Source organism: Psychrobacillus sp. 05T411, assembly GCF_056396485.1.
The window spans coordinates 1-41,832 of the sequence record NZ_JBFTLO010000027.1; the positions used below are offsets into that span (position 1 = coordinate 1).

Consider the following 41,832-nt stretch of genomic DNA (forward strand, 5'->3'; position numbering starts at 1 on the left):
ATCGTTATTGTCAATTTCACCAACTCCAGACATGGTTTAGCAGCGATTTCCGTAAGAGAAAATGAAATTGCGTCTGATGCGATGGGGATCAATACGACTTATTATAAGGTAATTGCATTTGCAATCGGCTCATTCTTTGCGGGAGTAGCGGGTGCTTTATTTTCACATAACTTTTATATTATCCAACCGAGTCAGTTCGGCTTTTTAAAGTCATTTGATATTTTAATTTTTGTTGTTCTAGGTGGTCTTGGTAGTCTATCAGGTGCTGTTCTTTCAGCCGTCTTATTAACYATAGTTTCTACCTATCTTCAAGGATATCCAGAAACTCGCATGATTATTTATAGTCTTGTATTAATTATAGTAATGTTATATCGACCTAAAGGATTAATGGGTACGATGGAAATTACGGATTACTTCAAACTTTGGAGAACACCTAAAGGAGGCGGCCAACATGGAAAATAAGCCTTTACTAGAGGTAAAAAATACCGGTATTCAGTTTGGTGGTTTAAAAGCTGTTCAAAACTTAAATATGGTATTAAATCAAGGAGAATTAGTTGGGCTTATTGGTCCCAATGGCGCTGGGAAAACGACTAGTTTTAACCTGCTAACTGGAGTTTATGTTCCTACTGAAGGAGATATCCTTTTTAATGGAGAACGGATTAATGGCTTACCTCCTTTTAAAGTGACTAGAAAAGGGGTTAGCCGTACCTTCCAAAATATCCGCCTTTTTAATGAACTTTCTGTATTAGATAATGTAAAAGTTGCTTATCACTCAATTGCTAAGCATTCTATCATCAGTTCTATTTTAAGACTTCCTTCCCATTTTTCTGGTGAAAAAGAAATGGAAGAAAAATCAATTGAATTTCTGAAAATTTTTAGTTTAGACAAGTATAAGGATGAGTTAGCAAAAAATTTACCGTATGGACAGCAAAGAAGATTAGAGATTGCTCGCGCCTTAGCAGCCAATCCAAAACTTCTTTTATTAGATGAACCTGCAGCAGGGATGAACCCACAAGAAACAAAGGATTTAATGGACTTAATTGCCTTTATTCGAAATAAGTTCGATTTGACTATTTTACTCATTGAACACGATATGAATTTAGTTATGGGTGTTTGTGAAAGAATTTATGTACTCGACCATGGTCAGCTTCTTGCGGAAGGATCACCGGAAGTGATTCGTAACCATCCTAAGGTTATTGAGGCTTATTTAGGGGAGGAAGTTCACGATGTCAATGCTTAAAGTGGAAAATATAGATGTATTTTACGGGAATATTCAAGCTCTTAAAGATGTGTCGATTGATGTAAATGAAGGTGAAATTGTAACGTTAATCGGTGCGAATGGTGCTGGGAAAAGTACCTTGCTGAAAACCTTGTCTGGCTTATTAAAACCGAAAAAAGGAAAAATTGAATTTCTGGATAAATCTATTTCTGGTAAACAAGCACAAACTATTGTAAAGTCGGGAATTTCACATGTTCCGGAAGGACGTCGTGTGTTCGCAAACCTAACAGTAGAAGAAAACTTAGAATTAGGCGCTTTTTTACGGAAGGATAAGGCTGGGATTCATAGTGATATGCAAAAAGTATATGAGATTTTCCCTAGGCTTTTGGAACGTAAAAAACAACTTTCAGGTACACTTTCCGGTGGAGAACAACAAATGCTCGCAATGGGTCGTGCAATTATGGCAAAGCCGAAACTAGTTTTACTTGATGAACCATCGATGGGGTTAGCTCCTTTAATGGTTAAAACAATCTTTCAAGTGATTGAAGATATTAACCGGGATGGTACAACTGTTTTATTGGTCGAACAAAACGCTAACATGGCCCTTTCTGTAGCGACTCGTGGCTATGTAATCGAAACTGGTAGAGTGGTTCTTTCTGGCCCTGCCAAAGAACTTCAAGCAAGTGAAGAAGTACGACAAGCGTATTTAGGTGGGCACTAATAATAAAGACTTTCACTAAGACATACTAACTTGGTGAAAGTTTTTTTATTGTTTAGGAAACTATAAAAGTTTAGATGTTTTTTATCTTGTACGTGATATAGGGATAATGTGTCGTAACTATTCTCGTTTCACTCCAAGTAAAGAGCTTTTTGAAAAAATGGTTGCTTTCATCGGCAAAATGGTTGCTCTCGCGCTTATTTGATTGCTTTCGGTATAAAATTGGTTGCTCACAACGACTGATTATTTGCCCTTATCCATTTACTAGAAATAAAAGTATAATAAACACTGCTTCCTCACAAGTTGGACTGATAAATAAGCAATTTATTGTGTTTTGCAGCGGAAATACCTTAAGACGTATTATTCCTAATATGTGCGTCATTCCATTCATCGTTTCCACTTGCTAAAATGTAGCAGAAACGGGAACTCGCGTATTTAATCTTAGAAAATGATTAATAGATTGGGTATGAGGGTAGTTCAAATGGTATAATCATTTGGAATGCTTTTTAGAGGGGAAAGTTAAATGAATAAAACACTCAAATTTTGGATACTCACACTGATTACTTTTACGATGATAGCTATTTTAAGTAGTTCCTTTTTTTCTGGCTATTTAGTTACGAAGAATAGTTTAATTGACAAATCGTTAGAGCAAAACGAAATGTATGCTTTAAAACTAGCGCAAATGTCCGAAGAAGTTTTTGAGACAATGCAAGCTAATTTAGAGGCAAGAAAAATAGATGTAATGGAACATATAGATAACCAAGAAGAACTAACCAATATACTAAACCAGTTATTAATAAGTGGAAAAAATTTCAACTCACTTTCTGTCATTGGAAATGATGGTGTCGCTATTGCTACTTCACCAAATGTGGGTATTACAGGTAATAAAATTGAATCTCCAGGTGTAGAGGAAGGACTTCGCACAAAAAAAAGTTTTATTTCAAAACCATATAAAGCTATAACCGGTAGACTTTTAATACTTGTGTCCATTCCATTATTTGATGATTCTAATACATATCTTGGTATGCTAAACGGGACGATTTATTTACAAGAAGAAAACTTTATTCACAATATTTTAGCGAGGCACTTTAGTGAAGATGGTTCCTATGTTTTTGTGGTCGATGAAGAAGGTACATTAATTTATCATCCGGAAAAAAATAGGATTGGGGAAGATGTTAGTGATAATGAAGTGATTCAAAGCCTATTGAAAGGCAAAAGAGGGTCTAAAGAAATATATAATACGAAAGGCGCCCATTTTTTAGCTGGATATTCCTATATTCCCGAAAGTCATTGGGGGATTGTTTCGCAAACTCCTTTTGACATTAGTCTACAACCGCTAAGTAGTATTATGACCAAAATGTTTTTTTACACGCTTCCATTTGTTATTTTGTTTTTTGTTTTAGCCTATTTGTTATCGGCTAGATTAGCTTCGCCTTTGAGGAAGTTAGCCATTTCTACGATGAATTCACAGCAGGGAGATATATCTGTTGAAAATTTAAATATTTCAACTTGGTATTTCGAAGCGAGACAACTGACGGAAACAATTGAGAATTATCGAAAACTCCAAGAGGAAGAAGTTGCAAATTTTAAGCATCAGTCGTTAACAGATCCGCTTACAGGATTGAAAAATAGAAGATATTCAGAGTTGTTCTTCAGTGATTTATTGGAACAAAAATGTATTTTTTCTATTATTAGTATAGATATTGATTATTTTAAAAAAGTGAATGATGTATTTGGTCATCAAACAGGGGACGAAACATTACAATTTTTAGCGCACAAAATGATGTCAGTCGTTTCGGAAAATGGTGTTTGTGTTCGACTGGGTGGAGAAGAGTTTGTTATCATATTACCAAATTGCATGGTAGATGAGGCATATGCACTTGCAGAAGAATTAAGAAAAGAAGTTGAAATGAGTATCCTACCGTTGAACAGAAGAATGACAATTTMTGCAGGTGTTGGAGAGTATAAAGCGAATAAAGAAACTGTGAGTGAACTTTTGAATCGGGTCGATGAGGCTTTGTATGTTGCCAAATCAGAAGGAAGAAATAGAACAGTTATTTCTCCTTAAAAAAAGAAGTTTTTCTCGCTATGAATGCGAAAAAAACTTCTTTTTTATTTACTCTTTTTCATCACATATAAAATACCTTCTACAATCAATCCTATTACTAAACCGAAAGAAGTAAAGATGAATAAGGATAGAATACCGACAAGATCACCAAATTCTTCTGTACCAGCAAGAAATGAACGAAATAATTCAATAAATCCAATGGCAAGACCTATTGTGAATATGTAAAATCCTTTATATAATTTATACATTAACAAAGCTGCAGCTATTACGCCGACAGCAACCGAAAATGCAGCAAAAGCGACGAAGTTCATAATAACTAAATCTTGACCAAGTACGTATTTTACCCCTAAAATAAGTAAAAACATGGATAAAAAAATCATTATACCAGCAATTTTATTGTATTTTTTCAGCAAGTGCATTCCCTTCTTTCTCAACACTAATCATACTGGAATTCATTTGTTTTTCCAACTACTAGAATAATACTTTGAAAGGAATGATAGAGATAACAGAACATTATTTTCAACTTAAAGCGAGTTGGCCAGGCAATCGAAATGATGTAGGAGAAATTCAAGCGGAGCATTTATCTACAAAAGTATCCATTCCAAAAGAGATGGATGGCCCTGGAATTGGGACAAATCCTGATGAAATGCTACTTGGAGCTGCGGCGACATGTTATATTATTACGCTTGCAGCGATGCTTGAACGTAGTAAAATAGCAAAAAACTCTCTTAACATGGAATCAACCGCAGTAGTCGATGTGACGAATGGCGTGTTCACATACAAAAAGATCATCCATCGACCAGTGATTGTCATTGAAAATGAAAAAGATCGAGCAATGACGCTGAAACTAGCTCAAAAAGCCGAAACGTCCTGTATGATTAGCCGTGCAATACAAGGAAACGTAGAATTACAATTGGAGCCAACTATTTTGGTTAATTTGAAACAGTAAACGAAAATAGCTCTTTGACTTTATTTGGTCAAAGGGCTATTTCTATTAAATAACATATTCAAACACACAAATGAAATGACTTATTGTCCCTAATAAAATGAAAATATGAAAGATTTCATGGAATCCTAACTTTTTGATAAAAGGTATATTAGGCTTCACACCGTAAATAATCCCACCAATTGTATAAAATACGCCCCCTGCGATTAAAAAGAAAAGACCTTGCGCCCCAAGCGCTCCTGCAAGTGGAGAAGCTAAAAAGACAATTATCCATCCCATTCCAATATATAAAACAGTAGAAACCCATCGTGGACAATTGAACCAAATCATCTTAAACAATATCCCGCTAATCGCCATAATTGAAATGATACTAAACAATGTATAGCCTGTAGTACCTTTTAATGCGATCAAACAAAACGGGGCATATGTACCTGCTATCAATAAATAAATCATCGAATGATCCAATCGTCGTAATATGTGAATCACATGATCTTTTGCGATAACCATATGATAAGTTGCTGATGAGGCGTACAGTAGAATCATACTAACTCCAAATAGAACGAGTGCAGTAATCGTTAAACCTGATGCATCTAGTTCGTTTCCTTTCATAATCATTGCGATTAAAGCAAAAACGCCAAGAATTGCGCCAAAAAGATGTGATAATGCATTAAATGGTTCTCTTATAAACTTCTCCAATAAAATACCTCCATAACATCACGTAGTTTTTATAACTACTTAATATAATATACTCATCACAATAGATAGTCAATGTTTACTGAAAACTCTTTTTACGATACGATAAGAACAAGCTAGCAACGGAGGAATTTACATGAACAAATCAGAAGAACTCAACAATAAACTAGGACTTGATACGACCATACATGCCGAAGAAATACCCGATATCGATTTATATATGGATCAAGTAATTCAATTATTTGATTCGAAGTTTGGTCCAACCCTTCGAAATACGGATGAAAAAGTATTAACAAAAACAATGATCAATAACTATGCCAAAGGAAAATTATTCATTCCAATCAAAAACAAAAAATATTCCAAGCAGCACATTATGTTAATAAACTTAATCTATCAATTAAAAGGAGCACTTTCTATTAATGATATTAAGACGACGATGGATCCAATCAATGAAAAAATAGGCGATGATCAATTCAATTTAGAAGATTTTTATAGGCATTCTGTTGCATTACAACAAGCGAATGCGAAAAGTTTTTTTGATGAAATGCACGCGCATGAACAAGAAATTGACCAATTTGAATTGGAGGATGATTTGAAGCATTTATTATTAATAACGTCACTTGCCAATATGAGTAATGCCTATCGCAAAGCAGCTGAATTATTAGTGGACGAATTAATCGCCAATAAAAAGGAGCCTAAAAAATGAAAACACTTTGGACAGACGGAACTATTTTTACCATGCACGCAGAAGGAGAAAAAGTAGAGGCTGTATTAGTAGAAAACGGAAAGATTGTACGAACTGGAACGAAAGATCAATTAAGTCATTTAGCGGATCAGATTCATTCGCTACAAGGTGCTGTCATGTACCCAGGTTTTGTAGATAGTCATATCCACTTAATTGGCCATGGAGAAAAATTAAGTTATTTAGATTTATCTTCATTTACTTCCATTCAAACCATGGCGACTGAAGTAAACGAACGTGCCAAGGAAGGGGAATGGTATGTTGCAGAAGGTTGGAATGATAATATATTAGTAGAAAATAGACCGATTACATGTAAAGATTTACAGGTTGTAACAGAAACTCCGGTCGTTTTAAAGCGAATTTGTAGACATGTGCTTGTAGCAAACACGAAAGCAATGGAATTAGCTGGAATTACCAAAGACACTCCAAATCCGGTAGGTGGTATTATCGGCAAAGATGAGGATGGGAATTTAAACGGACTATTTTATGACGAAGCACAACAATTAATTACAAGCCATATTCCAGCAGTAACAACCGAATATTTGCAACAAGTCATTCAAGCAAGTGTCGCTGATTTACAAGCAAAAGGACTAACGGGCGTGCATACAGAGGACATGGCATATTATGGTCCATACACCGTTCCGCTAGAAGCATATCGCCATACAATAGGAACAAATTTTAGAATCCATTTACTTCGCCACCACGAAGTATTTGAACAAATGCAAGGGGAAGAACCGGCTGACTTTATCGAATTTGGAGCGATGAAAATATTTATCGATGGGTCACTTGGTGGACATACCGCTTTATTGTTAGAAGATTATTCCGATTTTCCTGGGAATAAAGGAGTCGCCGTCCACGACACGGAAAAATTAGAAAATCTAGTGAAGCTAGCAAGAAAATACAATGAAAATATTGCTGTTCACGTCATTGGAGATAAAGCGGTAGAGATCATTTTAGATGTAATCGAAAAATACCCTGCCCCGATTGGTAAAAAAGACAGACTGATTCATGTGAATGTTCTTACGGATGCCTTAATATACAGAATGGCAAAATTACCAGTAGTTTTAGATATTCAACCGATGTTCGTTCCTTCTGACTTTCCGTGGGTGAAGGATCGTTTAGGAGAAGAACGTTTAACATTGGCATATGCATGGAAAACGCTACTAGATAAAGGGTTTGATTGCTCAGGTGGCTCGGATTCCCCAATCGAGCTTGCAGATCCATTATTAGGGATGGATGCAGCGGCAAATAACAGATACTTACCAAATCAGGAACTAACCGCATTTGAAGCAATCTCCTTATTTACAACCGGTAGTGCAAAAGCAATTGGTAAAGAAGAGGTAAGGGGCAAAATTATAAATGGTTATGATGCTGATTTTACGATTGTTGACCAAGTGTTAACAAAAGAATCATTTACTACAACGAAAATAATGCATACAGTTGTCAATGGAGAAATTGTTTTTAGTAGAAAAAAATGAAACTTTTTGTCTCTTTCTATCGTAAATAAGAAAAAAGAGAAAGGAGTTCGATTTTACATGCAAAATACAGGCTTAAAAGTGTTACTTCATGCAAGTACTTGGTTCGCTCCATTTCTTGTCCCTTTTATCTTATATTTAGTTGTGGATGATGATGAGGTTAAGAAGCTTTCTATACAGGCGGTACTATTTCAACTAGTGATATCGGTATTAATCACTATCTCTATTTTTTTAATTTTTTTCTTAATAGGTATCCCTATGCTTATTATTTTTGGTATAATGGCATTTGTTGTTCCAATTATCGGAATAATTAAAGCGATTAATGGAGACAAGTTTAATTACCCAATCGTTGGTACTTGGATTAAATAAGTCTCCTCATATAAAAGGGGAATAAGTATGACTACTAGAATTGGAATTGATGCAGGTGGAACGTTAACGAAAATTGCTTATTGGGATGAAAAAAAGGAGATGTCATTTCATAAATTTCCTTCATCCGATCTAAATGCCGTAAAGGATTGGCTAGATACAAATCACTCGTTAGCATCTATCTGCCTCACTGGTGGTCGAGCAGAACAGTTAAAGAAATATCTTTCATCGAAAAATGAAATCCCTTACATAGTGGAATTTGATGCGACAATGAACGGAGTCATGTATCAACTAAAAGAAGAAGTCATTTCAAGTGATTCCGCAATAATTGCCAATATTGGCACCGGCACTTCTATACATATTATGCAAGGTGATACACATAGTCGTATTGGGGGAACTGGAGTTGGCGGGGGAACGCTGCTTGGCTTAGGTTCCGCTTTAACAGGGATTAATGATTACAAAGATACAATTGAGCTATCCAAAGAAGGAAAGCGCAGTTCAATTGATATTTTAGTAAGTGATATATACCAACACAATAAACTTCCTATTAAAGGTTCATTAACAGCAAGTAATTTTGGCGGGATTACGCTGAAATCAGAAGAAGCCAGAAATCATTCCGATTTGTTAGCTGGTGTACAAGGGATAATTGGCGAAGTAGTAGCTACGCTTTGCATTCAAGCAGCTGATGCTCATCAAGTAGAAGATATTATTTATATTGGTTCAACCTTAGAAGAAAATGAATTACTACAACAAATTATTGAATCCTATACGGTTTTAAAGGAGAAAAAACCAATCTTTTTAGAAAAACATGGTTACAGCGGAGCGATTGGTGCATTGTTAGAAAACAAATAAAAAGAATGGTGTATATCTGTTGCTTTATTGGAGAGTGCGTGTTATATTTAAAGAGGATTATTTTTGTTCGGTTAGTTAGTAGGTGGCAACACTTTTACTTAACAGTGTTGAGCAAGGATAGTAACAAAATGTGTGCGTCAAATTGCACACGAGGAGGAAACAAACATGGAACAAGGTAAAGTAAAATGGTTTAACTCAGAAAAAGGATTCGGATTCATCGAGCGCGAAGGCGGAGACGACGTATTCGTTCACTTCTCAGCTATCCAAAGCGAAGGTTTCAAATCTCTTGACGAAGGTCAAGAAGTAACTTTTGAAATCGAGCAAGGCCAACGTGGTCTTCAAGCTACTAACGTAGTAAAAGCTTAATTTTAAACCTAAACTTTAACAGACTCTCTTAGGGGAGTCTGTTTTTTTGTTTTGGAAACTAGAACAACTTTGACGTAAGGTTAACATTTTAAAGTAAGATGAGACTTTTTTTATTGAACGTGATTTAGGGATACTGCGTCATAAAGTGACCGTTAGCCTTCGTGCTTACCGCACCTTGCATGAGCCAACTCGTGTTGCACACGAGTGGGTCTCATGACTGCGGCTCATGCGGTCCGATGCGCTACGGCAAAAGTATCCGCTCTATTTATCTGGAGATGATTGTTCATTTATAAATACTGCGTCAAATTCCTGGTCGTCTCAATCCAAGTAAAGAGCTATTTTAAGAATTGGTTGCTTTCACTAGTAATTTGATTGCTCTCCGAGTAGAACTGGTTGCTTTCAATAACCGATTGATTGCCCTAATCCACTTATTGGATTTTGACATTCAAAATGTATAAAATTTCATTTTGAGCAAGTTGATACTAAATAAGCAAGCAATTTTCCATTGATTTTCGCTGCAGATGGCGACTCCTGTGGGATCAAGTGAGTAAGATGAGACTTCACAACGTACGCGCAGCGGCGGTGAAGGCTCATCACTCACCCCACGGAAAGCGTCCGTCCTGCAGCGAAAATCACAGCGTTCACCTAATAGAACTCTCTAAGAAGCATTATCCCTATAATGTGTACCATACTCATTTGCTTGGTGGTGCAAACATAGGCGCCTGCGCTTTTCTTATGGTATTATTATATAAAAAACAATATAATTCTAGTTCTAGGAGCAAAAAGAAATGAAAAAGTGGAAAAAAGAAATTAGTATAAACGTTCCAATTGAATTTGCTTGGTCCTATTTATATGGGGATGTAGAAAAAAAGAAAAAAATCTTTCCAAAAGTAGTGGAAGAGGATTATATAAAGCAAACGGAGCAAGTAGTTGGATCTCTTATCCGCCAAACGTATCAAAACGGTTCATTAACGGAACAATATGACATAACGATTCAAAAATATAAAGACGAGCAAAATTATAAAATGATTCAGGAGCACTTTCTATTGAATGATCGCTTTCGAATGACCATCGACTATGAACTGCAAAAGGAAGACGATGTAACGACAAAGTTCATCTATACTTCCGTAAATAAGCCTAAAAATCCGTTGTTCAGCATCTTTCAGTTATTTGGAAGTGATGAAGTAATCGTTCGCTTTATGAACCGCACAAAAGAGACGATGGAAGCTGCATACAAAACAACTGCCAATTAACCTTTGGGCAGTTGTTTTAAAACGGCTTGTCTAGCCAATGCATGGGCCGCTTTGTTTTGATCATCGGGAATCCATTTGATGAAAAATAAATCAAATGTATCAATAATTGCTAAAATTTTTTCTAAGATTGCTGCAAATTCCGCGTTTTTCGCATAACGCTTCTCCACAGCAGCAAGTACGATTTGGGAATCGGTTCGAACTGACACAATAGTAGGAGACAGCTTTTGTGCTTCTTCTACTCCTCTTAGTAAAGCGATAAATTCTGTTGTATGATTTGAGTATTGTCCGATGAACTCGCTAAACTGTAAATGATGTCCTTCTCCTTTAATGAAAATGCCGATTCCGCTTGGACCTGGATTTCCCGTAGTCGAGCCATCAATATAAACTTCTAACATGTCATTCTCCTTTAAAATATTGTTACTTTCTAGTCTGAACTACTTATAGTATACTTGCAAACAAAAGAAACATAATAGTACAATTATGCATGTAGCGAGGAGCGTAAACGAATGAAAAACATACAAATTATAAATGAAATTGATCATATATTGCAAACGTATTGTGATGGATGTTTTGTCCGAACACAGCTTCGAAAAGAAAAAGGCAAAACAATCGCACATCAGTTCTGTATTCATGGCTGTACAGTTGGAGAAGAAATTAAGCTAAAAGGAGAAAAACTCCAATAAAAAAATCCCACGACCATTTGTCGCGGGAAGAATCGTTTCTAACTATTTTTAATAACGTTTGCAGCTTGAGGTCCACGGTTTCCTTCAACGATTTCGAATGTTACTTCTTGTCCCTCGTCGAGAGCACGAAAGCCATCGCCTTGAATACCTGTAAAATGGACGAATACGTCTTCTCCATCATTATACTCGATAAATCCATAGCCTTTTTCATTATTAAACCATTTTACTTTCCCCTGTTGCATAAACGTTCCTCCCTCGGTCCACTAAAAATTCTGATAATGGATAAATATACTATACAGTAAATGACAACTATCGTCAATAATATGTCGAATTTATACTGTTATATTCACTTAACGCCACGTATAATTAAGAAAAAAAGGTTGGGATATATATGAATGTTAACATAGAGCCACTATCTGATTTAAGTATAGCCAAAAATGCCAAAATGCAACCAATACGGAAAATTTCGGATAAATTAGGAATTCCAATAGAAGCTTTAGAACAATATGGAAACTACAAAGCCAAAATTGATCCAACAAAAATAGTAGCTAAAACAAAGGTAGGTAAAGTTGTGCTCGTAACAGCAATAAGCCCTACCGCTGCGGGAGAAGGCAAGTCTACCGTAACCGTTGGACTAGCAGACGCGTTGAAAAAAATAGGACAATCTGTTGTAGTAGCGCTTCGTGAACCATCCCTAGGTCCAGTGATGGGTGTAAAGGGCGGAGCAACTGGCGGAGGTTTTGCACAAGTTCTACCTATGGAAGAGATAAATCTGCATTTCAATGGGGATTTACATGCAATAACGACTGCCAATAATGCATTAGCTGCAATGATTGATAATCATATTCATCAAGGAAATGAATTGCAAATTGATCCGAGAAGAATTATTTGGAAACGTGTGCTTGATATGAATGATCGAGCATTACGTCATATTACGATCGGTCTAGGTGGTCCTGCCCAAGGAGTTCCGCGAGAAGACGGATTTGATATTACGGTAGCTTCTGAAATTATGGCAATTCTTTGTTTGGCTAAGGATTTAGCGGATTTAAAGGAAAGACTAGCGCAAATCGTCATCGGTTATACATATGCAAAAGAACCTATAACTGTGCGTGCTTTAGGAGTGGAAGGTGCACTTACTTTATTGTTAAAAGAAGCACTTAAGCCTAACTTAGTGCAAACAATCGAAGGGACACCTGCTTTGATACACGGCGGACCTTTTGCCAATATCGCACATGGTTGTAATTCTATTATTGCGACGAAAACAGCGATGAATTTAGCGGATGTCGTCGTGACAGAAGCCGGATTTGGTGCAGATTTAGGTGCGGAGAAGTTTATGCATATTAAATCACGTCAAGGTAATTTATCACCTGACGCAGTTGTTATTGTGGCAACGATTCGAGCGCTTAAAATGCAAGGTGGAAAACAAAAAGAATTGTTAAAGGAAGAAGACGTAGACGCACTTCTGAATGGAACTAACAACCTAGAAAAGCATATTGAAACGATTCGAGCTTTCGGTATCGAGCCAGTTGTTGCCTTGAATAAATTCTTCACCGATACAGATGCAGAACTAAATGCCTTACTCGCATGGTGTAAAGAAAGAAATATAGCGATTGCTTTAACCGAAGTTTGGGAAAAAGGCGGAGCAGGTGGAGTGGAGCTTGCAAATTTAGTATTAAACGAATTAGAGAAGCCATCTAACTTTGCCCCTTTATACAGTGTTTCCGATACGATTGAACAGAAAGTTCGAACGATTGTTCAGCAAGTGTATGGTGGAAAAGATGTTGTATTTACAGATGCTGCCCAAAAACAAATTGATCAAATAACCGCATACGGATGGGATGCACTTCCGATTTGTATGGCGAAAACACAATATTCTTTATCCGATCAACCCAAATTATTAGGAAGACCGACCGACTTTATCATCACAGTTCGAGAAGTTATTCCCAAACTAGGAGCAGGATTTTTAGTATGTTTAACTGGAGATATTATGACAATGCCAGGACTACCTAAAAAACCAGCCGCATTAAATATGGACGTTTCCGAAGATGGAAGTGCAATTGGATTATTTTAACTAGATTTAGTATTTTTTTCTGACGATGAAGGGAAAGAAGTGGAAAACTTATTTGATTAAAGAAGAAAGACTGCTCAAATAGCGGTCTTTTTTCGTTTTATTCGCTATAATGGAGAAGGTAGAACATATAAGGGGTAAAAAACGATGAATCCAATACAACAATGCGAACAATTAGTCAAAGAAGTATATAAGCATTTTGATGCAAGTCATGATTTCCAACATATCGAAAGAGTGCGTAAAAATGCGTTTGAAATAGCTACTTCCGAACCTACAGCGGACCTAGAACTTATCGAGTTAGCAGTACTTTTACATGACGTGAGTGATCCAAAATACGCTACAGGTGAAGAAAAGCAGGAAGAAGATAGAATCCTCCGCCTAATTGGTTTATCTGAAGAAAAAGTGGAGCAACTTAAAACACTTATTAAATCTATCTCCTTTAATGGAGGAAATGAACTAACGGCTGATACGATAGAAGCACAAATCGTTCGGGATGCAGACCGATTAGATGCAATCGGAGCAGTAGGAATTGCGCGTACATTTGCTTACGGTGGAGCGAAAGGTAGAAAATTATACGATGCAGATGAAACACCAAGAGACAATATGTCTGTAGAAGAATATCGCTCCAAAGAAACAGCATCTGTAACGCATTTTTACGAAAAACTATTAAAACTAGCTGACGGAATGCTGACGGAAAAAGGAAAAGAACTTGCAAAAGAACGACATGCATTTATGGAATTATTTTTGCAAAACTTGAGAACAGAAACAGGGGAACATATATGAGTCATTTAATCATTTCAAACTTAACAAAAACAGTTGGAGAGAAAACGCTGTTTGAAAATATTAGCTTTACGATAAACGATCATAATCGGGCTGGCTTAATAGGTATTAACGGTACTGGTAAATCTACATTCCTATCGATAATTGCTGGTCAATTAGAGGCAGATTCTATAGATCGTGATCATCCAAACAAGTACAGAGTAGCGTATTTAGAACAGCAACCAGTATTCGATAAAGATGAAACCGTTCTGCAAACAGTATTTGGTGGAGATTCTCCTATTTTAAAAATCAACCGAGAATATGAAGAAGCATTAATTGCTTTAATGGAAGATTCGAGTTCAACTGAACGCCAAAACAAACTGATGGACTTACAACAAAAGATGGATGATTTGCAGGCATGGGATGTCAATGCACTTGCGAAAACGGCATTAACGAAACTAGGCATTACGCAATACGAAGATTCTATTCTTCATCTATCAGGTGGTCAACAAAAAAGAGTGGCACTTGCAAAAGTATTAATTGAACCTGCAGATTTACTATTACTAGATGAACCTACCAACCATTTGGATAAAGAATCGACGGATTGGTTACAAGACATGCTTCAACGAGTGGAAGGCTCCATTATCTTTGTCACGCATGATCGTTATTTTTTAGATGCAGTGGCAACACATATATATGAACTTGCTGATAAAACACTTTACACGCATACAGGGAATTATGCTGATTATTTAGAGTCAAAAGCGCTACGAGAAGAAATGAATGTAGCATCTCAACAAAAGCTTCAAAACTTATACCGCAATGAATTAAAATGGATTCGAAGAGGAGCAAAAGCAAGATCGACCAAACAAAAAGCAAGAAAAGATCGATTTGAAGAAATTGATTCAAAAATTGATCGCAATAATTCTAATCAAAATCTAGATTTAGAAATGGCGACAACTAGACTTGGTAAGCAAGTATTAGAAGGAATAAACATTTCGAAAAGATTTGATTCCAAGAAAATCGTAGAAGATTTTTCATTTTTATTACAAGCGGGAGACCGTATTGGAATCGTTGGACCTAATGGTGTAGGGAAAAGTACATTACTTAAAATGCTAGCAAGAGAAATACCAATGGATTCCGGTGAGATAATTGTAGGTTCAACAGTAAAGCTCATGCATTTTTCTCAGCAATTACCGAAGTTGGATGAACAGACGAGAATGATCGAATATGTACGAGAATCTTCTAACTTAATCGAAACAGGTTCTGGTGAAAAGTTTTCTGCTGCACAAATGTTAGAACGATTTTTATTCCCATTAAACACACATGGTACACAAATTGGGAAGCTTTCCGGTGGAGAGAAAAAACGATTAGTATTGCTGAAAATGTTAATGGAACAGCCCAATGTCCTATTTATGGATGAGCCAACCAATGATTTAGATATTCAAACGCTGTCTGTTTTAGAAGACTTTATGGAATCTTTCCCAGGTGTAATTGTGACGATTTCCCATGACCGGTTTTTCTTGGATCGTATAGCAAAAAAGCTATGGGTATTAAATGGGGACGGTTCTGTGAAAGAGTGGTTAGGAGTTTATTCCGATTTCTTGGACGTAAAAGAAGAAGCCCCAATGGAACAGATGGTAGAAGAAGTGAAAGTAATAGAAGAGCCGCCTGTTAAAGAGGCAAAAGAGAAAAAGAAAATGTCCTATAAAGAACAACGAGAATGGGAAACAATCGGCAAGGAAATCGAAAAAACAGAGCAACTAATTACAGAACTTGAAGAGAAGATTTTAACAGCTGGCTCCGATTTTACACTATTGCAGGAACTAACGGACAAGCTGGAACAAACGAATAGCACATATGAACAATTAATAGAGAGATGGTCTTATTTAGACGAAATCGCTTCGACTTAATATAATTTTCTGGAGGTATGCAATAATGAAAATAGTTACAATTGAACCAACGCCAAGTCCAAATACGATGAAGGTAGTTATCGATCAGGAACTTCCATTTGGAAAAAGTTTTAATTATAAAAAAGACAATATTCAAGGTGCCCCAAAAGAAATACAAGATCTTTTTATAATAGAAGGTGTAAAAGGGGTCTATCATGTAGCTGACTTTTTAGCAATAGAGCGTATTTCTAAATTTAACTGGGAATCTATTTTAGCTTCCGTGGAAAATGTATTTGGAGCAGACAATGAAGAAGCAACTAGTGAACAACCATTAGACCATTACGGAGAAGTATATGTACATGTACAGCAATATAAAGGAATCCCCCTTCAAGTAAAAGTGTTTGATAGTGAATCCGAATCACGATTTGGTTTGTCCGATCGTTTCACCAAAGCTTTGGATGAAGCGATGGAAGGGGATAAAGAAAACTATATTATGCTGCGTAAATGGGTAGATTATGGCGTTCGCTACGGAGAACAAAAAGAAATTGGAGAACAATTAGTAAAAGAATTAGAAGCAACTTTCCCAGAAAGCAAACTTCAACAGCTAATTGAAGAAAAAGATCAACACACAGAAGAAAAAGCAGCTGTTCGCGTTCCTTTCACATTGGAGCAATTTGAAGTAAGCGAATGGGAAGAAAGATTTCAATTGCTTAATAATTTAATCAACCCTGAACTAGAGGACTTGCCGATTTTGGCTAAAGCGGTAGAGGACGAACAAGTATCGATTCGTCGACTAGCGACTGTTTATCTTGGATTAATAGAAGAGGAAGCAGTTATTCCTTACTTAGAAATTGCATTAAAAGATAAAAGTGGAGCAGTGCGTAGAACAGCGGGAGATGCAATGAGTGATTTAGGCTTTGAACAATTTGCAGATGCGATGAAAGTTGCGCTATTTGATAAAAACAAACTTGTTCGTTGGCGTGCAGCGATGTACTTCTATGAAATCGGTGATATGGATGCCTTACCTGCATTAAAAGAAGCAATGGAAGATAAAGAATATGAAGTAAAGCTCCAAATTCGTATGGCAATTGCGCGAATTGAAGATGGGGAAGAAGCAAAAGGATCTGTTTGGAAGCAAATGAGTGAAGCTAGGAAATAAGAAAATTAATCTTTTACGAGCATGTATTTCCATTCATGGTTAATGTGGGTTCTATATGCAAAAATTGATCATGGAACTTACAAAAAAATGTGATACTCTAGTGTTGTAAGAAAACAGGCTTGGTAACCTGATAGAAGATCTCCCTTCGTATTTCTTACACTATCGCTTAATAATACAAGCCTCACTTTGATGGGTGAGGCTTTTTTTCATGGCTTGGAAACTATAAAAATTTAGACATGTGGATAATGTAGGGTATGGCATTTTCTCTATTGTGCGTGATAAAGGGATAAAGCGTCTAAAAGTGACCGCTATGATTTACGCTACAGTCGGACCTTTTGCGATTGGTGCAGTATAAATCATAGGAAAATTGCCTGCCGGCTCAACTTCCACTTACTAAAAATATAATTTTATCCATTTTGCGGAATTTTATTAACCAATAATTGGCTAAGGGCAACAGATTAGTAGTTGAGAGCAACCAATTCTATACTGAAAGCAACCAAATCAACGCAAGGGCAACCAAATTGCCGATGAAAGCAACCAATTTTTCAAAAAACTCTTTACTTGGAGTGAGATGAGAATGGTTGTGATGCATTATTAGGAGACTGCTCTGATTTTCCCAGCAGGTGCACGCCTGAGATGTCTCATTTACCCACTCATCCCGCAAGTCGCCGTCTCTAGCGAAAATCAATGAAAAATACTAACTAATTGGAATCCGCTATTAACAATAAATGGTTGAACGAGATAATCTTGCTACTAAACACAACAAACTCGAAAATCCTATCTATACGACGCACTATCCCTATAACGTGCGTCAGGTCATTTAGCGTTCTCATTTGCTAAATCTGGCCACAGAAAAATGCTTTAGCGCTTTTGTACTGATTAGGTATCATGAATTATATTTTTTTAGAAAGTAATCTAGGATAAATTGTTGGAAATTTATTGCTGCGGGTGAAAGATAGCGATTTTCCACCTTAGCCATACCAATGATACGCTCACATATCCTATCTTCAATGCGCAATTTAGCAATTTTATTGGGATTTATTTCTTCCCCGTCTGGTAAAATCGAAAAACCAAGCCCGGCTGATACAAACCCCGCGACGGTTGCTACTTCATCACCTTCAAAAGCAATATTAGGTAACAAGTTAGATTGAGAAAATATACTATCCGTAGTATTTCTAAGTGCATATCCTTTTTTCATCGAAATAAAAGACTCCTGTACTATTTCTGTTAACGAAATACTTTTCCGATTTGCCAGAGGGTGATTAATCGGAACAATTACAAATAACTCATCTCGCCATAATTCTGTCCAGGAAATTGGTTTTTCATAGACGATAGATGCCACTAAGCAAAGATCCAGCTCGCCCGATTTCAGTTGTTGTAAAAGCGTATGCGTATGGTTTTGTTTAAATTGAAATGTGATATGTGGATATTTATCATGAAAAGCGCGAATTATATTTGGTACGGTACTCGTTCCCAATGTATGTAGAAATCCAAGTGATACTTCTCCTTGCTCTGGATCTATCAACTGCTCAATATCATTTAAACCATCGCTCATTTCATTCATAATCCGATTCACTCGCTCTAAAAACATCATGCCATATCGATTTAAAATGATGGAGCGACCTTGACGATCAAAAAGTGGAACGCCAATTTCTTCTTCTAAACTTGCAATGGACCTACTTAATGCCGGTTGTGATATAGATAATAATTCGGCAGCACGGGTCATATGTTGAACCCTTGCAAGCGTTTGGAAATATTCTAATCGTTGCCATTCCATAAAACCCTCATCCTTTTCAATTGATACCTTTTATGCATCGTTATGATAGAAATAATAAATTATACTTTATGTATTGTCAATGATAGGATAAGTATCAATAAGCTATCATACTAAAGGGGATATTAATATGAAATTAGTCACGCCTAAATCTTTTACATTCGAAGGGGGAAATCGAGCTGTACTTTTACTTCACGGATTTACAGGAAGTACGAAAGATGTAAAACGATTAGGAGAATATTTGCAAAAAAGAGGATTCACTTGTCATGCACCAATGTACCGCGGGCATGGTGGGACACCTGAAGAATTATTACAAACAACGCCTGCCCAGTGGTGGGAAGATGTTGTAGAAGGTTATAACTTTTTGAAAAATAAAGGTTATGAAGAAATTGCAGTAGCGGGTATTTCCTTAGGAGGCGTTTTTTCTTTAAAGGTTGCCGAAGAATTCCCGGTCAAAGCAATTGTATCTATGTGCGCACCGATCAAACGTAGCAATACAGATGGTTTGTTTGATCGTTTATATAATTATGCAAAAGTGTATAAATCATTTGAAGGTAAAACGAGAGAAATCATTATTCAAGAACTGGATGAACTAAAAAATAGTCCTTTGGATTCGTTGAGTCAGGTCCAGTCATTTATTGCAGATGCTTGCGAGGATCTACCAATGATTTCATCTCCGACACTTGTTCTACAAGGTGCATTAGATGGGGATATTTATAAAGAAAGTGCATCATTTATATTGGAGCAGGTGGAAACTTTTACGAAAGAAATTATTTGGTATGAACAATCTGGGCATATTATTACTACTGGAAAAGAAAAAGAGAAGGTTTGCGAAGACGTGTATGCATTTCTAAACCAATTAGACTGGACGGAATCTGTTCGGGCAGTTGTTTAAAAATAGCAACTCATTACTTCCCATCATATATTTAAAACATCATTCATTTTTATTTGAATGATGTTTTTTTGTGCGATATTTTTCAAACTATTATTACCGTTTAAAAGCGTTTAAATTACGCACAATGAGTGAATAATATGAAGGATATAGAATATTAAAAAGAACGGAGGAGTCATATGAGCAAAGAAATGACCAAAAATGAAACTAACATAAATGATGAAGTACATATTACATACTATTTTTCTGTTTTGTTCACTATATTAGGAACTCTCTCCATTCTAGTTCTGTTGCATTATAAAGTGGAAAGTGTCGGTTTATTTACTATATTTCTTTCTATTTCAGCGGGTGGTCTGCCATCTGGCGTAGTAGGGGCTTTTATTGATTATAAAATTTCTGAATACAAGTTGAAAAGCAATTAAATTATGTAAATTAGCAATTCCATTTCTTGCTGATCATGACAGAAATAAAACAGGAGTGTGGAAATCGATGGATTTTATCCATGGGCAGGAAACTTTGACGACTATTCAGTGGATTTTACGAGCAGTTGTTTCATTTTTCTTTTTAATAATAGCAACTAAAGTAATGGGACGTCGATCGATCGCCCAATTACGACTAATCGATTTTACGATTGCGATGATATTAGGAAATATACTTGCCCATCCCTTATCTGACGAACAATTGGGATTAAAAGGTTCCATTATTACGACTGCAGTTTTAATTATTTTATATTCACTCGTCGTTTATTTAACTTTGAAATGGAATTTGTTTAGAAAATGGTTTGAACCAACTCCATTTCCATTAATAAAAAATGGGGAAATCATGTTTAAAGAGTTAGGAAAAGCAAGGATTTCAATCGATCATTTATTGTCAGAAGCTCGAAAAGCAAAAATCGAAGAGATACAAAAAGTGGCCCTTGCCCTTTGGGAGCCAGATGGCACGATCTCATTCTTTTTATCCTCTCAATTAGAAGCATTAACTCCTCAAGATATGCAACTAGTTAAAAAGCCCTTTAATATGCCAATTACAATTATTAAAGAAGGAAAAATTGACTTTCATGAATTACATAGAGCAGGTAAAGACATGACTTGGGTAGAAAACAAAACGGTACTATTAAATGTCCAATTGCAAGATATTTTACTAGGAACAGTCGATAATAAGGAGGAATTAAAGATTTATTTGTTTCAGTAATTGTATCGGATAAAATACGTTGAGTGAAAATAGTGTAGAATATAGGAATTGGGATATAGAATATTAGACAGGGGAGGAGGATTTTAGATGAAATTTTTTAAAGTACTCATAAGCTGTATGGTCATTATTGGCCTAATAGGTTTTGCCGTATACTATTTCGCACCGAAAATAATTGCGGATCAAGTTATGGAAAAAGTAACAGTTGAACTCGAAGATAGTGGCCAATTGGAAAATATTAAACAAGAAATAAAGAAAGACCCGCAATTACAGGCATACTTAGAAGAAGGTAAAAATGTGGATAGCAGCGAATTACCATTCCAAACAAAAGAAGAAGCAACACGAGTATTGCTTAAAAAGTTTAATATAAGCGAATTGCAAGAAATACAAGCAAAAGCGAACAAGGGGATGACTGCCGAAGAAAAACAAGCCCTTTATGAACAAATAGAAAGTAAATTAACAGAAGAGGAAATGTTAGCGTTAAAGGCTTTAGCCTATAAGGAATTGTCCAAGTGATAGTTTGAATGATCCTTACTTCTCGGCTAATTTTAAAAAAGATCTAAGCCAGGTTAAAAACCTGTCTTAGACTGTAGTGTAAATTCAGGCACTAAGCGCATTCTTATCAGCAGTAACCTTCGCCGTATCCGCGACCTAAGAAACTCGCGCCAATAATAATCAAAAGAATAAATAGAACAACAAGTAAAGCGAATCCTGAACCGTTTCCGTAACCGCCAACCGCTTCTCCCATATTGAACACCTCCTATCCTTGAGATAGTACCTTTAATGACAAAACTAAAGGTAAATCTGATTCATTTGTTTGGTTTTAAGTAGATCTGTTAAAACCACTGGAGGCACAGCAAGAGTTGTATGACATGCTCTTCAGTTATAAAGTAGCTTATTCATAAGTTGAAAAAGCACTGAGGCAAATGCCCCTGAGAAATTAATGAAATCGATTGGATGGAAAAGGGGCGCTAACGATGCATAATACGCCTTAGCAAATAAAAGAAGCGCTTAATAGCTCTTCGTTTAGACTGTCAAATGCAAAATATGCTGAGGACCTTTTGGACCTTCATAAGTTTCGTTCTCGTCTACAAATCCTGTTTTTAAATAAAGATTATAAGCAGGCTTATTCCTCTTATTGACACCGAGGACGATTTCGTCAGTTCTGGGAAGATTATGTTTAACAAACTTAGGTAAAAGTTGGAGCCCCTTCTTTGCTAATCCCTTTCCTTGATATCTGGAATCAATGGAGAAAGCTGTCAACAAACGAGCATGAGAGTTATTGCTGTACTTTAAAAGCTTTTCGCCATCTTCTAAAGCAAAATAACCTACGGGTACACCGTTTTCAAGAACTAAAATATGTGAAGCACTGTTAGAAACATTGGGATTTTTAATTTTATCCAAAGGCATACTGGTAAATTGAAGTTGCTCTTCAGGTAAATGGTAGTTGGATAGATGTTCATCGTATGTATCGGTGTACTCAACCAGTTCAATTGAAGATTTTAAGTGGCTAGACTGCATTTTATTTCCCCCCAATATGTAATGATTTAAGTATAGTTTATTAATCGATAATAAACAATGAAAACAGAACATACATTCTTGTTAATTTAAATAAACCGAGTATATGTATTAAGAACATAAAATGAAATGCTTCAAGCTAGTGTTACATTTATTATTATTTTGAAATCGTAATTAATAAAATCAAATATATTAAAAGTGAAGCAAATGAATTGGATTTAGATTAAATGACCATAATAGCCGTAGATAAAAATATAAAGGATGATATCATGATTTATATCTATAATGACTATGGTGGAACACACACCACTTCTTTGGCGGCGGCCTATCATTTAAAAGAATTAATCCAATCGGAACGAGAACTAACAAAAGAAGAAATATTAAACGTAAACTATTTCAATAAATTAACTAAAAAGGATTTTGGAAGAATTATTTTTCATGGGATAGACGAAAATGGAGACTCAGTGTACACATTAGGTCGTAAATCCTCTAAACTTGTTGTTCCAGCAATGAAAAATTTAATTTTATTGATTCAAAGTAAACATCCATTCCATGAACAAATAATCTTCTCCAATACATCACCAACGGTACCATTAGCGATGACAATGGGAGGTTTTTTGTCTAGAGGATTAAAAATTGATTTTCTAGGTGTGCCATTATTGGTTATAGGTGCCAAACAATGTTGCGATAATATTTTTCGGTTGGTAGAAAATACGAAACAAGTGGGACACGCACTTAGTGAGGAACGTGTTATTGTTCTAGAAAATAAAGATTACAAAAACTAATAATAAAACAGGCCCGGAACAAAGGGCGTCGATAGATTACACTCTCCCTCAATTGTCAGCATTCCAACTATTCATCACAGTGAACGCTAATCAAACTGAAGTTTTTCATTATTATTAATTTTACATAGGAAGAACAAACCATCAACCGCTTAGGTAGGTGGTTTTATGTTATTGCCGTATAAACTTGTACAACATGTTTTACAATATTTTTTAGGTTTAACATAAAAATCACAGGAATCATAAAAAAAGTCACAAAAATACTGAATACCCGAGAAAATATACGAAAACAGTATAATAGCAAATGCAATACAAGTCCTGTTATAATAGGATTTGTGAATATAAATGAAAGTGGGCGAAACCATGAACGCGTACGATGAATATATGCAAGGTATAGTAAAACCAATGAGAAGTGAGTTAACAAATGCAGGATTTAAAGAATTAGTAACTCCGGAAGATGTACAAGAACATATGGCAGATGCAAATGGCGTTTCTTTAATCGTTGTAAACTCTGTATGCGGTTGTGCAGCAGGACTAGCTAGACCGGCAGTAATAGCTGCAGTAGAAGAATTAGAAGTAAAACCGAATCATTTAGTAACGGTATTTGCAGGGCAAGACCAAGAAGCAACAGCAACGATGAGAGGTTACTTTGAAGAAGTACCACCAAGTTCACCATCTATCGCGATTTGGAAAGATGACCAATTGGCATATTTCATTCCTCGTGAACAAATTGAAAGCAATTCGATGGAAACAATTAAAGATCATCTATCAGGTGTTCTTACACAAATCGTTTCTTCATGAAAACAATCGTAACTACTGCTGGACGAACGAATGAACTATTTATTCAAAAAGCAAAGGACATTGCTAAAGAGCTAACTTTGCCCTATGTTAGGCGGCAAAAGAAGTCTATGCAAAAATTGCAAGAAGAGCAGCAGGCGAGTGTTTTAGTAGTTAGTAAGGAGAGATTGGAACTGTATGTGTACGGTTCTACTTCTCCTTTTTTCTTTCACCCAAATTCTGCGGCATTTCGTATGAAGCGCATATTAAATGGAGAAAAAGACTTACTATTAGAAGCGTTAGATTTACAAATAGGAGACCGCTTTTTGGATACAACTGCGGGATTATGTTCGGATAGTATACTAGCTGCTTTTGCAGTTGGAGAAAAAGGGATAGTCGATGCTTGTGAAAAAGATGCAATGATTGCTTATGTAGTAGGATGCGGGCTAAAAGCATATGAAACAGAAAATAGGGAACTCCAAGAAAGTATGCGCCGTATTCATCTTATTCATCAGGATGCAGTGGGCTATTTAAAACAAGTGGATGCCAATTCCTATGATGTAGTTTATATGGATCCTATGTTTGAAGAAGTTATTGAGGAATCGTCCAATTTCCAAACACTTCGAGAAGCAGGAGTGCATGAATCTTTGTCAGATGAATGGGTAGAGGAAGCAAAACGTGTGGCAAAGAAACGAGTAGTTCTAAAAGCTCATTTTCGCTCGCCGATGTTTGAAAAATATCAGTTCAAGCAGTTAACGAGATTATCTTCTAAGTTTCATTACGGTATTATCGATATATAAAAAAGCTGTCAGTGGTGACAGCTTTTTTTTAGTCTGTAAAGTTAAGTGACGTTAAATATCCTAATAAAAATAAAAAGCCGATACCAATGATTAAATCTGCGTCCATAGTGACTTTCCTCCTTACTTTAAAAAAGCTACTGAATGTCTACACTTTTTATTGTACAATGAATACATAGAAGAAGAAACCTTTTGTTCGTAAAATCGTTACGATATAGTAAGAAGCTTTATAAATTTGGTCATAATTGAAGGTGATAATGGATGAAAAAGTGGTTGCAAAAGACGATTATTATTACGGTCGCTTTCTTAACATTTGGACTGATCTCTCCTAACCATTTAATTTGGGAGCAATTATTAGATAACAAAAATCCGTCGAAATCTATTGCCTCGGATGCGAATACGAGTGAATTTGAATTTGATCAAGTATCAATTATAGATTCGCTGGATTCTCCAAATTTAAGTGAAACGATTTCAATAGCAGCTAGAGAGCAAGCATACATAAAATTCGGCAATCGAATCGGGCCGGTTATACAAAATGAATTTGACGATGTTATTTTCCCGCGAATACAAGAAGCAATAGACACCACCATAGCTAAAGTAGAAAGCGAAAAAGTAGCGAACCTATCGATTACAGAACATCCTTCCGGGGAGTACCACGAAAAAATATTTCACATTTACAATGAAGATACCAGAAAAGATTTCATTCGATTTCATGTAAGAACTGACAAAAAACCGCAAGATGGATATTACTTTAACTTTCATTATCACCTAGCGGAAGATAATTATTCCAAACATTATGCATTAGGCGAAATTTTTTGGTCGAAAAATACTCCGCCTAAATGGTTATCTTAAAACACCCCTKACACTCATTTTTTTAATGAGTGTTTTTTTGTCTGTAAATGATGCTTTTTAAAAATTGCTTAAAGCACAATTAGCAATCCGAATTTCCCATCTTGCTCTCGTAGTAAAGCATTAAGCAAAGATTTATCAGCTTTGAAAAATGACATTATGTATCCATTCTGGGGAAAGGAAAAAAGCTTATGCGTGTATAAAATCTATCATTACACTAAGAAGTAATAAAGTCCGTATTTGACCATATCATATGCTTAATGATTTTTAGTCGATGACTAGCAAGCTATTATTTATTAATGTAAGATTGAATGCTGAATTGTACGATCAAGATATTTATTTTTTTTAAAAAACAGCAGCTAAAATTAAAAAAATCGGAGTACGATCATAAAACGGCTTAGTAGTTCCAGATAATTTAAAAAAGGAAATGTATAAAAAATAAAAATAGACAAAAAGTAATCAAATGTAGATCATAAAAAAGATTGGAATGTGATATTTGAAAAATAAACATTTACTTTTATTAGCGTTACTTTTTGTTGGAATTACATTCATAATTAGCACAGTCACTCCAACATCAGCAGACAAGGGTAGACGCTACTATGAAAAAACTGGTGAGGTTGTTTGGGAAATTAAGACGGGAGAAAAGGTAGTGGCAATTACATTTGATGACGGTCCCCATACTAAACATACAGCTGAAATTTTAGATCTTTTATCGGAGTACAATGCAAAAGCCACCTTTTTTGTAGTTGGTGAAAATGTAGAAAAAAAACGTGATCTTTTATTAAGACAATACAACGAAGGTCATGAAATTGCTAATCATACTTATACCCATCCGTTAAAAACCACCGTACCTAAATTAGAGGTTGAGATAAAAAAAACAAATGATTTAATTTACAGTATCACAGGTTACTCTCCGGAACTCTTCCGACCAGTTGAAGGATATTATACAGATAGTATGATACAAAATTTAGTGAAAAACGGTTACAAGGTTGTTATGTGGTCTTGGCATATGGATACAGAGGATTGGAAAAATCCCGGTGTTAATCAAATAGTAAAAACAGTGATAAATGGAACAAAACCAGGAAATATTATTTTATTTCATGATGGAGGTGGGAATCGCAGTCAGACAGTTAAAGCTTTAGAAAAGATATTGCCGGAACTTCAAAAGCAAGGATATAAATTTGTAACTATCAGTGAACTTATAGACATAGAAAAAAAGGAAGAAAAAAGAATACAGAATTAAAATATAAGAATATTCCTGCAGTACGAAAGATGTATGAAGGTTTGGAAAAATTACACACATAAAAATGTTTGCCGAAAAAACTTCTTTACACTAAATCCTAAATAACGATGAAATGCCCTCTCTTTTGAAGGGCATTTTTTGTTATACTAAAGGGAAGTATATAAAAAGAGAATGGGGTACAAAAATGGATCAATATTTAACGTTATGTAAACATATTATGGAAAATGGTGTCGAAAAAGGGGATCGCACGGGGACTGGGACGAAAAGTGTATTTGGTTATCAAATGCGTTTTGACTTAGCAGAAGGTTTTCCACTTCTTACGACGAAAAAAACAGCTTTTCGATTAGTCGTGAGTGAATTGTTATGGTTTATAAAAGGGGATACGAATGTTAAATCCTTAATTGAGGTAAATAATCATATTTGGGATGATTGGGCGTTTGAAAAATGGGTAGAAAGTGATGATTACACTGGACCTGATATGACTGATTTTGGTAGACGTGCAGCGAGTGACCCTGCATTTAAAGTAATTGTGGACGAGCAAATGGAGAACTTCTGTACTAAAATTGTAGAAGATGAACAATTTGCGGCTGATTTTGGCGATTTAGGACCAGTCTATGGTAGACAGTGGAGATCTTGGCCGGCTAAAAATGGGGAAACAATTGATCAATTGCAAAAAGTAATTGAATCACTAAAGACGAATCCTAATTCCAGAAGACATATTATTACAGCTTGGAATCCGGCAGAAGTAGATGATATGGCGTTACCACCTTGTCATGCATTTATGCAGTTTTATGTAGCCAATGGGAAATTGTCTTGTCAATTGTACCAACGAAGTGCGGATGTGTTTTTAGGTGTACCTTTTAATATTGCTTCTTATGCTTTATTAACGCATCTCATCGCAAAAGAATGCGATTTAGAAGTTGGAGAATTTGTACACACACTTGGAGATGCACATTTGTATGCGAATCATATGGAGCAAGCAGAAACACAGTTAGCACGCACACCAAGAAGATTACCGCAACTTTCTTTATCGGATGAGAAAGCGTCCATTTTTGATTATGAAATAGAAGATATAAAAATTGAAGGATACGATCCACATCCAAGTATAAAAGCGCCTATAGCAGTATAAACAGAAAGGGGAGAGAACGAATGATTTCATTGATCGTTGCACATGATCCGAATCGAGTAATTGGACAAAACAATAAAATGCCTTGGCATATTCCAGGAGACCTTGCTTATTTTAAAGAAAAAACGATGGGTAAAGCGATTGTGATGGGGAGAAAAACATTCGAATCGATTGGTCGTATTTTACCAGGTCGAAAGAATATTATTATTACAAGAAATCCATCTTACCAAGCGGAAGGTGCAGAAGTAGTAACGAATTTAGCGGATGCGGTAGCCTTAGCTAAAAGCTATCATGATGAAGTGATGATTATTGGTGGGGAGCAGATTTTTCGAGCAATCCTGCCAACAGCGGATCGATTGTATGTAACGTTTATAGAGCAGTCTTTTGATGGGGATACATTTTTCCCTCCTTATGGTAAGGGATGGGTCCTGGTTGATACTTCGGAAAAAATGGAAACAGCCGAAGGGATACATTATGCGTATTTAGTGTATGAAAAAAAGGGAAATCTATAATGAATGACTGGGATATTTGAACAAATTCCAAGTAATCGTTCAAATATCCTTCATTTATTCATATAGTGTTGTAATGGTGCGTTAAATAAGTTTACAAGGGACCGTACTTCTTCTTATAATAGTACGTATAGAGGAAGGAAGAGATAGAGTGCCAAAAGTACATATCGTAACAGATTCAACAGCTGACTTAAGCAAAGAATTGATCGAGCAATATAATATTCATATAGTGCCACTTTCCATCCATATAGACGGAGAATCATATATCGATGGTGTTACAATACAGCCAGAAGTGTTTTTAGAAAAAATGACTTTATCCAAAGAATTACCTAAATCATCGCAGCCTGCTGCAGGTGTTTTTAAAGAGCTGTACGATAAGTTGGGGGCAACTGGAGATCCAATCATTTCCATCCATATGACAGGAAGTATGAGTGGAACAGTGAAATCTGCCCAAGCAGCGGCTGAAATGACCACATCTGATGTCACGGTGCTTGATTCTCAATTTATTTCTTTTGCCTTAGGTTTTCAAGTAGAAGAAGCGGCGAAAATGGCCGAAAAAGGAAAGACTGTAGAAGAGATTATTCAAAAAGTGGAAGAGACTCGTGTCAAAACAAAGTTATTCGTTGTAGTAGACACATTAGAAAATTTAGTTAAAGGTGGTCGCATTGGAAAAGGGAAAGCAATGTTAGGATCTTTGCTATCTATTAAACCAATTGCGAGTTTGGCAGACGGAGAATATACACCTGTTGCGAAAGTACGAAGCCACAAACAGGTGATCAATTATTTGTTTAACGAGTTTATGAAAGATACGAAAGGGAAAATTGTAAAGGCAGTAGGCATCTCTCATGCAAATGGATTTTCTATGGCTACTCCTTTAAAAAACCTAATCGAGGAAACTGGGTTTAAGCAAATTCAACTGTCTTTTACGTCGCCTGTGATCAGTACACATACAGGTCCTGGTGCTATTGGATTTATGTATATGACAGAATAGTGAAGGGGCAGGGAAGAGAACATTCCCTGCCTTTAATCATAAATAAAGGGGTTTAGAATGAAGTATATTGTTAGTTTTTTATGTTTACTCTTACTTTCCGCTTGTACTTCTAGTGAGCTGAAGGAAGTGAATTTCTCCGAAAAAGAAGCCGTTTTGTTTGAGGAGTATGTGATTCCTTTTTCCTTTTTTCCAAGAACAATCGAACTTGTTGGACTTGGAGATTCCCTCACACAAGGTGTTGGCGATGAATTACAAGGAGCAGGTTATATTGGTAGATTGCAAAAAGAAATTTCCCAGTATAAAGGAATAGAAGAGGTTGTTTTAACCAATACTGCGAAAAGAGGACGTCGAAGTGATCAGCTATTAAAAATGCTAAAAGCGGGAGACATTGATCATCAGCTACGAAAAGCCCATATTATTACACTAACAATCGGCGGCAATGATATGATGAAAGTAGTGAAGAAAGATTTGTTTAATCTCCGTGTAGAAGCTTTTGAAAAAGAATTAGTGAAATTCGAACAAAATTATGATCAAATACTGGAAGAAATTCGGGAGATTAATAGCAACGCTCCTATTATTCTTCTTGGTCTTTATAATCCTATTACTGCAGTAACTGATGAAAAAAGTGAATTGGATGAGATTTTAGCAGATTGGAATAATAGCATTGAATCGGCTGCCTATAGTGATGTGAATGCTTGTTTTGTACCAATCGATAAACTTTTTGTGACCAATGCGAATTTAGTGTATCATACGGACTTTTTTCATCCCAATAGTAAGGGATATGAATTGATCGAAGAGGCATTAGTCAATTCTTTAGAAGAATGTGGTTTAATTGACGAACGAAATAGGGAAATGTTGTTTTGAGGAGTTGTTTACATGAATAAGTGGAAGATTGCATTTTTTTTGTTGGTGTTCGTTATTTTAGGTAGTATAGGAACATTTCTATATTGGGTAACGACCCCGGCTGAAACGATGCCAATGGAAGTGCCAAAAGCGACACCAGGGGGCCATGTTCTAACGGTACATGCGACAAAGGAAGATTTTCAAGGAATCGCTAATACGTATTTAAATAAAGCGATGAAAGGCAAGCCACTCCCCATACAACTTACAGTGGAGGATCAAATCGTGTTGTCTTCCGAACTAACCATCTTTTCACTTAATTTTCCGATTAAAATGTACTTTGAGCCGTATGTTGAAGAGGGTGGGAATATTAGGTTAGAGCAAACATCCTTAGAGGTAGGTCAAGCGAAACTGCAACCAGAAGCAGTGTTGAAATTACTACGGGATTCGATTGACTTGCCTGAGTGGATCGTTGTTATGCCTAAAGAAAAGGAAGTACATATTCAGTTAGCGAATATTCCGATGTCATCTGGAATTCATGTGCGAGCAAAAGAGTTGAATTTAGAGGAAGATATTATAACATTAGAAATAGTTATACCATCGAAATGAGGTGCTAAAAAATGGAGAAAGCTACTTTTGCAGGAGGCTGTTTTTGGTGTATGGTCAAGCCCTTCGATTCATATGAGGGGATAGAAAAAGTGGAATCGGGTTATACAGGTGGTCATGTGGAAAATCCGACCTATGAACAAGTATGTTCTAATGCAACAGGGCATTATGAAGCAGTTCAAATAACATTTGATCCGGAAAAATTTTCATACGATCAGCTATTACAAATCTTTTGGATGAATATTGATCCGACAGATGATAACGGTCAATTCTTTGATCGTGGTTCTTCTTATCAAACGGCCGTTTTTTATCACTCCGAGGAACAACGAGAAAAAGCAGAAAATACGAAGGAAGCATTGAATGCTTCAGGTAAATTCAATGTACCAGTTGCTACAAAGATTCTACCGGCTACGAGATTTTATGCTGCAGAAGACTACCATCAAGACTATTATAAGAAAAATCCAGCACATTATAACAGGTACTTTGTTGGTTCTGGAAGAGCAGCATTTGTAGAGAAAATGGGGGAGGTATTCAAATGAAAGAAAAACTAACAGAAATGCAATATTACGTTACACAGCAAAATGGAACAGAGCCACCATTTCAAAATGAGTATGATAAACATTTTGACCAAGGAATTTATGTTGATATCGTTTCAGGTAAACCGTTATTCCATTCAAAAGATAAATATGATGCAGGTTGCGGTTGGCCAAGCTTCACTAGACCGATTGAAGAACAAGAAGTGGTGGAAAAATTCGATGATAGTCATGGAATGCGTCGTGTAGAAGTGCGAAGTAAAACAGCCAACTCTCACTTAGGACATGTTTTCCCAGACGGACCAAAAGAAGAAACAGGGCTTCGTTATTGTATAAACTCTGCTTCGATGCGCTTTGTGCCAAAAGATAAGTTAGTAGAAGAAGGTTATGAAGAATATTTGAAATTGTTTTAAGTAATTTTAAAAGGCACGGAAGAGAAATTTTCTCTTCCGTGCTTTTTCGATTTAAAGTTTAAACTCATTTACTACTTTTCTCAGCTCGTCTGCTTGGTGGGAAAGTTCAATCGCAGATGCATTTATTTCTTCCATTGCAGCGGAACCTTGCTCAGCAGCCGCTGCAGAAGTTTCTGTATTAGAAGCTGTATTTTCAGCAATTTGTGTAACCTCTACAAATGATGCTGCAACCTCTTGGCTGAAGTTAAGTGTCTCCCCAATTTGATCAACCATTTTATCAATAATTGCAATGGTATCGTTTGTTTGTTTCATAATTTGTTCTAGTGAAGCGTTTGTTTCATTTGCCACTTCAACGCCTTTAATAACGTTTTCCACACCTTCATGATTTTGTTGCACAATCGATACGACTTCAGTTTGAATAGATGTGACAATTCCTGTTACCTCTTTAGCAGCATTTCGAGACTGTTCTGCCAGTTTTCGTACTTCATCCGCAACTACAGCAAACCCTCTACCATGTTCTCCTGCTCGAGCAGCCTCGATTGCTGCATTTAAGGCTAGTAAATTGGTTTGTTCGGCAATGGCAGTAATCGTTTTAATAATCGATGTAATTTCATACGATTTAGTTCCAAGCGCCTCCACCGTTTGAGAAGTATTGGCTATTGTTTCCTCAATGTTCATCATTACTTGAGAAGAATGTTGAACGGATTCACTACCTTTTCGTGCAGCTTCGATCATTTGATCTGTTGCTTCTTTTACTGATTGGGCATCACTATTCAAGTATCTTGTCGCTTCCTCTAAAGAATTCATTTTTTGGATAGCAACGGTCATACTACGCATTGTATGTTCACTACCGGAAGCGATTTCATTTGTCGTGTCTGCAATAGATTGGATCGTTACAGCAGTTTCATCAGATGAAGCCATTAGTTCTTGTCCACTAGCCGAAACATTTTCAGTTAGCATACTTACTCGTTTGACCAAGTTAGAAATAGATTCTATTAAAACATTGGTACTTTCTGCAATTTCTGAAAATTCATCTTTCGTACGGATTTTCACACGTCTCGTTAAATCTCCGCCCGCTTGTGCAATTTCTAATATGGATCGATTAATAGAGTATGTGCTGCGTTTTATCGAATAGAAAAGATAAATGCCAAATGATAATGTTAACAGTACTGAAAAAATGGTTAAACCGACAAATAGATAAAGTGAGTTCGTATTTTCTTTCTTTAATAACGCTATTTGTTCTGTATTATTTTTAGCTAATAGTTCATTCATGGAAGCGATATGGACATCTACATAGCTCATAGCCGTTTTACCATTACCAGCGTTTACAATTTTTTGAGCCGCCTCTATACCTTGTGTATCTCTTAGCTCGATAACTCTTTCTGAATATTGTAGATAAGTCATAAAAAATTGGTCAATTGATTGTATTTTTTGTAGTTCCTCTGGTCGATTTTCATATGTCTTATGTAATTCTTTTAAGTGTGTGACAATCGCATCTTTATTTTGTTTGTAAGTTGCCTTATAATTTGCTTTACCTGTGATTACATAACTTTGTTCAGCATTTGCAAGTTGTGCAATTTCCGTCGCAATTTTATTGACCATCATTTGCTCTTTCAAATCCACATTTGTAAAATCTTCGAATGCTTGTTGGGACGAAGACATTTTAGTGGAGGTTAGGACAAGCATGGAAACTAATATGATGATTAATACGGAAAATATTAGTAGGACCCTTCCCCGAATGGAATGGAATATTGTTGGGTTAGATGATATAGTCGTTCTTTTGTCCTTTCTATTTCTTTTTGTAAACAGGGAGAAAGAAGTGTTTTTCTTTGCCGTGTTATCATTCTTTTTCCTTCTTTTTTGTTGAAGCCATTGCATTGATTTCTTCTTATTTGAAGCACCCTTTACCAAAAAAAACAACCCCTTCTTGATATGTAACATAGTGATATCATTTAGTTTACTTGTTTTGTGTAATATTATCTACAGTTTTATGAATTTTCTATGTCCTTATGACTAAAGGAGGAGAAATTAGTTGAGACAGTCTTTTTATTTATTTGCATTAAAATATCGTGGGGGAGAAAAGGAGGATAAAAAATCTCACTTTGCGGAAAGCATGTTCATGCAACATGATTTTCCCAAAACGGAAACTTCTTTTCACCCGCTTTCGGTGTACATTGAAGAATTGGCGGATCCAAATCTTACAGCAAGCATTTTTGATGAGCTTTGGGAGTATTATATAGAAGGAAATGAATAGCATGTTCGTTGCAATTTTGCCAAAAAAACGGTATTATTAAGCCGATACATATATAGAAATGAGGTTTTTTAAATGAGTATTCATATTAGTGCAAAAAAAGGTGAGATTGCGGATACAATTTTACTACCAGGAGATCCGCTTCGTGCGAAATATATCGCTGAAAACTTTTTGGAAGATGTAGTTCAGTATAACGAAGTTCGTAATATGTTTGGATATACTGGTACATATAAAGGGAAAAGAATTTCTGTCCAAGGTACTGGAATGGGAGTTCCTTCAATTTCTATTTATATTCATGAGTTAATGAATGACTATGATGTACAAAAACTAATCCGTGTTGGTACATGTGGAGCAATTCAAAAAGACGTGAAAGTACGCGATGTAATTCTTGCGCAAAGTGCTTCAACCGATTCTACTTTGAACAAAGTATTGCTAGATGATGTTAGTTATGCTCCAACTGCAGATTTTGATTTGTTATATAAAGCATATAACGCTGGTAAAGAGGCTGGATTGAACTTAAGAGTTGGTAATGTATTCACAGCAGATTTATTCTACAATGAAAATGCGCAAAATGAGAAATGGGCAGATTATGGAGTTCTGGCAGTAGAAATGGAATCCGCAGCTCTTTATACATTAGCCGCTAAATTTGGGCGCCAAGCACTTTCTGTATTAACAGTTAGTGACCATATTATTACTGGCGAAGCAACTTCTTCTGAAGAACGTCAAACAACTTTCAATGAGATGATCGTAGTTGCGTTAGAAGCAGCAATTCAAGACTAACATAGCGCTAGAGCTAGATCGATATTAGAACTAAAGCGAGAATAGACTGTCATTCATGACAGTCTTTTTTTAAAAGTCTTACAGTTCCTTTTGAAAAGGGTGAAAAATTTGGACGAACAACAGCAAAACAAGGAAGAGCCAACACGAATAGAAGATACAAATCCATCTCCTTATATAAAGATGAAGCCATTTGTTTTTTTCTTAACTATTTTCTCCCTAGTAATAGTAACAGTTGCAATTACCATGCTTTACTTGACTTGGGGAAAAGAACAAGTAGTGGATCGTATAATACCACAATCCGAACGCTCGGAGTTTTCTAAGTTATACATGGCATATGACAAACTAGAAGCAGAATACTATAAGGATATAGATGAAGATGCCATTATCAATGGTGCCATTAACGGAATGATTGATGCTTTAGAAGATCCTTATTCTGATTATATGAATGAAAATGAAGCAGCTCAGTTCAACGAAAGCATTTCTTCTAGTTTTCAAGGGATTGGAGCTGAAATACAAGAACGTGATGGAATTATTACAGTAGTGTCTCCGATTAAAAACTCTCCCGCAGAAAAAGCAGGAGTACTACCGAATGATAAAATTATGGCAGTCGATGGAAAAGATATTCAAGGATATAGTGCATCCGAAGCCGTATTGTTAATCAGAGGCAACAAAGGAACGGAAGTAACACTATCTATTAAACGCGGAGATACTGCTACGATGGATGTCACAATCGTAAGAGATGAAATACCAATTGAGACAGTTTACGCGGAAATGATAGATGATCAAGTAGCACATATCATAATTTCTAGTTTCTCTACAAACACGTATGATGAGCTACTCACTGCCATYGATGAAATGAAAAGTGAAGGCATGAAAGCATTAGTATTAGATGTTAGACAAAACCCAGGTGGACGTCTAGACACTGCAATTGATATTTCCAATCTATTTGTAGAAGAGGGTAAAACAATACTTCAAATCGAAGATAAAGGAAATAAACTCGTAACACCAGCAACTCCAGGTAAACGGGTGGACGTTCCGGTAAGTATTATTATCGATGAGGGTAGTGCCTCTGCATCGGAAATTTTAGCAGGTGCACTTAGTGAATCTGCGGATGTTCCGTTAGTAGGTTTAACTTCATTTGGTAAAGGGACTGTTCAAACAGTAAATGATTTACCTGATGGCTCGAATATTAAAATTACAACAGCTAAATGGTTAACACCAGAAGGAAACTGGATTCATGACAAAGGAATTGAACCTGACTTTGTAGTGGAATATCCAAGTTATGCTATGTTGTCACCAATAGATCCTTCTACTACTTTAGAGGAAAATCAATCTTCTGAAGCAGTTCAAAATGCCAAAGAAATGCTTCAAGCAATTGGCTATAAAGTAGGGGAAATAGATGGGAATTTCGATGCTCAAATGACGGCAGCAGTGAAAAAGTTCCAGTCAGACAACAAGCTTGAAGTTACCGGTAAACTTGTAGATGAATCTACTTTAGGATTAATGGATAAAATTCGTGAAAAAATTGTTAATGATGATCCTCAATTGCAAAAAGCAACTGAAGTTGTCACAGACTTATTAAATAAATGAAAAAAGCTGGCCATCTTGGTCAGCTTTTTCAACACGTATAAAGGAGCTAACAGACGATGAAGGATGTTTATTTATTAAGTGGGTTTCTAGGAAGTGGGAAAACCTCACTTTTATCGCATCTAATTGAGCAATTTAAAGCAGAAGGTATAAAACCAGCTGTTATTATGAACGAGCTGGGAAAGCTTCCTTTTGATAGTAGAGCTGTGGATGACGGGATTCCTTTGAAAGAAATGCTGGAAGGCTGTATTTGCTGTACAGGTTCTGAAAAAATGGAAGCACAGCTTCAAACGCTTCTGGAAGGCGAAGATTTTGATGTTTTATTAATTGAAACAACTGGCGCTGCCCATCCTGTAGAAGCAATGGATGCTGTATTTTCTCCTTTATTTGCAAGCAAGTTAAATATGAAAGGGATTATTACAGTAGCAGATTGTAAAAGATGGCTTGATCGCGACAAAATGACTCCGCAAACGAGAATGCTCTTTTTAGAGCAAATAAAGCATGCACATTTAATAGTAGCAAATAAAGTCGATTTACTTACAGATGCAGAAATTTTAACGGTTACGATGCAAATACAAGCGTTAAATGAGATAGCACCGATTATACAAACTGCCAATAGTAAACTTCCTATAAAACTGTTAAAAAAAATGGAAGCAACATTCCATGAAAAAGAGGTCAAAGAAGCTGCAATTGGAAAACAATTAACACTCTCATCTCGACTACATACATTTCACGATGAAGTACTGCAAGAAGATTTTGAAGAATGGGTTCGTAGTCTACCCGATACCGTTTACCGGATGAAGGGATATGTACCATTAAAAGGGCATAAAAATCCATATCTGTTCCAATACGCATATGGTATGGTGCAGTGGCTACCCGAGTATATGAAAATGCCACCGCAAATCGTTATTATAGGAGAACAAGTGGACAAAATTGAAATAATCGGTAGTGAACGAAATGATTAACGCATTTCGTTTATTATATAAGGAACGTAAATATACTACTGAACTTCAAACAGAAGAACAAATACGCAAACTGATAAAATCTGAGCTATTAGATGAATATACACACCCAAGAGCAAGACTATCAATAGAAAAAAAGTTGGGGCTAGCTTTGGATAGAATTAGTATAAGCCCGTTGTCAGATGAGGAAAAGAAATGGATTGAGAAGATATATAAAGAAGAATATATAAATCTGTCAACAGAGTAGAAAACGTAATATTTAAATATAGTGGTTAAGTTATCCAATTATTTTGTGAGAAAAAGGCTTTTCTCATCATGTTTTCGATAAAACTGGTCTTGCTGGAATATTTTATGCCAATTTTTCTGCTAATTTTGTGTTTCAATAAAGGAGCACAAAAGAAGGAGGAAATGAAAATGAAAATGAAGAAAACACATTCTATCATGGTTGGATTACTTGCAGGTGGCTTATTACTTTCAACTAATACAGCAGAAGCATCTATGATAACTGGAAATTCACAAACTACTTCCGAGGCAAATACATCCGTTATGTATCAATGGCAGTCTCCGATTAAAGTAATCTATAATTACAATGGAAATAATGAAGATATTCAAAATCTTATCAATGAGCAATTAACGGCTCTAACTCCGATTATACAAAAAGAAATGCAAGAAGCTCAAAAATCTATCGTTACAAATAAAGTTAAAGAGTATAAGAAGCCAGTAGTAACAGAAAAAGCACCAGTAGTTAAAAAACCAATAGAAACAGAAAAAGCGCCAGTAGTTGAAAAACCAGTAGTAACAGAAAAAACACCAGTAGTTGAAAAACCAGTAGAACAAGAAAAAACGCCAGTAGCAGAAAAACCAGCTACTCCAGCTACACCTGTAACACCACCAGTAGTGGAGAAGCCAGCTAAAGAAACGAACGAAACAACACAAGTATCATCTGTTATACAACAGGTTGTAGACTTAACAAACCAAGAACGTGCGAAAGCGGGTCTAAAAGCTTTACAAATTGATACAAAACTTACTCAATCAGCACAAGCAAAATCACAAGATATGAAAAACAAAAACTATTTCTCTCATACGAGTCCAACATACGGTTCACCATTTGACCAGATGAAATCTTTTGGTATTACCTATAAATCAGCAGCAGAAAATATTGCAATGGGTCAACGCAGTGCAACGGAAGTTGTAAAAGCGTGGATGGAATCTCCAGGACACAAAGCAAATATTATGAATCCATCTTATACACATATCGGAGTAGGATTATCTGATAGTGGATATTACTGGACACAACAATTCATCGGAAAATAATGAATAAAAAACGACGCAATTATACTGCGTCGTTTTTTGTTAATTTCTTTTGCAAGTGTATAAGTCTTATACCAAGCGTAATGGCACCAACTGTTAATCCAACGATGAGCCCAATCCAGTAGCCAAAACGTTCGAAAGAAGTATAATTTGCTAAAATATAGCCTGTTGGCAGTCCGATAATCCAATACGAAATGATTGCCATGATGAGGGTAATCGTAACATCCTTATATCCACGTAAAGCTCCTTGTACTGGTGCTTGAATGGCATCTGATAACTGGAAGAGCGCCGCAAACAAGAAAAACTGTACAGTAAGCGCGATGACATGCTGATCATCTGTGTAAATGGATGCGATTGGTTCTCGGAATATGAATAGAATCGAAGACGAGATAAAACTAAAAAACACCGCTGTTCCTACACTTAACCAACTATATGTTTTCGCATCATTAAATCGTTTTGCCCCAACTGCATGACCTACTAGAATAGTAGCACCCATTGAAATGCTAAGTGGAATCATATAGAGCAAAGAAGTAAAGTTCATGGCTATTTGATGTGCAGAAATAACTTCAGTTGAATAAGCACTCATCAGTATCGTGACAGCTGAGAAAATCGTCGTTTCTGCAAAAAGAGATAATCCAATTGGAATTCCGATTTTCGTTAGGGTTCCTATTTTTGCGAAGGATGGTTTACTCCAGTGACTAAAAATTGTTAATTCCGCAAAAGGTTTATTTTTATACACAATCCCAATTGCTATGAATAGAATTAGCCAATAGGTGATGGCCGAACCAAGCCCCGCCCCAACTCCTCCAAGCGCAGGAAATCCAAGTTTACCATAGATGAAAACATAATTTAAAGCAATATTAATGGGTGCAGATAGTAAAGTAATCACCATGGATACTCTTGTCTTACCTAGAGCATCGATAAAGGAACGTAGCACACTATATAAAAATAGAGGAATAAGTCCAATACTCATCATATACAAATATTTCTTGGCAACTAAGCGTACACTATCTTCAAGAGGGATTAAGTTTAATACAGGATCAATCAATAGCAAAATACCTAGAAAAACGATGAAAGATAGTAAAATAGCAATATAAAAACCTTGTTGCACAAAGGTACGTACATCTTCCTTCTTTTTTGCGCCGATGAATTGTGCTACAATGGGCGTAATTCCTATTAATATACCAGTTAACCCAGTATAGACAGGAACCCAGATGGAGGATCCAATAGAAACACCTGCTAGATGATCAATACTATATTTACTTGTCATTAATATATCAAAAAAGGTCATTAAATAAAGTGCAACTTGTGTGATTAAAATAGGTAATACAATTTTAATCATATACTTGCTTTTTTCGGGTAGTGATTTCGTTTCATGCATTTTGGCATACATCCTTTAAGTTTTAAAATAGTTAGGAGATTATGAATGAATAATAACACAATTGTATTAACAGGTGGGGGAACTGCCGGCCATGTTTCGTTGAACGAAGCAATTATTCCCGAATTAATAAAAAAAGGATATAAAGTCCATTATATAGGCTCCCATGATGGAATTGAACGTACTATAATAGGGGAGAACTTTCCGACTATCCCTTATCATCCAATTTCCAATGGTAAACTCCGAAGATATTTTTCAATGAAAAACTTTTCGGATCCTTTTAAAGTATTATACGGTACATTACAAGCTTTAACTATATTAAAAAAAGTAAAACCTTCGCTTGTTTTTTCAAAGGGGGGATTTGTATCTGTTCCTGTGGCTATAGCTGCAAAACTTGCTAATATCCCTGTTGTAATACACGAATCGGATATAACCCCGGGCCTTGCCAATAAAATCGCTTCATCATTTGCAGAACATATATTTACTGTGTTTGAAGAAACATTGAAATACTTACCGAAAGAAAAAGCCTCGTCCATCGGTGCAATCATCCGACCAGATTTGTTTTTAGGCAATGAACAAATTGCAGAAAAGTTAACTGGCTTTGAAGCTAATAAAGAAACAATCATCGTCATGGGCGGAAGTCAAGGTTCTGCCAAGATCAATGAAGTGATTAAAGAGAATATAGATGCTATAACGAGTAAATTTCAAATTATCCATTTGTGTGGAAAAGGAAATTTAGATCCAACTTTAACAGGGAAGCCAAATTATATTGCATTTGAATATGTAACCGATGAATTGCCACACCTATTAAAGATATCCAATTATGTAATTAGCCGCGCAGGATCGAATTCAATCTTTGAGTTTTTAGAGTTGAAAAAACCGATGTTGTTAATTCCATTATCGATTCATGCGAGTCGAGGGGACCAAGTATTAAATGCCAATTTCTTTGAAGAAAAAGGATATGCCCTTGTAATCGAGGAAGAAAACTTAACAACAGCTAGTTTTATGAATATACTTGCTGATTTAGTGAAATATAGAGAACCTATTATTGATAAGCAATTTAATGCAGATTCTTCTAAAACACCAAATCAATTCACAGAGTTATTACTGACTTATAAAAAATAAGACACAAGGCACTAAATATATAGATGCTTTTGGGGTTTTTTGAACGAAAGCGGGTTTACACCATTATGGAGATTTCTTGATGTTTAGGGATGCGACAAAGTCGCATCCCTAAACATTTTTTCGGTAATCTTGTGGTAGTCGTTCGTTCGTTCGTCTCGCTCCAAAAGCAAACCGAAAACGTACAAGTGAAAAAATAGGTTCAACGTCAAATGTTGGGGTGATGTGATTTTCACCCAGCCCTTAACCAAGATGTACCCCTATTTCTTTATACTTTATATTTAATAAAATCTTTGCCCGAAAGTGATCGAAGCGACGAAAACCATATGCGTTACGCTTCATCACTT

The 41,832-nt window shown here is 36.0% G+C and carries 48 protein-coding genes; 39 read left to right on the forward strand and 9 right to left on the reverse strand.

Annotated elements, in window-relative coordinates; genetic code table 11:
* The 4 genes from AC1DFT_RS16660 to AC1DFT_RS16675 all read left to right on the forward strand — a co-directional run.
* Positions 1-462 (forward strand): branched-chain amino acid ABC transporter permease (locus AC1DFT_RS16660; RefSeq protein WP_478160074.1); only part of this gene is annotated, 462 nt, incomplete at its 5' end.
* Positions 452-1,240, forward strand: coding sequence for an ABC transporter ATP-binding protein (locus AC1DFT_RS16665; protein WP_478160076.1), 789 nt, complete (start codon positions 452-454; stop codon positions 1,238-1,240). The genes AC1DFT_RS16660 and AC1DFT_RS16665, both read left to right, overlap by 11 nt.
* A complete protein-coding gene (locus AC1DFT_RS16670) occupies positions 1,233-1,940 on the forward strand; it encodes an ABC transporter ATP-binding protein (protein ID WP_478160161.1) in 708 nt (235 codons plus the stop codon). Before AC1DFT_RS16665 ends, AC1DFT_RS16670 begins: the two co-directional genes overlap by 8 nt.
* A 520-nt stretch (positions 1,941-2,460) precedes the next feature.
* Complete coding sequence (locus AC1DFT_RS16675) at positions 2,461-4,005, forward strand: sensor domain-containing diguanylate cyclase (RefSeq protein ID WP_478160077.1); 1,545 nt, start codon at positions 2,461-2,463, stop codon at positions 4,003-4,005.
* 44 nt (positions 4,006-4,049) lie between these two features.
* Here the strand turns inward: AC1DFT_RS16675 and AC1DFT_RS16680 are convergent, their stop codons facing one another.
* Positions 4,050-4,418, reverse strand: a complete 369-nt coding sequence (locus tag AC1DFT_RS16680) for a hypothetical protein (protein WP_478160079.1) — start codon at positions 4,416-4,418, stop codon at positions 4,050-4,052.
* A gap of 89 nt (positions 4,419-4,507) precedes the next feature.
* Between AC1DFT_RS16680 and AC1DFT_RS16685 the strand changes: the two genes are divergently transcribed.
* A complete protein-coding gene (locus AC1DFT_RS16685) occupies positions 4,508-4,954 on the forward strand; it encodes an OsmC family protein (protein ID WP_478160163.1) in 447 nt (148 codons plus the stop codon).
* Positions 4,955-4,999: 45 nt separating this feature from the next.
* Here the strand turns inward: AC1DFT_RS16685 and trhA are convergent, their stop codons facing one another.
* Complete coding sequence (gene trhA / locus AC1DFT_RS16690) at positions 5,000-5,647, reverse strand: PAQR family membrane homeostasis protein TrhA (protein ID WP_478160081.1); 648 nt, start codon at positions 5,645-5,647, stop codon at positions 5,000-5,002.
* Positions 5,648-5,780: 133 nt separating this feature from the next.
* On the opposite strand from trhA, the gene AC1DFT_RS16695 reads away from it, so the two are divergent.
* The 6 genes from AC1DFT_RS16695 (at position 5,781) to AC1DFT_RS16720 (ending at position 10,698) form a co-directional block, all read left to right on the forward strand.
* Positions 5,781-6,350, forward strand: a complete 570-nt coding sequence (locus AC1DFT_RS16695) for a DUF1836 domain-containing protein (protein WP_478160083.1) — start codon at positions 5,781-5,783, stop codon at positions 6,348-6,350.
* A complete protein-coding gene (locus AC1DFT_RS16700; RefSeq protein ID WP_478160085.1) occupies positions 6,347-7,864 on the forward strand; it encodes an amidohydrolase in 1,518 nt (505 codons plus the stop codon). The genes AC1DFT_RS16695 and AC1DFT_RS16700 overlap by 4 nt, the downstream gene beginning before the upstream one ends.
* 57 nt (positions 7,865-7,921) lie before the next feature.
* Positions 7,922-8,230, forward strand: a complete 309-nt coding sequence (locus tag AC1DFT_RS16705) for a magnetosome magnetite crystal formation protein family (protein WP_478160087.1) — start codon at positions 7,922-7,924, stop codon at positions 8,228-8,230.
* 27 nt (positions 8,231-8,257) lie between these two features.
* Positions 8,258-9,079 (forward strand): type II pantothenate kinase, encoded by an 822-nt coding sequence (gene coaW, locus AC1DFT_RS16710; RefSeq protein ID WP_478160089.1) that lies wholly within the window; start codon positions 8,258-8,260, stop codon positions 9,077-9,079.
* 165 nt (positions 9,080-9,244) lie between these two features.
* Positions 9,245-9,445, forward strand: coding sequence for a cold-shock protein (locus AC1DFT_RS16715; protein WP_053589685.1), 201 nt, complete (start codon positions 9,245-9,247; stop codon positions 9,443-9,445).
* 788 nt (positions 9,446-10,233) lie between these two features.
* Positions 10,234-10,698: an SRPBCC family protein gene (locus tag AC1DFT_RS16720; RefSeq protein WP_478160091.1), complete on the forward strand. Its 465-nt coding sequence runs from the start codon at positions 10,234-10,236 to the stop codon at positions 10,696-10,698.
* Here the strand turns inward: AC1DFT_RS16720 and AC1DFT_RS16725 are convergent.
* Positions 10,695-11,093 carry a reverse transcriptase-like protein gene (locus AC1DFT_RS16725; RefSeq protein WP_478160093.1) on the reverse strand — a complete coding sequence of 133 codons (399 nt, stop codon included), beginning with the start codon at positions 11,091-11,093 and terminating at the stop codon, positions 10,695-10,697. The genes AC1DFT_RS16720 and AC1DFT_RS16725 overlap by 4 nt on opposite strands.
* Before the next feature lie 111 nt (positions 11,094-11,204).
* On the opposite strand from AC1DFT_RS16725, the gene AC1DFT_RS16730 reads away from it, so the two are divergent.
* Positions 11,205-11,381 carry a zinc-finger domain-containing protein gene (locus AC1DFT_RS16730; RefSeq protein WP_478160095.1) on the forward strand — a complete coding sequence of 59 codons (177 nt, stop codon included), beginning with the start codon at positions 11,205-11,207 and terminating at the stop codon, positions 11,379-11,381.
* A gap of 38 nt (positions 11,382-11,419) precedes the next feature.
* Here AC1DFT_RS16730 and AC1DFT_RS16735 read toward each other — a convergent pair whose 3' ends face one another.
* Positions 11,420-11,623, reverse strand: a complete 204-nt coding sequence (locus tag AC1DFT_RS16735; protein ID WP_478160097.1) for a cold-shock protein — start codon at positions 11,621-11,623, stop codon at positions 11,420-11,422.
* Between the two features lie 149 nt (positions 11,624-11,772).
* Here AC1DFT_RS16735 and AC1DFT_RS16740 point away from each other — a divergent pair, with 149 nt between their 5' ends.
* From AC1DFT_RS16740 to AC1DFT_RS16755, 4 genes are all read left to right on the forward strand, one after another.
* The gene (locus tag AC1DFT_RS16740; RefSeq protein WP_478160099.1) at positions 11,773-13,452 is read left to right on the forward strand and encodes a formate--tetrahydrofolate ligase; all 1,680 of its coding nucleotides are present in this window, start codon (positions 11,773-11,775) and stop codon (positions 13,450-13,452) included.
* Between the two features lie 144 nt (positions 13,453-13,596).
* Positions 13,597-14,232 (forward strand): HD domain-containing protein, encoded by a 636-nt coding sequence (locus tag AC1DFT_RS16745; RefSeq protein WP_478160101.1) that lies wholly within the window; start codon positions 13,597-13,599, stop codon positions 14,230-14,232.
* On the forward strand, positions 14,229-16,118 hold the full coding sequence (locus AC1DFT_RS16750; RefSeq protein ID WP_478160103.1) for an ABC-F family ATP-binding cassette domain-containing protein: 1,890 nt from the start codon (positions 14,229-14,231) through the stop codon (positions 16,116-16,118). The genes AC1DFT_RS16745 and AC1DFT_RS16750 overlap by 4 nt, the downstream gene beginning before the upstream one ends.
* A 25-nt stretch (positions 16,119-16,143) precedes the next feature.
* Positions 16,144-17,256, forward strand: a complete 1,113-nt coding sequence (locus AC1DFT_RS16755; RefSeq protein WP_478160105.1) for a conserved virulence factor C family protein — start codon at positions 16,144-16,146, stop codon at positions 17,254-17,256.
* A gap of 886 nt (positions 17,257-18,142) precedes the next feature.
* Here the strand turns inward: AC1DFT_RS16755 and AC1DFT_RS16760 are convergent.
* Positions 18,143-19,033 (reverse strand): LysR family transcriptional regulator, encoded by an 891-nt coding sequence (locus AC1DFT_RS16760; RefSeq protein ID WP_478160107.1) that lies wholly within the window; start codon positions 19,031-19,033, stop codon positions 18,143-18,145.
* A 127-nt stretch (positions 19,034-19,160) separates the two neighbouring features.
* Between AC1DFT_RS16760 and AC1DFT_RS16765 the strand changes: the two genes are divergently transcribed.
* From AC1DFT_RS16765 to AC1DFT_RS16780, 4 genes are all read left to right on the forward strand, one after another.
* Positions 19,161-19,925, forward strand: coding sequence for an alpha/beta hydrolase (locus AC1DFT_RS16765; RefSeq protein ID WP_478160109.1), 765 nt, complete (start codon positions 19,161-19,163; stop codon positions 19,923-19,925).
* A gap of 176 nt (positions 19,926-20,101) precedes the next feature.
* Complete coding sequence (locus tag AC1DFT_RS16770) at positions 20,102-20,344, forward strand: hypothetical protein (protein ID WP_478160111.1); 243 nt, start codon at positions 20,102-20,104, stop codon at positions 20,342-20,344.
* A 67-nt stretch (positions 20,345-20,411) separates the two neighbouring features.
* Complete coding sequence (locus AC1DFT_RS16775; RefSeq protein ID WP_478160113.1) at positions 20,412-21,113, forward strand: DUF421 domain-containing protein; 702 nt, start codon at positions 20,412-20,414, stop codon at positions 21,111-21,113.
* 87 nt (positions 21,114-21,200) lie between these two features.
* A complete protein-coding gene (locus tag AC1DFT_RS16780; protein WP_478160115.1) occupies positions 21,201-21,626 on the forward strand; it encodes a hypothetical protein in 426 nt (141 codons plus the stop codon).
* A 106-nt stretch (positions 21,627-21,732) separates the two neighbouring features.
* Here the strand turns inward: AC1DFT_RS16780 and AC1DFT_RS16785 are convergent, their stop codons facing one another.
* Both AC1DFT_RS16785 and AC1DFT_RS16790 read right to left on the reverse strand, forming a co-directional pair.
* A complete protein-coding gene (locus AC1DFT_RS16785) occupies positions 21,733-21,858 on the reverse strand; it encodes a YjcZ family sporulation protein (RefSeq protein ID WP_402824136.1) in 126 nt (41 codons plus the stop codon).
* A gap of 278 nt (positions 21,859-22,136) precedes the next feature.
* A complete protein-coding gene (locus tag AC1DFT_RS16790) occupies positions 22,137-22,631 on the reverse strand; it encodes a GNAT family N-acetyltransferase (protein WP_478160117.1) in 495 nt (164 codons plus the stop codon).
* Positions 22,632-22,897: 266 nt separating this feature from the next.
* On the opposite strand from AC1DFT_RS16790, the gene AC1DFT_RS16795 reads away from it, so the two are divergent.
* The 12 genes from AC1DFT_RS16795 to msrB all read left to right on the forward strand — a co-directional run bounded on the left by AC1DFT_RS16795 (position 22,898) and on the right by msrB (position 32,094).
* Positions 22,898-23,413: a DUF3189 family protein gene (locus AC1DFT_RS16795; protein ID WP_478160119.1), complete on the forward strand. Its 516-nt coding sequence runs from the start codon at positions 22,898-22,900 to the stop codon at positions 23,411-23,413.
* 360 nt (positions 23,414-23,773) lie between these two features.
* On the forward strand, positions 23,774-24,211 hold the full coding sequence (locus AC1DFT_RS16800) for a BrxA/BrxB family bacilliredoxin (protein WP_478160121.1): 438 nt from the start codon (positions 23,774-23,776) through the stop codon (positions 24,209-24,211).
* Complete coding sequence (locus AC1DFT_RS16805; protein WP_478160123.1) at positions 24,208-24,987, forward strand: class I SAM-dependent methyltransferase; 780 nt, start codon at positions 24,208-24,210, stop codon at positions 24,985-24,987. The genes AC1DFT_RS16800 and AC1DFT_RS16805 overlap by 4 nt, the downstream gene beginning before the upstream one ends.
* Positions 24,988-25,245: 258 nt before the next feature.
* The gene (locus AC1DFT_RS16810) at positions 25,246-25,836 is read left to right on the forward strand and encodes a YpjP family protein (protein WP_478160125.1); all 591 of its coding nucleotides are present in this window, start codon (positions 25,246-25,248) and stop codon (positions 25,834-25,836) included.
* A gap of 493 nt (positions 25,837-26,329) precedes the next feature.
* Entirely contained in the window at positions 26,330-27,076 is a 747-nt protein-coding gene (locus AC1DFT_RS16815; RefSeq protein ID WP_478160127.1) for a polysaccharide deacetylase family protein, read from the forward strand.
* A 184-nt stretch (positions 27,077-27,260) separates the two neighbouring features.
* The gene (locus AC1DFT_RS16820) at positions 27,261-28,205 is read left to right on the forward strand and encodes a thymidylate synthase (protein WP_478160129.1); all 945 of its coding nucleotides are present in this window, start codon (positions 27,261-27,263) and stop codon (positions 28,203-28,205) included.
* A 20-nt stretch (positions 28,206-28,225) separates the two neighbouring features.
* Entirely contained in the window at positions 28,226-28,714 is a 489-nt protein-coding gene (locus AC1DFT_RS16825) for a dihydrofolate reductase (RefSeq protein ID WP_478160131.1), read from the forward strand.
* Between the two features lie 148 nt (positions 28,715-28,862).
* A complete protein-coding gene (locus AC1DFT_RS16830) occupies positions 28,863-29,702 on the forward strand; it encodes a DegV family protein (protein ID WP_478160133.1) in 840 nt (279 codons plus the stop codon).
* Between the two features lie 57 nt (positions 29,703-29,759).
* On the forward strand, positions 29,760-30,566 hold the full coding sequence (locus AC1DFT_RS16835) for a GDSL-type esterase/lipase family protein (protein ID WP_478160135.1): 807 nt from the start codon (positions 29,760-29,762) through the stop codon (positions 30,564-30,566).
* Positions 30,567-30,578: 12 nt separating this feature from the next.
* Entirely contained in the window at positions 30,579-31,151 is a 573-nt protein-coding gene (locus AC1DFT_RS16840) for a YpmS family protein (RefSeq protein WP_478160137.1), read from the forward strand.
* An 11-nt stretch (positions 31,152-31,162) separates the two neighbouring features.
* Positions 31,163-31,687, forward strand: coding sequence for a peptide-methionine (S)-S-oxide reductase MsrA (gene msrA, locus AC1DFT_RS16845; RefSeq protein ID WP_478160139.1), 525 nt, complete (start codon positions 31,163-31,165; stop codon positions 31,685-31,687).
* A complete protein-coding gene (gene msrB, locus AC1DFT_RS16850) occupies positions 31,684-32,094 on the forward strand; it encodes a peptide-methionine (R)-S-oxide reductase MsrB (protein WP_478160141.1) in 411 nt (136 codons plus the stop codon). The genes msrA and msrB overlap by 4 nt, the downstream gene beginning before the upstream one ends.
* Before the next feature lie 51 nt (positions 32,095-32,145).
* Here the strand turns inward: msrB and AC1DFT_RS16855 are convergent, their stop codons facing one another.
* Entirely contained in the window at positions 32,146-34,005 is a 1,860-nt protein-coding gene (locus tag AC1DFT_RS16855; protein WP_478160143.1) for a methyl-accepting chemotaxis protein, read from the reverse strand.
* 121 nt (positions 34,006-34,126) lie between these two features.
* On the opposite strand from AC1DFT_RS16855, the gene AC1DFT_RS16860 reads away from it, so the two are divergent.
* The 6 genes from AC1DFT_RS16860 to AC1DFT_RS16885 all read left to right on the forward strand — a co-directional run bounded on the left by AC1DFT_RS16860 (position 34,127) and on the right by AC1DFT_RS16885 (position 38,988).
* On the forward strand, positions 34,127-34,348 hold the full coding sequence (locus tag AC1DFT_RS16860) for a YozE family protein (RefSeq protein ID WP_478160145.1): 222 nt from the start codon (positions 34,127-34,129) through the stop codon (positions 34,346-34,348).
* Between the two features lie 72 nt (positions 34,349-34,420).
* The gene (deoD, locus tag AC1DFT_RS16865) at positions 34,421-35,125 is read left to right on the forward strand and encodes a purine-nucleoside phosphorylase (RefSeq protein WP_478160147.1); all 705 of its coding nucleotides are present in this window, start codon (positions 34,421-34,423) and stop codon (positions 35,123-35,125) included.
* Between the two features lie 108 nt (positions 35,126-35,233).
* Positions 35,234-36,715 (forward strand): lmo1851 family serine protease, encoded by a 1,482-nt coding sequence (locus AC1DFT_RS16870; RefSeq protein WP_478160149.1) that lies wholly within the window; start codon positions 35,234-35,236, stop codon positions 36,713-36,715.
* Positions 36,716-36,771: 56 nt separating this feature from the next.
* Positions 36,772-37,677, forward strand: coding sequence for a CobW family GTP-binding protein (locus AC1DFT_RS16875; RefSeq protein ID WP_478160151.1), 906 nt, complete (start codon positions 36,772-36,774; stop codon positions 37,675-37,677).
* Complete coding sequence (locus AC1DFT_RS16880; RefSeq protein ID WP_478160153.1) at positions 37,670-37,921, forward strand: hypothetical protein; 252 nt, start codon at positions 37,670-37,672, stop codon at positions 37,919-37,921. The genes AC1DFT_RS16875 and AC1DFT_RS16880 overlap by 8 nt, the downstream gene beginning before the upstream one ends.
* A 167-nt stretch (positions 37,922-38,088) precedes the next feature.
* On the forward strand, positions 38,089-38,988 hold the full coding sequence (locus AC1DFT_RS16885; protein WP_478160155.1) for a CAP domain-containing protein: 900 nt from the start codon (positions 38,089-38,091) through the stop codon (positions 38,986-38,988).
* Between the two features lie 19 nt (positions 38,989-39,007).
* Here the strand turns inward: AC1DFT_RS16885 and AC1DFT_RS16890 are convergent, their stop codons facing one another.
* Positions 39,008-40,366, reverse strand: a complete 1,359-nt coding sequence (locus tag AC1DFT_RS16890) for an MATE family efflux transporter (protein WP_478160157.1) — start codon at positions 40,364-40,366, stop codon at positions 39,008-39,010.
* 45 nt (positions 40,367-40,411) lie between these two features.
* Between AC1DFT_RS16890 and AC1DFT_RS16895 the strand changes: the two genes are divergently transcribed.
* On the forward strand, positions 40,412-41,488 hold the full coding sequence (locus AC1DFT_RS16895; protein ID WP_478160159.1) for an undecaprenyldiphospho-muramoylpentapeptide beta-N-acetylglucosaminyltransferase: 1,077 nt from the start codon (positions 40,412-40,414) through the stop codon (positions 41,486-41,488).
* Positions 41,489-41,832 lie beyond the last annotated feature (344 nt).

Bases quoted from the DNA above. Each gene is read 5' to 3' on its own strand.
- AC1DFT_RS16665 (WP_478160076.1), top strand. From the start codon at position 452: ATGGAAAATAAGCCTTTACTAGAGGTAAAAAATACCGGTATTCAGTTT.
- AC1DFT_RS16670 (WP_478160161.1), top strand. From the start codon at position 1,233: ATGCTTAAAGTGGAAAATATAGATGTATTTTACGGGAATATTCAAGCT.
- AC1DFT_RS16695 (WP_478160083.1), top strand. From the start codon at position 5,781: ATGAACAAATCAGAAGAACTCAACAATAAACTAGGACTTGATACGACC.
- AC1DFT_RS16700 (WP_478160085.1), top strand. From the start codon at position 6,347: ATGAAAACACTTTGGACAGACGGAACTATTTTTACCATGCACGCAGAA.
- AC1DFT_RS16705 (WP_478160087.1), top strand. From the start codon at position 7,922: ATGCAAAATACAGGCTTAAAAGTGTTACTTCATGCAAGTACTTGGTTC.
- coaW (WP_478160089.1), top strand. From the start codon at position 8,258: ATGACTACTAGAATTGGAATTGATGCAGGTGGAACGTTAACGAAAATT.
- AC1DFT_RS16715 (WP_053589685.1), top strand. From the start codon at position 9,245: ATGGAACAAGGTAAAGTAAAATGGTTTAACTCAGAAAAAGGATTCGGA.
- AC1DFT_RS16720 (WP_478160091.1), top strand. From the start codon at position 10,234: ATGAAAAAGTGGAAAAAAGAAATTAGTATAAACGTTCCAATTGAATTT.
- AC1DFT_RS16725 (WP_478160093.1), bottom strand. From the start codon at position 11,093: ATGTTAGAAGTTTATATTGATGGCTCGACTACGGGAAATCCAGGTCCA.
- AC1DFT_RS16730 (WP_478160095.1), top strand. From the start codon at position 11,205: ATGAAAAACATACAAATTATAAATGAAATTGATCATATATTGCAAACG.
- AC1DFT_RS16735 (WP_478160097.1), bottom strand. From the start codon at position 11,623: ATGCAACAGGGGAAAGTAAAATGGTTTAATAATGAAAAAGGCTATGGA.
- AC1DFT_RS16740 (WP_478160099.1), top strand. From the start codon at position 11,773: ATGAATGTTAACATAGAGCCACTATCTGATTTAAGTATAGCCAAAAAT.
- AC1DFT_RS16745 (WP_478160101.1), top strand. From the start codon at position 13,597: ATGAATCCAATACAACAATGCGAACAATTAGTCAAAGAAGTATATAAG.
- AC1DFT_RS16750 (WP_478160103.1), top strand. From the start codon at position 14,229: ATGAGTCATTTAATCATTTCAAACTTAACAAAAACAGTTGGAGAGAAA.
- AC1DFT_RS16755 (WP_478160105.1), top strand. From the start codon at position 16,144: ATGAAAATAGTTACAATTGAACCAACGCCAAGTCCAAATACGATGAAG.
- AC1DFT_RS16760 (WP_478160107.1), bottom strand. From the start codon at position 19,033: ATGGAATGGCAACGATTAGAATATTTCCAAACGCTTGCAAGGGTTCAA.
- AC1DFT_RS16765 (WP_478160109.1), top strand. From the start codon at position 19,161: ATGAAATTAGTCACGCCTAAATCTTTTACATTCGAAGGGGGAAATCGA.
- AC1DFT_RS16770 (WP_478160111.1), top strand. From the start codon at position 20,102: ATGAGCAAAGAAATGACCAAAAATGAAACTAACATAAATGATGAAGTA.
- AC1DFT_RS16775 (WP_478160113.1), top strand. From the start codon at position 20,412: ATGGATTTTATCCATGGGCAGGAAACTTTGACGACTATTCAGTGGATT.
- AC1DFT_RS16780 (WP_478160115.1), top strand. From the start codon at position 21,201: ATGAAATTTTTTAAAGTACTCATAAGCTGTATGGTCATTATTGGCCTA.
- AC1DFT_RS16785 (WP_402824136.1), bottom strand. From the start codon at position 21,858: ATGGGAGAAGCGGTTGGCGGTTACGGAAACGGTTCAGGATTCGCTTTA.
- AC1DFT_RS16790 (WP_478160117.1), bottom strand. From the start codon at position 22,631: ATGCAGTCTAGCCACTTAAAATCTTCAATTGAACTGGTTGAGTACACC.
- AC1DFT_RS16795 (WP_478160119.1), top strand. From the start codon at position 22,898: ATGATTTATATCTATAATGACTATGGTGGAACACACACCACTTCTTTG.
- AC1DFT_RS16800 (WP_478160121.1), top strand. From the start codon at position 23,774: ATGAACGCGTACGATGAATATATGCAAGGTATAGTAAAACCAATGAGA.
- AC1DFT_RS16805 (WP_478160123.1), top strand. From the start codon at position 24,208: ATGAAAACAATCGTAACTACTGCTGGACGAACGAATGAACTATTTATT.
- AC1DFT_RS16810 (WP_478160125.1), top strand. From the start codon at position 25,246: ATGAAAAAGTGGTTGCAAAAGACGATTATTATTACGGTCGCTTTCTTA.
- AC1DFT_RS16820 (WP_478160129.1), top strand. From the start codon at position 27,261: ATGGATCAATATTTAACGTTATGTAAACATATTATGGAAAATGGTGTC.
- AC1DFT_RS16825 (WP_478160131.1), top strand. From the start codon at position 28,226: ATGATTTCATTGATCGTTGCACATGATCCGAATCGAGTAATTGGACAA.
- AC1DFT_RS16835 (WP_478160135.1), top strand. From the start codon at position 29,760: ATGAAGTATATTGTTAGTTTTTTATGTTTACTCTTACTTTCCGCTTGT.
- AC1DFT_RS16840 (WP_478160137.1), top strand. From the start codon at position 30,579: ATGAATAAGTGGAAGATTGCATTTTTTTTGTTGGTGTTCGTTATTTTA.
- msrA (WP_478160139.1), top strand. From the start codon at position 31,163: ATGGAGAAAGCTACTTTTGCAGGAGGCTGTTTTTGGTGTATGGTCAAG.
- msrB (WP_478160141.1), top strand. From the start codon at position 31,684: ATGAAAGAAAAACTAACAGAAATGCAATATTACGTTACACAGCAAAAT.
- deoD (WP_478160147.1), top strand. From the start codon at position 34,421: ATGAGTATTCATATTAGTGCAAAAAAAGGTGAGATTGCGGATACAATT.
- AC1DFT_RS16875 (WP_478160151.1), top strand. From the start codon at position 36,772: ATGAAGGATGTTTATTTATTAAGTGGGTTTCTAGGAAGTGGGAAAACC.
- AC1DFT_RS16880 (WP_478160153.1), top strand. From the start codon at position 37,670: ATGATTAACGCATTTCGTTTATTATATAAGGAACGTAAATATACTACT.
- AC1DFT_RS16885 (WP_478160155.1), top strand. From the start codon at position 38,089: ATGAAAATGAAGAAAACACATTCTATCATGGTTGGATTACTTGCAGGT.
- AC1DFT_RS16890 (WP_478160157.1), bottom strand. From the start codon at position 40,366: ATGCATGAAACGAAATCACTACCCGAAAAAAGCAAGTATATGATTAAA.
- AC1DFT_RS16895 (WP_478160159.1), top strand. From the start codon at position 40,412: ATGAATAATAACACAATTGTATTAACAGGTGGGGGAACTGCCGGCCAT.